Source organism: Ferrimonas pelagia, assembly GCF_039543565.1.
In the GTDB taxonomy this organism is placed as follows: domain Bacteria; phylum Pseudomonadota; class Gammaproteobacteria; order Enterobacterales; family Shewanellaceae; genus Ferrimonas; species Ferrimonas pelagia.
Map to the genome: position 1 here is coordinate 1 of NZ_BAABJZ010000079.1, position 41,474 is coordinate 41,474.

Annotated in this window: 34 protein-coding genes; 14 read left to right on the plus strand and 20 right to left on the minus strand. The window is 58.9% G+C overall.

Going from position 1 to position 41,474, the window contains the following annotated elements:
- Positions 1-102: 102 nt before the first annotated feature.
- A complete protein-coding gene (locus ABEA08_RS11980) occupies positions 103-738 on the minus strand; it encodes an IS4 family transposase (RefSeq protein WP_345335552.1) in 636 nt (211 codons plus the stop codon).
- Positions 739-1,485: 747 nt separating this feature from the next.
- On the opposite strand from ABEA08_RS11980, the gene ABEA08_RS11985 reads away from it, so the two are divergent.
- Entirely contained in the window at positions 1,486-2,343 is an 858-nt protein-coding gene (locus ABEA08_RS11985; RefSeq protein WP_345335553.1) for a type 1 glutamine amidotransferase domain-containing protein, read from the plus strand.
- A gap of 605 nt (positions 2,344-2,948) precedes the next feature.
- Here ABEA08_RS11985 and ABEA08_RS11990 read toward each other — a convergent pair.
- The 5 genes from ABEA08_RS11990 to ABEA08_RS12010 all read right to left on the minus strand — a co-directional run bounded on the left by ABEA08_RS11990 (position 2,949) and on the right by ABEA08_RS12010 (position 7,971).
- Positions 2,949-3,320, minus strand: coding sequence for a hypothetical protein (locus tag ABEA08_RS11990; protein ID WP_345335554.1), 372 nt, complete (start codon positions 3,318-3,320; stop codon positions 2,949-2,951).
- A 90-nt stretch (positions 3,321-3,410) separates the two neighbouring features.
- Positions 3,411-3,809, minus strand: coding sequence for a hypothetical protein (locus ABEA08_RS11995; protein ID WP_345335555.1), 399 nt, complete (start codon positions 3,807-3,809; stop codon positions 3,411-3,413).
- A 124-nt stretch (positions 3,810-3,933) separates the two neighbouring features.
- Entirely contained in the window at positions 3,934-4,422 is a 489-nt protein-coding gene (locus tag ABEA08_RS12000) for a hypothetical protein (RefSeq protein ID WP_345335556.1), read from the minus strand.
- A gap of 640 nt (positions 4,423-5,062) precedes the next feature.
- The gene (locus ABEA08_RS12005) at positions 5,063-7,441 is read right to left on the minus strand and encodes a zinc-dependent metalloprotease (protein WP_345335557.1); all 2,379 of its coding nucleotides are present in this window, start codon (positions 7,439-7,441) and stop codon (positions 5,063-5,065) included.
- An 83-nt stretch (positions 7,442-7,524) separates the two neighbouring features.
- On the minus strand, positions 7,525-7,971 hold the full coding sequence (locus ABEA08_RS12010) for a YbaN family protein (RefSeq protein WP_345335558.1): 447 nt from the start codon (positions 7,969-7,971) through the stop codon (positions 7,525-7,527).
- 85 nt (positions 7,972-8,056) lie between these two features.
- Here ABEA08_RS12010 and hutW point away from each other — a divergent pair, with 85 nt between their 5' ends.
- Positions 8,057-10,174 carry a heme anaerobic degradation radical SAM methyltransferase ChuW/HutW gene (hutW, locus tag ABEA08_RS12015; RefSeq protein ID WP_345335559.1) on the plus strand — a complete coding sequence of 706 codons (2,118 nt, stop codon included), beginning with the start codon at positions 8,057-8,059 and terminating at the stop codon, positions 10,172-10,174.
- Positions 10,175-10,286: 112 nt separating this feature from the next.
- On the opposite strand, the gene ABEA08_RS12020 is transcribed toward hutW, so the two are convergent.
- The 3 genes from ABEA08_RS12020 to ABEA08_RS12030 all read right to left on the minus strand — a co-directional run bounded on the left by ABEA08_RS12020 (position 10,287) and on the right by ABEA08_RS12030 (position 16,075).
- A complete protein-coding gene (locus tag ABEA08_RS12020; RefSeq protein ID WP_345335560.1) occupies positions 10,287-10,739 on the minus strand; it encodes a YbaN family protein in 453 nt (150 codons plus the stop codon).
- 32 nt (positions 10,740-10,771) lie between these two features.
- Positions 10,772-14,443 (minus strand): response regulator, encoded by a 3,672-nt coding sequence (locus ABEA08_RS12025; protein ID WP_345335561.1) that lies wholly within the window; start codon positions 14,441-14,443, stop codon positions 10,772-10,774.
- A gap of 240 nt (positions 14,444-14,683) precedes the next feature.
- Complete coding sequence (locus ABEA08_RS12030) at positions 14,684-16,075, minus strand: PhoH family protein (RefSeq protein WP_345335562.1); 1,392 nt, start codon at positions 16,073-16,075, stop codon at positions 14,684-14,686.
- A 227-nt stretch (positions 16,076-16,302) separates the two neighbouring features.
- On the opposite strand from ABEA08_RS12030, the gene rapA reads away from it, so the two are divergent.
- The 3 genes from rapA to ABEA08_RS12045 all read left to right on the plus strand — a co-directional run bounded on the left by rapA (position 16,303) and on the right by ABEA08_RS12045 (position 21,265).
- Positions 16,303-19,197, plus strand: coding sequence for an RNA polymerase-associated protein RapA (gene rapA / locus ABEA08_RS12035; RefSeq protein ID WP_345335563.1), 2,895 nt, complete (start codon positions 16,303-16,305; stop codon positions 19,195-19,197).
- Between the two features lie 116 nt (positions 19,198-19,313).
- Positions 19,314-20,096, plus strand: a complete 783-nt coding sequence (locus tag ABEA08_RS12040; protein WP_345335564.1) for a carboxypeptidase-like regulatory domain-containing protein — start codon at positions 19,314-19,316, stop codon at positions 20,094-20,096.
- A 173-nt stretch (positions 20,097-20,269) separates the two neighbouring features.
- Complete coding sequence (locus ABEA08_RS12045) at positions 20,270-21,265, plus strand: cytochrome-c peroxidase (protein WP_345335565.1); 996 nt, start codon at positions 20,270-20,272, stop codon at positions 21,263-21,265.
- Between the two features lie 55 nt (positions 21,266-21,320).
- Here ABEA08_RS12045 and ABEA08_RS12050 read toward each other — a convergent pair whose 3' ends face one another.
- A complete protein-coding gene (locus tag ABEA08_RS12050) occupies positions 21,321-21,932 on the minus strand; it encodes a hypothetical protein (protein WP_345335566.1) in 612 nt (203 codons plus the stop codon).
- Positions 21,933-22,242: 310 nt separating this feature from the next.
- Here ABEA08_RS12050 and mgtE point away from each other — a divergent pair, with 310 nt between their 5' ends.
- The gene (gene mgtE, locus ABEA08_RS12055; RefSeq protein ID WP_345335567.1) at positions 22,243-23,592 is read left to right on the plus strand and encodes a magnesium transporter; all 1,350 of its coding nucleotides are present in this window, start codon (positions 22,243-22,245) and stop codon (positions 23,590-23,592) included.
- A 70-nt stretch (positions 23,593-23,662) separates the two neighbouring features.
- Here mgtE and ABEA08_RS12060 read toward each other — a convergent pair whose 3' ends face one another.
- The 5 genes from ABEA08_RS12060 to ABEA08_RS12080 all read right to left on the minus strand — a co-directional run bounded on the left by ABEA08_RS12060 (position 23,663) and on the right by ABEA08_RS12080 (position 28,199).
- Positions 23,663-24,058 carry a glycine zipper family protein gene (locus tag ABEA08_RS12060; RefSeq protein WP_345335568.1) on the minus strand — a complete coding sequence of 132 codons (396 nt, stop codon included), beginning with the start codon at positions 24,056-24,058 and terminating at the stop codon, positions 23,663-23,665.
- A gap of 153 nt (positions 24,059-24,211) precedes the next feature.
- Positions 24,212-26,167 carry an exoribonuclease II gene (locus ABEA08_RS12065; RefSeq protein ID WP_345335569.1) on the minus strand — a complete coding sequence of 652 codons (1,956 nt, stop codon included), beginning with the start codon at positions 26,165-26,167 and terminating at the stop codon, positions 24,212-24,214.
- Positions 26,168-26,288: 121 nt separating this feature from the next.
- The gene (locus tag ABEA08_RS12070) at positions 26,289-26,483 is read right to left on the minus strand and encodes a hypothetical protein (RefSeq protein WP_345335570.1); all 195 of its coding nucleotides are present in this window, start codon (positions 26,481-26,483) and stop codon (positions 26,289-26,291) included.
- A 286-nt stretch (positions 26,484-26,769) separates the two neighbouring features.
- Complete coding sequence (locus ABEA08_RS12075) at positions 26,770-27,729, minus strand: D-2-hydroxyacid dehydrogenase (RefSeq protein WP_345335586.1); 960 nt, start codon at positions 27,727-27,729, stop codon at positions 26,770-26,772.
- Between the two features lie 80 nt (positions 27,730-27,809).
- A complete protein-coding gene (locus ABEA08_RS12080) occupies positions 27,810-28,199 on the minus strand; it encodes a hypothetical protein (RefSeq protein ID WP_345335572.1) in 390 nt (129 codons plus the stop codon).
- Between the two features lie 303 nt (positions 28,200-28,502).
- Between ABEA08_RS12080 and ABEA08_RS12085 the strand changes: the two genes are divergently transcribed.
- Positions 28,503-29,063, plus strand: coding sequence for a class I SAM-dependent methyltransferase (locus ABEA08_RS12085; protein ID WP_345335573.1), 561 nt, complete (start codon positions 28,503-28,505; stop codon positions 29,061-29,063).
- A gap of 50 nt (positions 29,064-29,113) precedes the next feature.
- On the opposite strand, the gene ABEA08_RS12090 is transcribed toward ABEA08_RS12085, so the two are convergent.
- Genes ABEA08_RS12090 through ABEA08_RS12105 form a run of 4 tightly spaced genes read right to left on the minus strand, consistent with a single transcriptional unit; the run spans position 29,114 to position 32,146 of the window.
- Positions 29,114-29,749 carry an outer membrane beta-barrel protein gene (locus ABEA08_RS12090; protein ID WP_345335574.1) on the minus strand — a complete coding sequence of 212 codons (636 nt, stop codon included), beginning with the start codon at positions 29,747-29,749 and terminating at the stop codon, positions 29,114-29,116.
- 9 nt (positions 29,750-29,758) lie between these two features.
- Entirely contained in the window at positions 29,759-30,487 is a 729-nt protein-coding gene (gene djlA, locus ABEA08_RS12095) for a co-chaperone DjlA (RefSeq protein ID WP_345335575.1), read from the minus strand.
- Entirely contained in the window at positions 30,471-31,145 is a 675-nt protein-coding gene (gene murU / locus ABEA08_RS12100; RefSeq protein ID WP_345335576.1) for an N-acetylmuramate alpha-1-phosphate uridylyltransferase MurU, read from the minus strand. Before murU ends, djlA begins: the two co-directional genes overlap by 17 nt.
- A complete protein-coding gene (locus tag ABEA08_RS12105) occupies positions 31,142-32,146 on the minus strand; it encodes an aminoglycoside phosphotransferase family protein (protein ID WP_345335577.1) in 1,005 nt (334 codons plus the stop codon). The genes murU and ABEA08_RS12105 overlap by 4 nt, the downstream gene beginning before the upstream one ends.
- A gap of 158 nt (positions 32,147-32,304) precedes the next feature.
- On the opposite strand from ABEA08_RS12105, the gene lptD reads away from it, so the two are divergent.
- From lptD to ABEA08_RS12140, 7 genes are all read left to right on the plus strand, one after another.
- Positions 32,305-34,602 (plus strand): LPS assembly protein LptD, encoded by a 2,298-nt coding sequence (gene lptD, locus ABEA08_RS12110; RefSeq protein ID WP_345335578.1) that lies wholly within the window; start codon positions 32,305-32,307, stop codon positions 34,600-34,602.
- Between the two features lie 77 nt (positions 34,603-34,679).
- Positions 34,680-35,966 (plus strand): peptidylprolyl isomerase SurA, encoded by a 1,287-nt coding sequence (gene surA, locus ABEA08_RS12115; RefSeq protein WP_345335579.1) that lies wholly within the window; start codon positions 34,680-34,682, stop codon positions 35,964-35,966.
- Positions 35,963-36,949 (plus strand): 4-hydroxythreonine-4-phosphate dehydrogenase PdxA, encoded by a 987-nt coding sequence (pdxA, locus tag ABEA08_RS12120; protein WP_345335580.1) that lies wholly within the window; start codon positions 35,963-35,965, stop codon positions 36,947-36,949. Before surA ends, pdxA begins: the two co-directional genes overlap by 4 nt.
- Positions 36,946-37,755, plus strand: a complete 810-nt coding sequence (rsmA, locus tag ABEA08_RS12125; RefSeq protein ID WP_345335581.1) for a 16S rRNA (adenine(1518)-N(6)/adenine(1519)-N(6))-dimethyltransferase RsmA — start codon at positions 36,946-36,948, stop codon at positions 37,753-37,755. The genes pdxA and rsmA overlap by 4 nt, the downstream gene beginning before the upstream one ends.
- 41 nt (positions 37,756-37,796) lie before the next feature.
- The gene (gene apaG / locus ABEA08_RS12130; RefSeq protein ID WP_345335582.1) at positions 37,797-38,171 is read left to right on the plus strand and encodes a Co2+/Mg2+ efflux protein ApaG; all 375 of its coding nucleotides are present in this window, start codon (positions 37,797-37,799) and stop codon (positions 38,169-38,171) included.
- Positions 38,172-38,177: 6 nt separating this feature from the next.
- A complete protein-coding gene (locus ABEA08_RS12135; protein ID WP_345335583.1) occupies positions 38,178-39,005 on the plus strand; it encodes a symmetrical bis(5'-nucleosyl)-tetraphosphatase in 828 nt (275 codons plus the stop codon).
- Positions 39,006-39,092: 87 nt separating this feature from the next.
- A complete protein-coding gene (locus ABEA08_RS12140) occupies positions 39,093-41,120 on the plus strand; it encodes a methyl-accepting chemotaxis protein (RefSeq protein WP_345335584.1) in 2,028 nt (675 codons plus the stop codon).
- Positions 41,121-41,181: 61 nt separating this feature from the next.
- Here ABEA08_RS12140 and ABEA08_RS12145 read toward each other — a convergent pair whose 3' ends face one another.
- Positions 41,182-41,361, minus strand: a complete 180-nt coding sequence (locus ABEA08_RS12145; RefSeq protein WP_345335585.1) for a hypothetical protein — start codon at positions 41,359-41,361, stop codon at positions 41,182-41,184.
- Between the last annotated feature and the right edge of the window lie 113 nt (positions 41,362-41,474).

A 41,474-nucleotide genomic window follows, 5' to 3' on the forward strand; every position in this document is an offset into this window, starting at 1 on the left:
AGCATCATGGGGCTCGGCTTCCTTGTCGAACTTTTCTTTTTGGCGATTGATCAGATCGCACAATGGAAGCCGAGTTCCCTCCAAATCTGAGAACTCAGTGATCTACATTTCGGAACAGTTATTTAGGGGGGCTAACTTCTTCCAATGGAACCAGTTTTCACCGTCTTCAGACAAGGTACTTTGACCGCGAACGCGGCCAACATAGTGCCACTTCAGCGCGGAGACCTGCTTGAACCAAGATCCCCGAAATCCAGCATCGCTGACGATAATGGGTTTGCAATCCGGAGGTAATAGATCGGCTAACTGGTTGAGGAATGCCGCGTGAGTAACTGGACGCTCTCGGGTTTCTTTACCGTGCACCTCCTCGTAAAGCGTGATGGCCCGTCCATCGAAAGACAGCGCAGCCTTGAGCAAGAACAAGTGCTTGTTGCCATCCAGGTCGGACCAATCCACTTGGATCACTGGGCGGCTTTTTGGGGTCACAAACAGACTGACAATACGACAATAAATCGCAATGCGCTCAGCTTGAAGATTTGCATTGGAGCAAAGCCGGTCAGCACGTTTGATGCTGTGCTTTTCCAACGCATTACTGCTCAACCCTCGTCCCATGGAGGTGACGGTCAAGCTGGCACCATCGGCGAGACTGCTTACGCAGGCATTTAACGCACGCTGACGTGTGCGGTGCATATCGACGGTGACGCTGGATACGAATCGAGATAGGATCTGTCGGACATTCATGGCTTTCAGTGTTTGGTTTTGTTTGGCGACTGATCAGATCGCGAAACGCCATGAATGTTCCCTCCTTTTTCTTACTATCTATCTGTTTTGTTACATAACTTTGTGGGGATACCTCAGTCTCTGACCCTTTAAATTCGCCATTTTCCCACAGCGAAAACCGCCAGCCGCTTTCGAAAATCACTCCGCCAAGCTCCCGGTCGGCTCTCCCCCAACGACACTCAGCGCCGGTCTTAGCGGCAATCATCGAGCAGAACGGCATTTCAATGTCTCTGACCCTTTAAACTCGCCATTTTCCCACAGCGAAAACCGCCAGCCGCTTTCGAAAGTCACTCCGCCAAGCTCCCGGTCGTCCCTCCCCCAACGACACTCAGCGCTGGACTTGGTGGGAGTCATCAGACAGGACATATTTCAACTTTTCTGACCGTTTAAATTAGCCACTTTCCCAGAGCAAAAGCGGTCAGCCGCTTTCGAAAATAGCTCAGCCAAGCTCCCGGTCGGCTCTCCCCCAACGACACTCAGCGCCGGTCTTAGGGGGGATCAGCGGGCAGAACCACATTTCTATTTATCTGACCCTTTAAATTCGCCATTTTCCCAGAGCGCATGCCGACAGCGCAGCCGTTGTCATACGTCGATTTGAAGAAACAATGACGTTCGTGATGACACGACGCACAGGCCAGTTGAACCACAGCCCTAAGCACCGCAAGCTGACAAAAAACGCCATACCGTTTGCAGAGGGAAGTTATGTCCGTGAAAAGGATCGCCATCGCCATACTCAGCCTCGGCACGATCGCCGCGTTGGCCGTCATGATGCTACCGCTGCTACTGCAGTCTCTCGGTTTGCATCCTAACTATCCGAGCAAATCATTTGATCTTACCGGCCAAACAGCCCTGATCATCACCACCAGTCACGGCGTGCTCAACCCACCGGGCGAAACCGACGGTGAGCCGACCGGCGTCTTTAGCTCCGAGATGACCATCCCCTATTACGAATTTATCGACGCAGGCATGACCGTCGACATTGCCAGTATCCAGGGTGGCCCGGTTCCGATCGATCCCAGCTCGTTTCGGCCGGCCATCAAGACTCCATCAGACAGCCGCTTCTTAGCCGATCCCGTATTTCAGGACAAAGTCGCTCAGTCGCTGCCGATCGAAGCGATCAACATCGCCGACTATGACCTTTTCTTCATCGCCGGAGGCTGGGGCGCAGCGTACGATCTGGGCGACTCGCCAGCGCTCGGGGAGCTGATAAGCCAAGCCTATCAGGCCGAGCACACCCCGTTATTTGGCGCGGTATGCCATGGCCCGCTCGGATTTATTCAAGCGCGCGCCGCAGACGGCAGCGCACTGCTCAAGGGACGGCGACTGACCGGGGTGACCAACAAGCAGGTCGAGGAGTTAGGCATCGTAATGACCCCGCGCCATCCAGAAACCGAGCTTAAGCGCGTCGGCGCCCGTTATGAGAGTCGCACCGCCTTTCGCGATATCTTCGCCAATCACGTAGTGATCGACGACGAGCAGCGCTTTGTCACCGGTCAGAATCAAAACGCCGGACATGAAACCGCGCAAAAGCTAATGGCGATCCTCGAAGCCCGAACGGGTGAATAAGACAACCGAGCTCACCAAGACATTTGTGGGGAGTGTGTAGGCACACGGCTTGGGTGGTGACAGTTACGCCTGCGGCGTGGGCCTTCGGTGATTAGTGTGTTGGCACACGGCTTGGGTGGTTACGCCTGCGGCGTGAGGCTTCGGTGGGTAGTGTGTTGGCACACGGCTTGGGTGGTAACGCCTTCGGCGTGCTGGCTTCGGTGGGGCACCATCCCCCTTTGCCGGGAGCGGCCCGGCGGCCGCCAAGGGCTTCGCCCTCTGGACTCCCTTTATCTCCCTTCGTCGCTGCGCTCCTCGAAGTCGACAAAGATCAAAAACAGCGTTGCTGGCAGGTTCCGTGTGCCTGCGCCCGGCTTCATCTTCGCTTACGTCGTGCTCGGGCCGACACGCTTGGAGTCGCCATTTTCCCAAAGCAAAAGCGGCCAGCCGCTTTCGAAAATGGCTCCGCCAAGCTCCCGGTCGTCCCTCACCCAACGACACTCAGAGCCGTTCTTGGGGGAATCATCGGGCAGAACCGCATTTCAATTTTTCTGCTCCTTTGAACTCAAGCTAGATTGTGCAAGCAACAGCCAATCAAACGATTGCGATCTGCCTGTAACGCCCTGTTAAGTCTCTTTACTATCTACCTGACACCAATCATACACACGGACTAGGACTGTAGCGGTTGCGAGTGCCCTCCCGAGCGTACCAAGTGTGAGAATAGCGAGTATGCACAGTGCAAAAGTCACAACTGAGACTCGTATCCCGCGGAAGGTTCTAAAACCAAGAAGGAACGCGGCATAGGAAATAATCATCTCTATCGAGAAGAAACCGAAGGTGGCGAGTATCCAAAACGGGTCGTCACCATCAGCAGCATTCTCCGTAAGTATCCCGTACAAATTCGGCAATCCAATGACTCCGATAACGAGACTGTACATCGCAGCAGCCATCAAAGCCGCGCCTAAAATCCTTTTTACAACAACCGGATTCATATTCATCTTGTAGACTTACGCCCCCAACAAGGGACGAACGTAGCGAGTTCCCGCGCACGGAGTGCGCATTTCTGATTGGGCTTGTCAGTTGTTAATTTAGTGCACATCTGTATATCGAAAGGCCTTATAATCCAATGATGTCTTACCGTGTAAGTCTTTCCGCATAGCTAAGACAATATTGCCTATAGCTTTCCTTCCAGCCTCAGGTTCAGGCTCCTTACCATGGTTGTCGATAACTAAGCGCACCATATGATTCATGGCTTCAACAACTTCGTCAGAACAGTACAACCAACTTTTATACTGCTCTTCAAAGAACTCCCGTTTGGTCTTTGCATTTGCTGTGGCCCCTACAAACCCTTGAAGCTTAATCAGCAATTTTGCATATTGTTCTTCTTTATATTTATGCGCCGCTTCATTTTTCTTGGCACGAACACCGAAGTAATATGTCAGCATTGAACCAAGCAGCAAGGTCAGTACTGGTAAGAGATTGCTCATATCTATCCTTTGACAAGGGGAATCATATCAACGCCCCGCTCAGCGGAAGCAGTTTGGTTGACTAAAATCAGCGAGGCACGAGCAATAGCCAACCAAACGATCGCGATCCGCCTGCAGCGTCTTCTTAGAAATCGTACCCCTTGGACTCTATAATTTCTAGAACACCACCAACACCTTTCATAATGGTGTTGATTTTAATGGTGGCACCGCTTTGAAATTTTAACTTATAGTAACTTCCGGACGTATTGTACTCTGCCGATATTAAGTCGTTCCACTTTTCATGTCTTACACCGCCCCAGAGTGTTTTTAGATAAATACTTTCATCATCGCACTTCCCTTTAGTAAAGAAGTATTCAAGGAAGAACAATAATGCTCCGGCAGCAAAAGATACGATAAGGAAAAGCACCGCAACTATATCTATCAGGTCATCACTCTCAAAGAGCGCCGGACCGAAAAACTTAGAGATGAACACGGCAACTGCAGCTATTAGCACTCCGAACAACAACAAGGCAATCCCATAAAAAAGTTCTCCCTTAGTGTCATGCTTTCTCACTTTATACTCGTAAAGGAAAAACAAACCACCTAAGACCAGTGAAACTATAAAAGATGACATGATACCACTCACTCCTCCATGTCAGTATTTCTAACAGCGGTGTTATCACGCCTGCTGGCACCTTTCTGGTCGCATTAACACCGATGACGGTGAGGCCACGCTAGCAAGCGACCCCTATTCAATCAATCCCTTAAGGGTCAATTGAGACGGTTCTCTGAGTGAAACAGAGAATGCGTCTGATGAAAGTAAGCCTAAGCCAACGAACGGCCGGATCTGGTGCCCAAGTAACCCCTTTTCATCCAGCCTATCCTGTATGCCCAGCCCCGTGCTGAGTGCAGTGAGGTAGCGGCAGACCGGGAGCTTGGCGGAGTCATCGTGAAGACGACGGGTCGGCTTCGCTTTTGAACGATGACGATCTCCAAGCGTGTCGGCTGCGGACGAACGGTAACGAAGCTAAGGCACGCCAATATCCAGTGCCCCGCGGCTTTGCTCTGCCGACTTCGAGGAGCGCAGCGACGAAGGGAGGCAAACGGGGTTGTTAGGGGGCGAAGCCCCCTGGCCTGCCGTCGCCAGCGCGACAGGAGGACTGGAGATACACTCCGAAGCCAGCACGGCGCAGCCGACATCACCCAAACCACCCACAAACCACCCAAACAACCCAAAACCAAAAACCACCGTCTCAGCCCTGCGGCAGGCAGAGTTAAATCGGCGATCCTGGTGGCACCGGCAGCGGCTCGGCGATCATCCGTACTGACGGATCATCCAGCCCATCGCGGATCACCTGTGCCAGCATTTTGTAGTGGGCGCCGATCCGGGACTCGGCCCGGCGTGCACGCCGATCCAACTGCTCCGCATCGCTGCGCAGCTGAGCCAAGATCAGGCTGCGCACCTCCGGCGCCACACCGGCGTCGTGATACAGCGCCAATTGCGCATCGATCAACACCGAGCGCACCCGAGATTGGATCGCGCCATCGAGTCCGTCCTCGACCGAAGCCAGCAGCAATCGCTGTGACAACTCGGCCAACAACTCACTCGGGCCGGGCAGTTCCGGCTCCAGCCACTGCTGCTCCAGCATGCGATTGAGCCGCGCGCCATTGAGCAACGGCGTCAGCACCACCCGGCTGCCGATCTCCGCCAGCCCGAGCAGATCCGGCACCACGCCCTGGCGCCCCTGAAACTGCTCCCGCGTCGGCCGACTGCCATAACTTAATGGCACCCATTGCTGACGCACCCGCTCAGGCAGGGCCAGCGCTTCCGGCTCGAGCAATGTCAGCAGCGCACTCATTGCGGCCCGCTGCCACTCTGGTGCAAGCCAGCTGCGCCCCGTCCCGCTGTAGTCGTACTCCACCCCGCCGAGCAACTTACTGGTGGCTTCTGCCTGATAGCGATGCAGCAGGTAGACCGGCACCAAGAGCTCGGCAAAGGCGCTGTTGGCCTCGCCGGGCAACAACGCTTCGGTGGACAGCGTGGCCAAGGCGTGTCGGCGCAGCGCCATCAGGCTCTGCAGCTGGGCGACGGGATCGGTGCCGTTATCCCACAGATGGGCGTCGGGGTGGGCACTGGCCACGCCGCGCGCGTCGGGATCGGAAATAAAGCTCAGCCCCTGCTGCTTGGCCTGTGCGATCAGCGCCTGCTGGCTGCTGGCCTCCGGCCCGGGGTAGTCGCCATAACCAAACGCCACGGCAAAGCGATCCCAGGGGCTCAATCCGGTCTGATAGGCCTGACGCAGATCCACCTGATCTTGAGTCAGGCGCAGATCCGGGTGGGGGTAATCCATCACCGACTTGTCACCGCTGGCCGAGGCGGCAAAGTTGTGAGCCAAGCCTAGGGTGTGTCCCACCTCATGGGCCGACAGCTGGCGCAGACGCGCCAATGCCGCCTGCTCGGCTGCGGCCAGGGCGGCATCGCGATCCTGCCAGCCGGCGGTCAGCGCCCGGAAGATCTTATGATCCTGCCGCACCCGCAGCGATCCCAAGGTCACATGACCCTTTAAGATCTCACCACTGCGGGGATCGATCACCGAATCGCCATAAGACCAGCCGCGAGTGGCACGATGCACCCATTGGATCAGGTTGTAACGCATATCCTGTGGATCGGCATCCTCGGGCAACAGCTCCACCCGAAAGGCATCGATAAATCCGGCCGCCTCAAACGCCTCCGTCCACCAGCGAGCGCCGTCGAGCAGCGCACTGCGCACCGGCTCCGGCGTGCCGGGATCCAGGTAGTACACGATCGGCTCAACCACGGCAGAGCGGGCCGCGCCCGGCGTCACCTTCTCCAACCGATGGCGCGGCAGATACTGCACCTGCATGGGCTGGCTCAAAGGTTTCGAGTAGTCGACAAACTGATAGGGGAAAAAGCCGGATTGGGGATGGAAGCGCCGAGGTGCCATCGGCTGCTCAGGCAGTGCGATAAAGGAGTAACGTACCCGCACGCTGAGATTGTGGGGATCGGCCGCGACGCGGTGCAGCTGTGCGCCGGGCTCGGCGCCGACGAAGGTCAACTGCACATCGACATCGGCATTGTTGGGGAAGGCGCGGACCGCATCGGTCAACAGCAATGACTGCGGGCCGGACAGGGTATACGTCCCTTGCCCCCGTTGCTTCAATCTCGCCCCGATCCCGTGCCAATCGGCCAGAACCAGCGACGTCAGATCAACCCGCTCGTCTTGGATCGGGCCGATCCACAGCACCGACTGGGCAAAGGCCCGCGTCACCGCATCGACTTCCGCCGCATGATCGCTTTGGCCACGATACTGGGTATTGAGCTGACGCAGCAGCAGTTGCTCACCATGGCGCTCAAACTGCACCAGTCGGCGACTGCCCAGTTGGCCCCGATCCAGCCCGATCTCATTGGAGCCTACCCCATAGGGCAGGCTAGTCACCAACAGCATGGGCGACGCCAACGGCGGTATGGCCAACTGCAAGCGGCCATCACTCTGCTGTTGCCAATCGAACAAGGGAGGAGCTTCAGTTGCGGGTAACGTGTCCGAGTCCGTGGCGCTTAACGAGCCTGAGAGCAACAGTAAGCCCAAGCCGATCACGCTGAGCCAGTGCCGTCCACGTAGGTTCCAATCCATTGGAAAACCTTGGTTCTTGATGAGATTTCGTCCAGCTTACTGCGCCAGCCAGACGAGCTCAAGCGGCAGCCGCCAGACCGGCCTCAATCCGCCAGGCGTTTCAGCCGCAGCAGGTAAATGCTGACACTGGTGGCGATCAAAAACAGGCCCACCTTCACCGCCATGATCGGCGCCAGATAGATGGCCAGGCTGATCCCAGCCCATTTCCCCAATAGGCAGCGGTGCAACTGGGTGCGGGTCAGCCCTTTGCGCTGCAGAAAATTGCACAGGTAGGGCCCCAGCCGCGGATGTTCAAACAACCAGGCACGCAGCTTGGGGGAGGAGCGACTGAAGCTCCAGGCCGCCAACAGCAGAAACGGCACGGTCGGCAGCATAGGTATGAAGATCCCGATGCTGCCCAGCACGATAGAAACGCCCCCCAGTAGGATCAAAAGTGGCCGCAACGGGGCTGACACCAAGCCGGAACCTTGCTCCAACTTATCTGCAACATCAGGGCATTTACCCGCGCAATCATTGCAATTTGTACTCACTATCTCGATCTCCGTCACGGACATAGGGGGGATTAATTGAGAGTCTAATTAATATCCATTCTCACTACCATTGGTGTTACCAAAAATGCAGCCTGTATCACTGACCGAACAGATGACCGGTCGTCCATGCGCCAACCCACTGACCGGTGCCTTTGTCCGCAAAGAGACCGCCCACATCCAGGTGATGGGGGCGCCGGTGTTGGCCGACGATCAGGCTGCACTGTGGCAACAGCTGTGTCAGCAACCGGCTAAACCCGGCCCACGTCTGGCCTACATCCACATCCCGTTTTGCCGTACCCGCTGCAGCTACTGCGCGTTTTTCCAGAATCGCTCCAGCGACGACAAGATCGAGGGTTACCTCAACGCCCTGTTGACCGAACTGGAGATGGCCAAAGATCAGCCCGGCATTGTCGGCGCGCCATTTGATGGGATCTACCTGGGCGGCGGCACCCCGAGCGATCTAAGCCCCGCTCAGATCCTCAAGCTGGGCCGCGCCATTCAGGACGTACTGCCACTGAAAACCGATGCGGAGATCACCTTCGAAGCGCGCTTCCACGGCTTTGATGATGATCGCTTCAGCGCCTGTCTGGATGCCGGTTTTAACCGCTTCTCTCTGGGCCTGCAAAGCTTCCACACCGAACTGCGCCAACGCCTAGGCCGCATCGACGATGGCGCCACCGTGCGTCGCCGATTGGAGCATTTCACCAATCAAGATCGTGCGGTGATCGTCGCCGATCTGATCTACGGCCTGCCGGGCCAGACCGTCGAGCATTGGCAACAGGATCTGGATACCTTGGTGCAAACCGGCGTCGGCGGCGCCGATCTCTATCAATTGATCCTGCTGCCAGAGAGCAAGTTGGGTCGTGACGTCAATAAGGGCCTTGTGGCGCCACCACCCGGCGTCGAAGCCAAGACCGAGATGTTCCAGGCCGGGATCGACACCCTAACCCGTCACCACTTTAACCGTCTGTCTGTGAGCCATTGGGGCCGGGACCGACGCGAGCGCAACCGTTACAACCATCTGTCCAAGGCGGGCGCAGATCTGATCCCGTTCGGCTCCGGCGCCGGTGGCCGGATCGCCGGTCACGGCGTGATGACCGAGCGCAAGCTGTGCCACTATCTGGACAAGATCAAGGCCGGCGAAAAGCCTTTGGTAATGATGACTCAGCCCCACGCCGAGCATACCCAACGCTTTGCGCTGGGCGGCGGGTTTGATCTGGGCTATCTGGATCTGGAGCGGCTGGATCGCCTCAGCCCGGAGCCATTGAGCGAGCGCGCCGCACCGCTGTTTCAAGCCTGGCAAGACAACGGCCTCGCCCAGCGCGATGGTCGTTACCTTAACCTGACCGACGCCGGTCAGTTCTGGAACATCAATCTGCAGCAGGCGATCACCGCCTACCTTGACCAACAACTCGAAACCTCTGAGAGCGAGCAAGCCAAAGCCATGAACGATCTGTTTGAGCAAATCAACGTCCTGTCCAAGAAGCAGCCCCTGTCCTCGCTGGCCCAAGTCGGCCGCCAACTGGGCCTGTCCGAGCTGGCCACCGTCCAATCCCTGCCCGTGGCGGAAGCGCGCGTCGTGGATGGTCGTCACTTTGATCGCCTGATGGCCGCGCTCACAGACTTCGGCCCCACCACGACGGTCATCGAAGTGGCCGGTCAGATCCTGGAATACAAGGGCGGCTTCCCGGAAGGCAGCTATGGCCACGGCTTCTACAACCTCAAAGGGGAGCATCTGCGCGGCCACCTCAACCCGAAGGCAGTGGCGAAGATCGCCTTCTGCCAGCGCCCGTTTATGCGCATGGAAACCCGCTCCATCTGGCTGTTCGACGACAAGGGCCAGTGCAGCTTTAAGATCTACCTGGGCCGCGATGAGGATCGCAAACTGCTGGTGGATCAAGTGAACCAGTTCCACGCGCTGGAGGCGGAGTTTTTAACCGCCGATCAAGCCGATGCCATCGACAACAAAGCCTTGCTGCCCGGCGATTCCAGTACCGCATTTGCGCCAAAGCAAACCGCCGACACCCAATGCCCGGACGAGGTCGTTGTTGCCGCTGAGCAGGCCGAGCAAGACGTACCTAAGGTATGTCCGATCAGCGGGTTTAAAGCCGAGGTTCTGGGTCAAGATAGCGCCGCCAATGATGGAGGCCGAGTTCGCCGTTGCCCGATGAAGAGCCTGCTGCGCCTAGGTAGCGGTAAGTAGATCGGGCAAGCCCCCTCTAAATAAACAACGGGCGTGCCAGTGGCACGCCCGTTTTCTTTCCGATTCGCGGAGGTATGCCGCTCTGGCCAACCCCGTCGATCGCGATCCAAGGTTACTGCAGGCCCTCATCGATCCGTTTCATCCTGAGTAGATGTACGGTGACGCAGGCGCAGATCACCCCTAGGCCGATCTTGATCGCCAGCACCGGTGCCAGATAGATGGCCAGGGCGATCCCCGCCCACATGCTCAGTAGCGAAGTCAGCAGCTGTCGTCGGGTCAGGCCCTTGCGCTGCAGGTAGTTGCGCAGATAGGGCCCCAGCAGACGGTTGTTAAATAGCCAGATCTGCATCCGGGCCGACGAGCGGCTGAAACAGAAGGTGGCCAACAACAAAAACGGCACGGTTGGGATCAGCGGCAGAAACACGCCGATGGTACCCGCCACGACCGCCAAGCTGCCCACAGCGATCAACAGATAACGCAGCGGGCCGCGGACGATGCCACGGGCGGCCATCTTCGGCGGCTCAATGTCAGGTGTTGCCAATCTCTTCTCTTCCTCGTCGCTCATACCGTTCAGTGCCAACCGGCCAGTTGCAGCCTTTAGGATGCCCTATCTTGACCCGCCGCCAGCCAACTCTTCACCGTAGCAAACAGCTGGGGCAACACGATAGGCTTGGTGATGTGATCATTCATGCCCGCCGCCAGGCTCTTCTCCCGATCCCCCGTCATGGCGTGCGCGGTCATCGCCACGATCGGCAGGGTATGTCCGGCGGCGCGCAGCGCCTGAGTCGCCTGCAAACCGTCCATCACCGGCATCTGAATGTCCATCAACACCAGATCAAACGACTCGGCATTGACCCGATCAACCGCCTGCTGGCCGTCGCCCACCACGGTAACCTGATAACCCGCACTTTTGAGCAGCTCGGTCGCCACCTGTTGGTTAATGAGGTTGTCCTCCACCAGCAGGATCTTCGCCCCCACCACGGGCTCTTCAGGGGCCACCGGCAGCGCCTCGACCGGACTCTGGCTCTCACTGGCAAAAGCATTCACCACCAAGTCAAACAGCGCAGAAGCCTGGAACGGCTTTTGTAACAAACCGCTGGCCTTGCCTTGTTGCACCTTCTCTTGTATTGGCTGGCCGGAGTAGGCAGTCATCATAATGATCTGCGGCCGACGTGCCAGCGCCCCCTGCGCCACCAGTTCATCGATGGCCGACAGCACATCAATGCCATCCATCCCCGGCATCATCCAATCCAGCAACACCAGATCCGGCTGCAGTTTCTTCAACGCGGTCAACGCCGCTTTGCCACTGTCGGCGGTCTCCACCTGGAAGCGGAAATCCCGTAGGTAGGTGGCGTAGATCTGCAGCGCGCTGTGGTTGTCGTCCACCACCAACGCACTCAAACCATTGAGGGAGGAGGGCAGTACCCGGAGCGCGCTTTCCGGTACCGCCACCTTCTTCGCGGTAATGGTAAAGCTGAAGGTGGTGCCTTTGCCCGGCGTACTCTCCACCTCAATATTGCCCCCCATCATCGCCACCAGATGCTTGGAGATCGACAGCCCCAGCCCGGTGCCACCAAATTGGCGGGTGGTCGAACCGTCCGCCTGGCTGAAGGCGTCAAACAGACGCTTCTGCTGCGCCGGTGAGATCCCGATCCCGGTATCTCGCACCCAGAACTTCAGCGTGGTCCGATCCACTTCGTCGCGCAGATCCTCACAGCCCAGCTCAACCTCGCCCTGCTCGGTAAACTTCACCGCGTTGGACAGCAGGTTAACCAACACCTGCCCCAGCCGCAGCGGATCGCCGCTCAGATGCAGACCGGCACTGACCGGCGCATACAGCAGCAGCTCGATGTCCTTCTCCTGCGCCTTGATGCTGTTGATCGACAACGCATGCTCCAGCACCTTATCCAGGGCAAACTCGGTCTGCTCCAACTCCAGCTTACCCGCTTCGATCTTGGAGAAATCGAGGATATCATTGATGATCCGCAGCAGCGACTCCGCGCTGTAGCGGGCCTTATCGAGGTAATCGGTCTGGCGGTTATCCAACGAGGTGCGCAGGGTCAGCTGCAGCATGCCCAGCACCGCATTCATCGGCGTGCGGATCTCATGGCTCATGTTGGCCAGGAATTCACTCTTGGTGCGGTTGGCCAGCTCGGCGTCCTGCTTGGCCTCAAGCAGTGCCACCTCGTTCTCTTTCTGCTGGGTGATGTCTTTATGGGTGCCCAGCAGACGCAGCGGCTCACCCAGATCATCAAACTCCACCGCGCGGCCGCGCGACAGGATCCAGTGATACTCCCCCCCTTTGCCGCGCAATCGAAACTCGATGCTAAAGGCTTGATCCGGGTGGTCCAGATAGTTATCGATGTAGCTCTCCACCCGCAGGCGGTCATCCGGGTGCATCAGCTCATAATAGGTTTCGATCAGCAGGGGAAACTCATCCGCGACATAACCCAGCATGGTGTAATACGCCGGGTTACAGATCAGCTGATTGGAATCCAGATACCAATCCCACAGACCGTCTTCCACCGCATCCATCGCCAAGTGGTAACGCTGCTCGGAGCGCTTGATCTGCTCCTGCTGCTCCGACTCGCGGGTGATATCGCGCCAGACCGAGATCAAGCCCAGCAGCTCACCGCGGCGGTTGTAAAACGGCAGCCGCAAGGAGTCGAGCAACAGCAACTTGCCGTCGATCTCAACCCGCTCCTGATAGCGCTCAGGCGTGCGGTCCTCCAACAACTGCGCGTCCTCGGCCGCGATCCGCACCGCCCGGGGCGAGGGATCCAGCTCGGTACTCGAGCAGCCAATGATCTCCGATTCGCTGTGGCCCAACATCCGCTCCGCCGCCTTGTTACACCCCAGATAGCGACCGGAGGTGTCCTTGAAGACGATCGCCTCCGGGATGGCATCGATCAAGGAGCGCATCAAGGAGAAATCGCGCTCGCGTCGCTCGTTGGCCAGACGCAATCGTTTGGTGCGCTTGGCCACCAGCTTATCCAAACGGCGGTTCTGCTCGGCCAGATGGCGAGTGTACTGCTGGTTTTCCTCAAAAATACGCGAGATCAGCTCAAACCAGGGCTCCCACCCCGGCTGCAGCCCCTTGGGCGGTGACTGAGGGTGTTGGGCGCTCATCTCCAGATGGTGCAGTAGACGCGCCGCTGGGCTAACAAAGGCACGGCGGGTCAGGTAGTGCACCACAGTGACCAGCACCGACAGTGCCAGGATCACCATCAGGAAGGTGATCTCCAGCTTATCCCAAGCGTCATTAACCAACTCAGATTCTGGCTGCAGGAACAGCACGCGCCAAGGCGCGTTCTCCAGCACCACAGAGCGAACATAATATTCGTTGATCAGGTGGCCGTCGGTGGTCGCCATCAGTGTCTCCAGCGGCACGTTATGCAGTGCCGCGGGGATCTTCTGGCTCAGCTGATAGGTACGAGGCAGGGCCTCCAGATGCATGTCTGGATAGGTCAGGATGTTGTTGTTGTCGTCGAGCAACAACACCGTTCCCTTCACATCGAAGTAGCGCTCGATCTCCTGCGACAACATCGCCAGCTCCAGATCGAGGAACACCGAAGCGATAAACTCATCATTGAGGTAGACCGGGAGCCCCAAGGTGGTGATCAGCTCGCCTTGGGCGTTGCGCCGCACCTCGGTCCAGAACAGCGCCCGCTCCGGGTTACTTTCCGGCTGAGCGTGCTTAAACAGCGGTGAATTGAGGATCCGACGGTTGAAGTTATCGTCGGTTTCGGGCCAGGGAAACACCGACATCATCCGTCGTTTGGAGATGTAGTAGATCTGCGACGCTTTCGGTGCCATCCGCTTGGCCACCGGAAACGACATCGACATCTGGTACAGCATGTCCAGCTCACGATAAAACAGGTCCGAGCGCCCCTCGAGCCGCCCGTAACCGCTGATCCGCCCGATCCCTTCGAAGCTAAGCCCGGTGTCTTTATAGGTGGGCTCCAGCGCGAAATAGTTGCCGGTGCCGTCGAACTGACTGATATCCGGGAAGCGTTCAACGTGGGACATCTCGCCCATGGTCATATGGGTACTGGCAAAATCCCGCAGCGATTCCAATGCATGAATGCTCACATTCAACAGCATTTCGATCTGCTGACTGTGACGGGTAATGTCTTCCCGTTTCTCGACGATCAGCTTCTGCTTCTGGCCGTCGTACACCACCCAGGCCACCACCAGAGACAGGAACACCACCCCCAGATAGGTATAGAACACCGCTTTGTTGTATCGACGCAGAATAGGTAGCTTCACGGAACCGGATAACCTTTGAAAACTTCGCAGGTTCGCAGTGTATCAGAAGGGCCCGGCCCGGACGAAAAGTCCGCTATCAATACGAGAGACAAAGCGCATAGAGGCAGAGGCGAACAGGCACAACACCGAAAGCAAGCGCCTCGGCTCGGGCCATTTAGCCAGCCCTCGCGTTGGCTCCCTCGGTGTTGAGCACAGCATCGTGCTTTCACAGCCCGGCTTGGCACGAGGCTGCACGCTGGCCTACAGATTCTCCTCGGCAAACGACGCCAGCTTGGAGCGCACCACGCCATTGAGATACACATTGGCACTGCCATCGAACATCTTGAAGCGCTCGACCAGATAGGTCAGGCCCGACGTCACCGCCGTCAAGTAATTCGAGTCGATCTGCGCCAGGTTGCCGGAGCACACCAGCTTGGTGCCCTCCCCCATGCGCGTGATGATGGTTTTGACCTGACTCGGGGTCAGATTCTGACACTCATCGAGCAGCACAAAGCTGTTCTGAATGGAGCGGCCGCGCATAAAGTTGACCGACTTAAACTGGATGTTGGCCTTGTCCATGATGTACTGCAGGCTGGAGCTGGGACTCTCATCATGCTTATGCAGCACCTCTAGCGTATCCGTGATGGCCGCCAGCCAGGGCATCATCTTCTCCTCCTCCGTGCCGGGCAGGAAACCGATGGATTCGGCGATCTCCGGGGTATTGCGAGTGACGATAACCCGCTCATAGCGGCGCTGCTCCACCACCTGCTCCAACGCTGCGGCCAGTGCCAGCAAGGTCTTACCCGAGCCCGCTGGACCGGTGAGGATCACCAGATCGATGGTGGGATCCAGCAACGCCTGCATCGCCATGCCCTGATAGATGTTCTTCGGTGAAATGCCCCAGGCGTGATAGCCCATCAAGCGGTCGCGGCCCAGATCGCGCAGGGTCACCTTGTCCGGCGTTAACGCCTTCACCTGACCGCAGAAGTCCTTGCCCTGATCGATCAGGTATTGATTGAGGTAGAGCTGCTCTTCGTCGATCTGATCCCGCGCGATGGTGTGCTCGGTAAACCGGCCGCGCTGCTGACTGTCGACCTCCCCGACCCGCAGCCACAACTCCCCCTCAAGCTCGGCAAAGCCTTTCGCCAGATAGCGGATATCATCCACCAGCTGATCGCTGCGATAATCTTCAACATGGCGCAAACCGGCCCCTTTGGCCTTGATCCGCATGTTGATGTCTTTGGTGACCAGCACCACCGCCTTGTCACGATGGATCTGCTGCAGGTAGAGCGCGGAATTGATGATGGCGTTGTCGTTGTTGTTGCCGGGCAAGGCCACCTGATCTTCAAACTCAACTTGGTGATCAGGGAAGATGGCCAAGGTACCGGCCAGAGAGTTGGGCTCGACGCCGGTCAAGGGAACCCCTTGCACCAGCGCTTCGGGTGACGCACCGCTGACGCAATCTTCCAACGCGCGAATGGCAACTCGGGCGTCGCGAGACACATCCTTTTTGCGGTCTTTGATCTGATCCAACTCCTCCAGCACCGTCATGGGAACCACAACATCGTGTTCATCGAACGAGTAGATCGCGAGGGGTTCGTGCAATAACACATTGGTATCGAGCACAAACAATTTTTTCTCCGCCTGGACCATGGCACCTCCGCTATGCTTTGACCGTTATGTCACATCGGGCGGGGGCGTCTATGTCGCCATCGGATAGGGCGACATTCCGCCCCTCACGAACTTAAACATGACAGATTGGGTAGGCTTTGACCAGACCTAAAACAGACCGAAACCTATGGGTGTCCGCGGCCATAAGTTAGTGTAATATACGCGCCTTTTTCCGCCCCACCCGCTTCACTTCAGGAGTCGTGCATTCTATGTCCTTTGCTTTGGGTCAACGCTGGATCAGCGATACCGAGTCCGATCTCGGCCTAGGTACCGTGGTCGCACTGGAAGGCCGTATGGTCACCGTGCTGTTCCCCGCCACCGGCGACAACCGTTTATTCTCTATCCAGGAAGCCCCGCTGACCCGGGTGATCTTCAACAAGGGCGATGAGATCACCGCCGCCGAAGGCTGGAAACTGACGGTCACCGACATCGAAGAAAACAACGGCTTGGTGACCTACTTTGGCACCCACAGCGAAGACGGCCAAGAGGCCTTCATTCGCGAAACCATGCTGGATCATCAGATCCGCTTCAATAAGCCGCAGGACCGCCTGTTCGCCGGTCAGATCGACCGGATGGAATACTTCGTCACCCGTTACCTGTGCCAGCAACAGCGCCACGCCATGCAGCAAAACCCGCTGCGCGCCCTGCAGGGGCCGCGCGCCGGCCTGATCCCGCATCAGCTCTATATCGCCAATGAAGTGGGCAGCCGTCATGCCCCGCGCGTACTGCTGGCCGACGAAGTGGGTCTGGGGAAAACCATTGAGGCCGGCCACATCATTCACCAGCAACTGCTGTCCGGCCGCGCCGAGCGGGTGCTGATCCTGGTGCCAGAAACCCTGCAGCACCAGTGGCTGGTCGAGATGCTGCGCCGCTTTAACCTGCGCTTCTCCCTGTTTGATGAAGAGCGCTGCATCGAAGCACTGGCCGACTGCGATAACCCGTTTGAAACCGAACAGCTGGTGATCTGCTCGCTCGACTTGCTGCGCAAGAAGCGCCGCTTCGATCAGGCCGTGGATGCGCCGTGGGATCTGCTGATCGTCGACGAAGCCCACCACCTGGAGTGGAGCGAAGACAAGCCCTCCCGCGCCTATCAGGTGGTCGAATCCCTGGCCGAAGAGGTGCCGGGTGTGCTGCTGCTGACCGCCACGCCGGATCAGCTCGGTCACCAGAGTCACTTTGCCCGCTTGCGCCTGCTGGATCCGGATCGCTTCTACGACTACGACGCCTTCCTCAAAGAGGAGCAGGACTACCAGGCCGTGGCCAATGCCGCCGAATCCCTGCTGGAGCAGCATGCCCTGTCCGATAGCGAGATCGCCGCACTGACCGCGCTGCTGTCCGAGCAAGATATCCGCGAGCAGCTCAAGGCGATCCAAGCCGGCGATGACGCCGCCCGCGACAAGCTGCTGCGCGAACTGCTCGACCGCCACGGCACCGGCCGTATGCTGTTCCGTAACACCCGCGCGGGCGTAACCGGCTTTACCGAGCGCAAACTCAACCGCCACCCGGTTGAGCTACCCAAGCAGTACGCCACCGCCATCAAGGTCAACAACATGTTCAGCACCGGCGTGGTGCCGGCCGCGACCCGGGTGATCAACAACCTCTACCCGGAAAAGCTGTATCAACAGTTTGAAGGCGAAGCCGGCAGCGGCAGCTGGTGGCAGTTTGATCCGCGCATCGATTGGCTTATGGCCTTCCTCAAAGACAACCGCAGCAAGAAGGTGCTGGTGATCGCCTCTCAGGCCGCCACCGCCCTGCAGTTAGAGGAAGCGCTGCGCACCCGCGAAGGGATCGCCGCCAGCGTCTTCCACGAAGGCATGTCCATTCTGGAGCGCGATAAAGCCGCCGCCTATTTTGCCCAAACCGAGGGCGGCGCTCAGGTACTGATCTGCTCCGAGATCGGCTCCGAGGGCCGTAACTTCCAGTTCGCCCACGATCTGGTGATGTTCGATCTGCCGCAAAACCCGGATCTGCTCGAGCAGCGGATCGGCCGACTGGATCGGATCGGTCAGACCGAAACCGTACAAATTCACGTGCCCTACATCGACAACAGCGCGCAGCAGCATCTGTTGGACTGGTTCGACAAGGGCATGGACGCGTTTGAGCACAACTGCCATGGCGGCCACCTGCTGCACAATGAGTTCGGCGAAGCGGTGATCGACGTCCTGGCTGGCGAGGTCGATGAACTGCCCGCGCTGATCGAAAACACCGCCGCTCGCGCCGCCGAGCACAAGGCAGCAATGGAAGCGGGCCGGGACCGTCTATTGGAGATCAACTCCAACGGTGGCAAGGCCGCACAAGCGCTGGTGGAGAAGATCGAAGCCGCCGACGACAACACCGATTTCATCAGCTTTATGCTCAAGCTGTGGGATGTGATCGGCGTGCATCAGGACGATCGCGGCGAAAACGCCGTGGTGCTGCGCCCGACCGAACACATGCTGTACCCCAGCTACCCGGGCTTGCCGGACGATGGCGTTTCGGTCACCTTTGATCGTGACACCGCCCTGTCCCGGGATGACTTCCAGTTCGTCACCCCGGCTCACCCCTTGGTGGCCGCCGGGATCGATCTGATCACCAGCTCGGAAACCGGCTGCACCGGCGTCTCCCTGCTCAAGAACAAGGCACTGCCTGCCGGCACCCTGTTCCTGGAGATGATCTACGTCGCCGAGGCCATCGCCCCGGCCGAAGTTCAGTTGGGCCGCTTCCTGCCGCCGACCCCGATCCGTCTGTTGATGGACAAGTCGGGCAAGGATCTGGGACAAAACATCGACTTTGATTCCTTCAACCGTCAATTGGTGCCCATCAACCGCCACACCGGCTCCAAGCTGGTGTCCGCCTCACAAACGGTACTGCATCCGCTGATCGCCGCCGCCGAAGCACAGGTCAAGCCGCTGCTGGCCGCGTTGGTAACCGAGGCAGAGCAGAAGATGGAGTCGGAGCTGGGCAGCGAGCTGGAGCGTCTCAAGCTGCTGAAAACGGTTAACCCCAATATTCGGGATGCGGAGCTGGATGCACTCAGCGATCAGATCAACATGGCCCGCGCCCACCTGGCCCGCGCCCAGATCCAGCTAGATGCCATCCGCCTGATCGTAGTGACGCCGGAGTAACCCCGAAAAAGCATAACGACAAACCCCGCTTTTGCGGGGTTTTTTGTACGATATCAATGCATAACCCGCCTTAGTCCAATCATAATGAGCCCCTCATTCCATGACAGGACGTCACCATGGCTCACCCAGCCCCCCTTTGCACGCTAGCGCTGCTCTGCGCCATCGCCGCCCCACTGTTCGCCCATGACACCATCACGGTTTCCGGCCGTGTAACCGATCGCGCCGGTCAGCCGGTGCCGCGCTGCGATGTGATCTTCAACCCCAGCGCCTTCATCGGTGACGATTCGCTTTACTTCAAATGCGATCAGCAGGGCCGCTATCGGGCCGAGATCCCCGTCGGCCACTACAATTCGCTCTACGCCATCGATCTGCCGGAATACGGCAAAACCCAGTTGGAGTTTTGGGGCTGGAACCTGCAGCTCGATAAGGACGAGGTGATCGATCTCGCGTTTGATACCATCGAGGTCTACTCCCTGGCCGTGTGGGCCTCAAATGGCGGTGCACGCTCAGTCTTTGCCGCCTTTCGGCCCATGCACCTGGCCAGTGCCCTCGCCCCAAACGTCTACCGAAAGCAGATCGAGGGACAGGATCTGGCGATCTTCGATATCACCCCGCAACTGAGCGCCGAGGGGATCCAGGCCAGCATCGATGGCCAGCCGGTTCGGCTGCAAAGCTTTTTCTGGAGCTATGAAGAGACTGGGGCATGTGGTGAGCACGCCACAGCCGGGATCGATCCTGACGAGCCATGCCATATGCCGATGATCATCGCCCAGTTTGAACGGCCCAAGCTGGACGCCGGCAAACACCAGCTGCGGATCCGGCTGACCGACAGCACCACCGGCGAGATCGGCGAAGGGCTGACCCATTTTGTCAGCAATGCGGTGGGATTGGGGTTTTAGCGCTCGACACTGAGCAATGACCGTCATTCGCACTGCTCCAAACCCGCCCCATGCCAAGGGGTTAGATCACAATAAATGCATCTGGCTGACCGATGGACTCCATCTTAACAATCGGTTTTATAACGAACTTCTATCTCACTACCCTGCTGCCAACCTTGTAGAGAGATGAACCGATGAAAACCACCTTAATTGCCATCACCGTTGCTGCCGCGTTTGGCGCCTCCGCGCTCTGCGCCCTAGCGGCTGAGCCGATCCAGATCATTGAGCCCGCCGTGATCACCGAGCCCGCCAAAGTGGAGCTGGGTAAAAAACTGTTCTTCGAGCCGCGTCTGTCCAAGTCCGGTTTCCTGTCCTGCAACAGCTGCCACAACCTGAGCCTGGGCGGGGTCGATGCCATCCCAACCTCCATTGGCCATGACTGGCAGGAGGGGCCGATCAACGCCCCGACCGTGTTGAACGCCAAGTACATGCTGGCACAGTTCTGGGACGGCCGCGCCGCCGATCTTCAAGAGCAAGCCGCCGGCCCGATCGAAAATCCCAAAGAGATGGCGATGGAGCATCACATTGCGCTAAAAGTGCTGGAGTCCATTCCTCAGTATCAGGCGGAGTTTAAAGCGATCTATGGCGAGCAGGGGATCAGCCTGTCGACGGTGACCGACGCCATCGCCGTATTCGAGGAAACCCTGGTGACGCCCAACAGCCGGTTTGATCAGTATCTGGCTGGCGACCATGACGCCCTCTCAGCCGAAGAAAAAGCAGGCTATGCCCTATTTAAAGCCAACGCCTGCAGCGCCTGCCACAACGGTCCGGCGGTGGGGGGCACCAGCTACCAGAAGATGGGATTGGTGCAGCCGTTTGTCACTGACAACCCGGCGCAGGGCCGCATCGATGTCACCGGCAAGGAGAGCGATCGTAACGTCTTTAAGGTCCCAACCCTGCGCAACATCGAGCTGACCTACCCCTACTTCCATGACGGCAGCGTGTGGGATCTGACCGAGGCGGTCAAGGTGATGCAGCAGGTGCAACTCGGTCTGCCGCTGAGTGACGAGGAGGCCGGCAAGATCGCCGCGTTCTTGAAAACCCTGACTGGAGAACAGCCGCAGATCACCCTGCCGATCCTGCCGCCGTCCACCGCCGAAACACCGCGCCCACAGCCATTTGGCCAATAAGCGATGGTGTGACAACCACCCAAGCCTTGCCATTGAACATGGCGGGGCCTTGGCGTTACTTCGCCGCCACCAAATAGCGCTGTAGCTGCTGCCAGATGGCGCCATCCCGCTGCTGTGGCGAGGCGGCGCCATACATCAAGGCCCGCTCGCCCCGTTCAACCGGGCTCAGCTCCAGATACAAACGCTGCGGCTTGCCGGTAATAAAGGGTTCGATCCAATCCAGTTGGGCTTGGTAGCCCCCAAGCATGGGGGTCAGCTCCAAGATCACCTGCTCGGGCAGACACTGAGAGTCGTTATCTTGTGCGACGGTACGACACAGGCCCCGGTAATATTGCAGCAATAACTGCTCCACTTTCTCAGCGGTCAGCCGGTCGCTGCTTTCCAGCTCAAACACAAACAAATAACTGAAGAAGTCCTCTGCTTCGGCGTCATACATGCCCGGCGCAAAGCGCAGCTCTTCGACACCGGAGAAGCTCATCTGAGGCGCAAACTCGGGGGGCAGCAAGATCCGCTCGCCGCGCCAATGCGCCGGTTGGGTTAATAGCTCCAAGGTGACGGCCTGTGCCTTGGGCGGATCCACCGCCTCACCCCCTTCCCCAACGGCGGCGAAGACACCAGTCCCAAGCAGAGAGAAAAAGATCCCCGACAGCCATTTGTTCATCTTCATAGCGTCTATCCTTTGACTATCCCGCTTATTGATATGCTTGAAATTACGCCAAAAAGCAAAAAAAAACCGCACTCACCAAGTACCTAGCAACGGATCAGCGGAAAACTCAAACAGGACTTGCTTAGCCAGACGCAAGCGCCTAAGATCGCGGCGGAAAATCTTCTAGGAAACCCTTTATGGACCCCGTTCCCAGTCCCAGGTGGGATTTAAAAAACATAACTAATCAAACAAATAGCTTGGTTAGCAGAGTCCATAACGCCTAGGGATCGCCCCCCTGTGCTGCTCTGCTATCCGTTAACGGAGGTGGAGTATGCAAAAAGCGCAACTTTTTGCCACCCTGAGCGAGTCTCTCGCTGCCAATGATAAGCGCGCTATCCGCGCCGAATTAGATCAAATGCACGCTGCTGACTTTGCGTTAGCGGTGGGCGAATTCAATGCCCCTTTAGCGGCCAAGCTGCTGGATCTGCTGTCCCTGCCGGATCACGCCGAGGTGTTTGCGTATCTGGATCACCAACTCCAGGCCGACATCGCCGCCACCATGCCACGCAATCAGCTGGCTGCGCTGTTCTCACAGATGGAATCCGATGAACGGGCCGATCTGTATAACCAGCTCAGTAAAGAGCAGCAGCAAGCCCTGCTGCCCGGCCTGGCCCAAGCTGAGCGGGAAGACGTGCGCAAGCTGGCGAGCTACCCGGAGAAAACCGCCGGGGCGATGATGAGCTCGGACTACGCCACGCTGCGTAGCCACTGGACCGTGCGCAAGGCCATCCAACGCCTGCGACTGGAAGCGCCCGATAAAGAAACCATCTATCAGACCTACGTCATCGATGGCGATCGTCACCTGGTCGGCACCATCTCACTGCGTGAGTTGATCCTGTCCAATCCGGAAGCCCTGATCGCCGACATCATGCTGACCGAGGTGGTGTTTGTCGAAGTGGCAGAGGATCAGGAAGATGTGTCGGAAAAGATCCGCCACTATGATCTGCTGGCCCTGCCGGTACTGGATACCGCCGAGCGCCTGGTCGGGATCGTCACCTACGATGACGCCATGGATGCGGTGGTGGAAGAAGCCACCGAAGATGCACAAAAAGCCGGTTCGGTAGCCGCGCTGGAAACCACCATGGACCGCGTCAGCTCCTGGGAGCTGTACCGCAAACGGGTTGGCTGGCTGGTCCTGCTGGTGTTTGGCGCCCTGCTCTCCGGCGCCGGCATTGCCCACTTCGAAGAGATCATCGAATCCAACGTCGCTCTGGTGTTCTTTATGCCGTTGCTGGTCGGCAGTGGCGGTAACGCCGGCTCCCAGTCCGCCGCCCTAATGGTGCGGGCACTGGCCACCGGTGAAGTCGAGATGAAGGACTGGGTCAAGGTATTGGGCCGCGAGGTGTTTGTCGCCGGTGCGCTGGGACTGACCATGGCCTTCGCCGTCTTCGGCCTCGGCTTGTTCCGTGGCGGCCCGGAGATCGCGCTGACCGTCGCGCTGGCGATGATCTGCGTGGTCTTGGCCGGCTCTCTGATCGGCCTGTGTCTGCCGTTTATTTTATCGCGCATCAACCTGGATCCGGCCACCGCCTCCGGTCCGCTGGTGACCACCATTGTCGATGCCACCGGTGTGGTGATCTACCTTGGCTTTGCCGCGATGATCCTGGATATCGCGGTCTAGCTCCCAAGCCCGCCCAGCATAAACAAAAAAGCGAAGCCCACAGGCTTCGCTTTTTTGATCATCTCAGCGCCTAATCCTTCAGATCGTAAACTCGGTAGCCGCGCTCAGCCAGACAACGGCGCAGCACCAGTGCTTGCTGTGACGTGGCCTCCCCCGCGCCCCCAGCGGCGCCAAACAGGGAGCCGAACAGACCACCGGCGACCGCACCGACCACCGCGCCCTCCACGCCCTCTTCTAAACCGCCCACCACCGCGCCACCGGCGGCGCCAGCCGCCCCGGCATTGATGGCGCCAACCTTGGCCGCTTCGCCCTTATCGACGGACTCGGCAAAATGCTGGCAGCGGGCATAATCGTGCTGGTACTGCGCCATATCGACGCCATCGAGATCCACCACCGGCTTCTGGTTGTAGGCACAACCGGACAGGGCTGCGGCGGTGATCAGCAGCAGGACAGAAGGTTTCAACATCAGACGCTCCAACGTATTTTCAGACCAAGCGCCACAAATGAGCGCAATTCAATGGCGCGCACTGTACGTAAACCCCACCGTATTTGCACAAAAAAAGGCCGCGAAATGCGGCCTTATTCATCATTTATTCAGCGCAATCGGCCATGACTGGGCTTAGGCGCCCAGCAAGCTCACCGGCTTGGCCAGCACACTGCGCTGATCCACATCCACCTCAGCGATGGTGACCGACAATGCATCCGCCACCTTCAACACCAGCTCACCGTCGTACTGCGCAGTACCGCTGTCCCCAGACAATGCCAGCTTCTTCTTATCGACGCTGACGGTACTGGCCGGAATAAAGGCCACGGCCCCATTCTCCAGCAGACGCACCCGCACACCGCCACGGTTGATGTCGATCACCTCGGCGGCGAATTCGCGCTCGCTGTTGGACTCACTTTTGAGGAAACGGGCGTAAAGCCAGTCGCCGACATGGCGTTCACACATGCGGTGCAATTTGCGCAGTTGCGCCAGTTGCGCCAACAAGGCCTCATCCAAAGGCTGCGTAGGCTCGGTGCCGCTGATCATCGCTTTGAGCAATCGGTGATTGACCATATCCGAGTATTTCCGGATCGGCGAAGTCCAGGTGGCATAGCCCTGCAGGCCCATGCCGTAGTGGGCTTTAGGCTCACCAGCCATTTCGGCAAAACACTGCATCCGGCGCACGCGGGCGTCCAGATAACCGGTCTCCTGCTTGTCCAGATCCCGGCGCAGCTCGCAATAGCCTTCCAGGGTCGCCAAACGCTCGGCGTCGTAATTGAGGCCGTGCTCGGCCAACATCTCCACCACCAGGGCGATCCGCTCCGGATCCAGCCCCGCATGGCTGTTGAATACGCCCTGTTGCAGAGTCGCGCCTAAGCGCTCACCACAGGCCGCGTTAGCCAGGATCATGCACTCTTCCACAATGCGGTTACCGGTGCGGCGCTGATCCACATGGATCGCCAACACATTGCCCATGTCATCCACTTCGAAGCGATAATCTGGGCGATCAGGGAACACCAGGGCATGATCGTGACGCCACTGGGTCCGGGCGTTGGCCAGCGCATGCAGCGCATCCACCTGCTCGGCGATCGCATCCGACTCCGGCACCCAGGCACCCTCAACCCCTTCGAGACGATCGGACACCTTGTCGTAGGCCAGTTTGCCTTGGGAGCGAATGGTGCCGAGGAAGAATTGGGCTGCGCCACGTTGCGCACCGTCGGCATCGATCTCGATGCGAGCACAGAGTGCCGGACGGTCTTCCCCTTCCACCAAAGAGCACAACTCATCCGCCAGCTGACGTGGCAGCATCGGCACGTTATAACCCGGCAGGTACTGGGTATAGCAACGCTTCAGCGCCTCGTTGTCCACTTCGTCACCCGGCTGCACATAGGCGGTCGGATCGGCGATCGCCACCGTCAGCGCCCAACCCAGATCGGTGCTCTCAACGTACAGCGCATCGTCCATGTCCTTAGTGGACTCAGCATCGATGGTGACAAACGGCAAGGCGGTCAGATCCCGTCGCTCAACCGCTTCATCCAGCTGCCAGTTGGCCGGATCCGCCGGCTCAACCTTGGCCAGATCGTGCTTGGCCAGGATCACCCACCATGGCACGTGAGGATCATCGCTCTTCGCCACCAGCTCAGAGATCTCAGCCAGGAAGCTGTTATCGTCCGGGCGCAGCGGATGTCGCTTCAGGTGGGCCACCACATAATCGCCATCCTCAAGCGCCGCCTCGTCCACCGACTTCTTGCAGCGGGCTCGCATGGCGTCTTTCATCATCGGATGATCGGGCACCAGGTTAAGCCGCCCCTTGAACCGCTTAACCCGAGCAATAAAGCGCTCCAGTGCAGGCTCCAGCAAGGTTTCCGGCTCGGCCGAGGTCTTGTCATTTTCGGTGCGCAATACCGCGCTGATCCGATCCCCGTGGACCACCTTCTTCATCATCGGCGGTGGCACAAAGTGGCTGTCGCCCTTATCGGTTTCGACAAAGCCGAAGCCTCGACCGGTGGCTTTAATGGTGCCTTCTACCGTAGGCAGGGTTTCGCGGATCTGCGCTTTCAATTGCTGCAGCAGCGGGTTGTCTTGAAACATCCGGAATGTACCGTCTCTTGCTGGCGTAAACAGACACTGGCCGCCACGAGGGCGGCCAGAAAAACGGCAATTGTACGGGATCTGCGATCAGAGGCCAATAACCATCACGCGGCCCTGCCGCTCAAACGGCGGGATAGCCCTCGAGATCGGGGGTATTGTAAAGGAAAAACAGATAGAGCCAGCCGAGCGGTGGCAACAAGGACAACAGGGCGGCAAACAACGTCCCGAGCAATGGGTACGCCAATTTTCGAAAGCAGTAATAACTGCACAGCACCAAGGTTAACAGCACCAAACTCATGTAGATCGTTACAATCATACGCGACTACTCCTTGTTTTTATTGAATTGATCCGCGCACAGCCACCATACAAAAAAAAGCAGACCAGCTCGGTTCGACCTTGGTCTAATGGCTAGGATAACCCCGTGCCGTCAGGGCGCCCCCTCCCGGCCTCGAGCTACAAGGCGTAACTGCCAGCCCGGGTAAGCCCCAGTCGCTGCGCGGCCCGAACGGCGTGGCTCAAGGCTGCCCTCCACAGCCAGAAACGCCAACCGGCGCAACGTGCGTCAGCCAATAGAAAAAGAGCAGCCTCTTGGCTGCCCTTGTTTATCCGTTGACTTGATTGCGGCATTCGCCTCGACAGAACCCCTGCAGGTTCGCCACCGCGATGTTCAGCAGATTCTGCCGTGCCTCTATGGTGGCCCATGAATTGTGCGGTGAAATGGAGCAATTAGGCGCCGTCAGCAACGGATTATCCCGCTTGGGCGGCTCGCTCGACAACACATCCAAGCCCGCCCCGGCGATCACGCCGTCACGCAGCGCCGCGGCCAGATCGGCCTCCTGCACCAAGCCACCGCGCGCCGTGTTGAGCAAGATCGCGGTGGGTTTCATGGTCGCCAGCAGCGCCGCGTTGACAAATTCGGTGTTGGCCGGGCTCTGCGGGCAATGCAGACTGACCACATCCGCTTCGGCAAACAACTGCGCCAGGCTAACCCAGCGATCGCCCGCGGGCAGATCGGTGCGTTCGGTGCGGGTGTGCACCAGCACCGACATGCCAAAGCCCCGCGCCATGCGGGCCGATGCCTGGGCAATGGCGCCATAGCCCACCACACCAAAACGCTTGCCTGCCAAGGCCGACAGTGGTGCATTCCAGAAACAAAAGTTGGGGCTGTCACACCATTGTCCGGCCTTCACCGCCGCATCATGTTGGGCCAACTTGCTGGTGTGGTGCAACAGGTGGGCAAACGCCATCTGGGCCACCGACTCCGGGCCATAACCGGGCACATTGGTCACCACGATCCCCCGCTCCGCCGCCGCGTCGATGTCCACCACATTGACCCCGGTCGCCAACACGCCGACGTAACGCAACTGCGGCAGCTGTTGCAGCAAAGTCCGATCGAGCACCACTTTATTGGTCAAGAGGATCTCCGCCTGCGCGGCACGCTCGAGCACCTGCTCCGGGGTCGTTCGCGGATACACCGTCAAGGATCCGAGCGCCGCCAGCGGCGCCCAATCCAGATCCCCTGGGTTTAAGGTTTCACCGTCCAAGACCACAATGGAACGCATGGGATTGGGTTGCACTTCGAGCACTGCCACAGCCTGTTTATCCTCTTTATGTCACAACGTCTCGCCGCTCAACGGCGCGTTTAGAACCAGATCCGCAGACCCAGCGCGTAATTCATATCGAAATCGCCCGCATCGCCAAACATCACCGTCGGCGTCGCCTCGCCGAACAACTCGACGATCCCGGCACGTGCCGACAAGCCAACCTTACCACGCACCCCGATCGGTGCATTGCTGTTGTCGGACACCTGACCGCCCAGGCCGAAGTACATATTCGGAAACTCACGGGTGGTAAAGCGACGATCCAGCGACACCTCAAATTGATCCACCGCCACGCCAATATCCCAGCGATTGACGCCGATGCTGACCCCTTCCTGGCTTCCAAGTTGGTAACCAATGCCAAGATCGGCCTTGGCCACCGCCGGGATCAGCAACATCATCAACAGGGTAATCGCGGCAACTGCTTGTTTCATTCTTTTCTCCACAACAAAAAGCCCGTCACACAGAGTGATGGGCGAACACTACCTAAAGACAAAACGGTTGAAGCAGGCAGAAACTGAACCCTTTGGTCGGATCGACCGTCGTTGGCCTGCACAAACATCGATGCGCGAAGCCGGAGTCAGCGGCGCAAAACGCCTGCGACGATCGAACCCTTTTGCCATCCCCTGCGTAGACAGCAGGGATGAATCAAACTCAGCCAGTGTAAACAAGCGACCGGGCCAACAACAGCGGCGATAGGAGAGAGTGTGAAATTAAACCGGATAGAGTGGTGGGCAATGAATAATCCAGTACGGGGCTGGTGGCAGCAACGTGTTGAGGTACCAAGATTGCTGGCACTGGGCGGGCGCTGCGACGGCGCAACGGCACTGGAGATCGGCGGCGGCCAAGGCCTGGGCGCGCAGTTGATCCAACAAAAGTTCGGTGCCGATCAGGTACTGAGTATCGATCTGGATATGACCATGTGCCGGCGCGCCCTGCGACGCACTGCATCGCAGGGCCAGCGCCACATCGCCCAAGCTGACTGCACCCAGTTGCCACTCGCCGATGCCCAGTTCGATGCTTTATTCGACTTTGGCGTGTTGCACCATGTCCCTAATTGGCAGAGCGCAGCGGCCGAGATCACCCGAGTAGCTCGTACTGGCGCCCAGCTCTACACCATGGAGATGTATCGCGATTTTATTCAACACCCCATCTGGAAGCGCGTCCTAACACACCCGCAAACCAACCGCTTCGATCATCAAGAGTTCATTGCCTGCTGGCAACAGTTGGGCTGGCGCCTGACCGGTCAACATAGGTTGACCCAAGGCATGGGATGGTCAACCTTTGTCAAAACCTAACGCCGTAGCCAGCCCACTTCGGTTCATAAAAGCCAAGCAACTCACGCGGCTTAGAAACGGATCATCAGCCCGGCGTTGGCTTGGCTTTGCAGCATCGCTTTCCCCTCAACCCGTAAGTGACAGCCATCGGTCTCACTGCCATTGCACACCAATGCGCTGGAGTTATCCATCATGGTGGCGTAGCCGCGAATATCGGCGTAAACCGCCAGGTTGCGCCACAGCAGGTAGCGTGCACCGATCCCACCTCCCAACGAAAAGCGGGTTTCGGCGGAGAAGTCGGCGTCCGGCACCAGACGGGTCACCCCGACACTGGCGGTGACATAGGGCTCAAACTTGCCCCGTGGGAAGAACAGCGATCCGCCCAGATGATAGTAATCGACGTCCAGGTTGACGCCGGTGCTAGCGCCAAAGTCCCCCTCTTTAAACTGAGTGCTCTGCCGATTCATCATCAGGTACACATTGCCGGGATCATGGGTTTCGATCCCCAGCATCAAGCCATAGCTGGCATCATCAAGCGGCTTTAGCGTGCCCAGATCCTGACGGTCTTCCTCGGGCTGTCGCTCGGTGACATCCAGCTCCCCGCCCGCGTTATAGCCGGCCATGGGGGCAATGAAGTAGGTGCGCTCCGCTAGGGCGGGCGCGCTGACACTCAGTGCCAACAAGGTCGTGCATAGAAAGCGTTTCATCATCGATCCTTATGATCTTTCCGCCCGGAGTCGTTCCCAGGCGGATTGTATGTCCTGACTCTTTTGTTGTGCCACGCTGGCCATCTCCGGCGGCAATCCCTGACTGGCCAGCTTGTCCGGGTGGTGCTGCGCCATCAGCTTACGATACGCCCGCTTGATGGTGGCCAGATCGTCCGTCTCATTCACCCCGAGGATCTGACAGGCATCGCCCCGGGTCATGCCCTGACTGCGTCCATGTCGTTCACCCTTGAGCATGGCGATCAGCCGATCCAGCTCAGCCTCTGAAAAGCCCAACTCGGCACAAATGGTGCTCAGCAGGGCGCGCTCACGCGGATCCAGCACGCCGTCCGCCAGCGCCGCCTGCAATTGGATCTCCACAAACATGCGCGCCAGATCACGGCGAAAGCGCAAACCGGCGTTCAGTTGCCTTAGCCGCTGACTCAACGGGTAATCCGTCGATTTACCGTCCCGGTACGCTTGCTGGGCCGCTTTACGCGCCGCCCCGCGCAGTCCGATCTGATCCATCAGCCGCGACGCCAAGGCGATGTCCTGCTCCGTCACCCGCCCGGTACTTTTGGCCATGTGGCCCATGACCGCAAAGGTGGTATGGAAAAACGGATTAGGACCCCGGCGCCGATCAAACAAGCGGTGCCCCAGGTAGGCCCCCAACAGGGCACCGAACCATTTCCCCAATAAAAAGCCGATCCCGGCACCGATCAGCTTACCCCAGATCTTCATTCAGTCGACGCTCCAGTGCCGTTAATCGTTCGGGTGTGCCCACGTCACACCAGTAGGTTTTGATCTGCTCACCGCTGATCCGTCCTTGTGCCATCGCGGCGCGCAGCAATGGCGCCAGCCCAAACCGGCCGGGTGCGCAATCGGCGAACAGCTCGGGGCGCAACAGGGCGCATCCGGCGTAAGTCAGCCGCGGCTCCCCCTCATCGACAACCCGTCCGGCCTCGAGGTGAAAGTCGCCGGCCAGGTTATGGGAGGGATTCGCCACCAACAACAGGTGGGCCAGATCCCCCGGCGCCAACGCGGGCAACGCCGCCCAATCGTGCGGGCAGTACACATCGCCGTTGATCAGCAGAAATGGCGCCTCGCCCAACAGGGGCAGGGCCTTGAGGATCCCACCGCCGGTCTCCAGCGCACTGTCGCCCTCATCGCTGTAGTGCAGCGTCATCCCCCAACGGGCGCCGTCCCCTAGGACGGCGGGGAGCTGCGCGCCGAGCCAAGCATGGTTGATCACCACGTCACGTACGCCCAATCGCGCCAACGCCTCGAGGTGGTACTCGATCAGCGGCTTGCCCCGAACCGGCAACAATGGTTTTGGGGTGTGATCGGTCAGCGGTCGCATCCGCTCCCCCCGCCCTGCGGCCAAGATCATCGCCTTCATCGTACCGCCTCCAAACGTGGCAGTACCGCACTCGCCAGGAACGTCGCCAAGGCCGATGTTTCCGGATAGCGCGCCCCAATGGTAATGATGTAGTTCAACACCCGCGGCAGATCGGCCAAGTAAGCGGAGCGGCCATCTCGGTGGTGCAGTCGGGCGAAGATCCCCGCCGCCTTGAGGTGGCGCTGGATCCCCATCAGATCGAACCACCGCTGAAATTGCGCCAAAGTCACACTGTCCGCCAGCACGCCGGCCTGCTTGAGCGCCGCGACATGTTGTGCCAGTAAGCGCTCGATCTCGGCCTCAGGCAACACCAGATAACAGTCGCGCAGCAGGGAGACCGCGTCATAGCTGATCGGGCCGCGCAGGGCGCCCTGATAGTCGATCAGGGCCACCGCTCCCTCAACCACCATAAGGTTGCGGCTGTGATAGTCACGGTGGATCCCGCACTGCGGTTGACTCAGCGCATTGTCGATCAGCGCTTCGGCGGCCGCAGGCCACAGGGCCTGCCACTGTGCGTTATCCAGAGCATCCAGGTGCTGCCCCAACAACCACTCAGGAAACAACGCCAACTCCCGCTCCAGTAAGGCCCGATCGTACCGGGGCAGCGGCCCTTGCGCCGTGCTTTGCACCTGGGCGATCTGCGGCAGCAGGGCCAGCGCCTTGCCATACCACGCAGCCGGTTGCGCCGAGGTAAACTCATGATAGATATGCCGATCGCCCAGATCCTGCAGCGCCATAAAGCCCAGCTCGAGATCCTGCGCCAAGATAGCCGGCACCGGTAGGCCCGCCGCGGCATACGCCTCGGTCACCGCAATAAATGGACGGCAATCCTCCTGCTCAGGGGGCGCATCCATGGCGATCTCACTGTGTCGCCCTCGCTGATAGCGAAAATAACGACGAAAACTGGCATCGGCAAAGATCGCCTCCGGCTCGCTGCATTGCGCCCCGCGCTGAGCCAGCAGCCAGTCGGTCAATTGCTGTTGGCGGACATCCTTTGACATGGCCTCTCCGAATGGTCGAATGAACAATTTTGCTTTATCATACCAAGGTTTTGCTGCCCAAATTGAACCGTCTCCGGTCATTGTGGGTCTGAGCGTTTAATCGCGGATCGAGCCGGTCTGCGCAGATCCACCACTTGTGTTAACGATTTAGGGACATAATGCGCTTTCCCCTTGCCATTGCGATATGCTGTGCGCCGATCACCGGCTGGTCCCAAACTCAGGACGAACAGCCCGTCACCACCGAGCAGCACTGTGTGGTTCGCCTGCCCAGCGAGTCCCGCAGCGACGCCGATCTGTCTTCTCGGGATGACACCGATCCGACCATCCACGTTTCTGCCGACAGCAGCGAAGCCACAGCCGGTCAGGCCGCCCGTTTTCAAGGCAATGTCAATCTTATCCAGGGATTGCGCGAGATCCAGACCGAGCGGGCCGAAGTCAGCCAGGAAACCGGCACCTTTTCCGCCGACGGCGGCCTGATCTACCAAGATCCGGCCGTGATGATCAAAGCGCAATCGCTCACCGCCGACATCGACGACAATCAGGCCGAATTGACCCAAGCCCAATACTGGCTCAATGGCCAGCAGGTACACGGCAAGGCAGAAAAGCTGCAGATCCTCGGTGAAGACAGCATGCTGCTGGAGGGCGCGACCTTCACCACCTGCCCTCAGGACGATCCGGACTGGCTGCTGCAAGCCAAAACCATCACCATCGATGCCGAAGAGGAGTGGGGCGAGATCTGGCATGCCAAGGTCAAGATCTTCGATGTGCCGGTGTTTTATGTGCCCTACATGACGGTTCCGGTCTCGGATAAACGCAAGACCGGTTTCCTGATCCCGGATTTCAGTACCAGCTCGAAAAACGGCGTCGATGTCTCCGTCCCGTTTTACTGGAACATTGCCCCCAACTTCGATGCCACACTGACCACCCAGATGATGAGCTCACGCGGCTTATTCCTCAAAGGGGAATCCCGTTACCTGCAACCTTGGGGCGAGGGCAAGATCAATCTGGAGTACATGGGCAATGACCGTCTACTGGAGGACAACAGCGATCGTTACATGCTCCACTTTGAGCATGGCGGCAAGCTGACCGATCACTGGCGCCTGTACGGTAATTTCACCACCGTCAGTGATGACAACTACTTCAGCGACTTCAAGTCCTCGGTTCAAGCGTCCACCGACAACCAGATCAGCCGGGAGGGCGAGGCGTCCTACTTCACCGACTTCTGGAATGCCTCGATCAAGGTGCAGGACATCGAGGTACTGGGCGACACCAAGAAGCCGTTTCAGGTGATGCCGGCACTGAGCCTCAACTACTATCAGCCTGGCCTCTACGGACCGGTGGATTTCCACTTCAATACCGAGCTGACCCGTTTTTCCCATCAGGAAAGCAGTCAGATCAACGCCACCCGCTGGCATGTTGAGCCGACGCTGACCCTGCCCTACCAGATCCCAGCAGGCAGCCTCACCACTGAGTTAAAGCTGATGCAAACCTGGTACGAGCAGGACGATCCCACCGGCCAGTACGACGACTTTGTCAGCCGAACCCTGCCGCAACTGCAGATCAACGGTAAGGTCAATTTCGAGCGAGATCTCACCTTCGCCGGCCAGCCGTTCCTGCAAACGCTCGAGCCTCAGATCCAATACCTGTATGTGCCTCATACCGATCAATCCGATATCGGTCTGTACGACACCGCCTTGTTGCAGGAAGACTACTACGGCCTGTTTCGTGATCGTCGCTACTCGGGCTTGGATCGGATCTCCGATGCCAATCAGCTGACCGTGGGCCTCTCCACCCGCTACCTCGACAGCATCAACCGCGAGCGCGCGCAGCTGGCGATCGGCCAGATCTTCTATTTCGACGACCCCAAGATCAGCCTTGATGGCAATGAGGAGATCCCGGAGCGTCAATCCAACTCGGCCCTCGCAGCCGAGCTGCAATTGCGCGCCTCCGAGCGTTGGTTCCTGCGGGGCGGTGTTCAGTACGACACCAATGCTGGCTCCACCAATCGCAGCGAGGTGTTGCTTGACTACCGCGCCAATGACGACAACCTGGTGCAGCTGTCTCATCGCTATGTTCCAGCGTTGGGAACGGACATCGATGGCCAAAGTATCGACATCAGCCAAGCGGGGATCCGAACCTCCTGGGCCCTGACCGACAAGACCTACTTTGTCGGCAACTGGTATTACGATATGAACCTTAACCGTTCGGTTGAGTCCTATGCAGGGATCCAGTACGAATCCTGCTGCTGGGCAATACGACTGGCGTATCATCGCCACCTGAACACCAACTACGACGATCAGGACTTCACGACCATCAGTCCAAATAACGAGTTTGACAGCGGTCTGTCACTCAAATTTGTACTGAAAGGGCTGGGCTCGACGGGCCCACTGGGCGTCCGTGACATGCTCAATGAAGGCCTGTTTAACTACCGCAAACCTTATTACCTGCGGAATTGATCACAACGACTGTGGTAGAGTGCAAGCACTCGGCCAGGGCGCATATGCCGCCGATTTTGCCAGGATGGATTGGATAAATGAAACTTCGTAACACACTGATTGGAATGCTATTTGCCCCAATGATGGCCAGCGCTGCACCTCAAGTGCTGGACCAGGTTGCGGTACTGGTCAACGACGGCATCGTACTGGAAAGCGAGGTCAACGAACGCGTCGGCTCGGTACAGCGCAGCGCCCTGCAATCGGGACAACAGCTTCCCTCAGATACCGCACTGCGCACTCAGGTCATGGAGCGCCTGATCATCGAAAGCCTGCAGCTGCAGATGGCCGAACGCATGGGCCTGGTGATCAGCGACATCCAGTTGGACCAAACCCTGGAGAACATGGCCGGCGAGCAAGGCATGTCCGTCGCCGAGATGCGCGCCGCCATTGAAAGCGAAGGCGGCAACTTCGCGGCCTATCGTGAAGAGATCCGCAATGAGATCACCATCGGCCAAGTGCAACGCATTCAGGTGCAGCGCCGCGTGCAGATCAGCCCGCAGGAGATCGATACCCTGGTCGCCCTTATTCGCGAACAAGGCCTGGAAGGCGCGGAATTCCACGTCGGTCACATCCTGATCGACGGCAGCGAAGATGAAGACGCCGCCCGCGTTCGCGCCGACCGCGTCATGGTCATGCTCAATGACGGTGCCGACTTCCGTGAAACCGCGCTGGCCGCCTCGTCCGGCCCCAAAGCGCTGGAGGGCGGCGACTGGGGCTTTATGAACATCAACGAGATGCCCACCCTGTTCGCCGAAGTGATGGGCGACGCCAATAACGGTGACGTCATCGGCCCGATCAAAAGCGGCGCCGGCTACCATATCCTGACCGTGTTCGATACCCGCGGCGTTGAAGTGCAGGAAGTGGCTGAGATCAACTCCCGCCATATTTTGCTGACGCCGTCGCCGATCCTCAGCGAAGAGATGGCCAAACAGATGCTGGAAGAGTTCCTGCAGGACGTCAAAGCAGAGCAGGCCGACTTTGCCGAGCTGGCCAAACAGCACTCCGACGATCCGGGCTCTGCGGTTAAAGGCGGCGAGCTGGGCTGGGCCGATCCCAATATGTATGTGCCCGAGTTCCGTGACACCCTGCAAAGCCTTGAGATCAACGAATACTCCGCCCCCTTCCGCTCCAGCCACGGCTGGCACGTGGTGCAGCTGCTGGATCGACGCACCAGTGACGCCACCGAGAGCTTCAACACCGATCGCGCCTATCAACTGCTCTATCGCCGCAAATTTGGCGAGCAGGTCACGGCCTGGCAAGACGAGATGCGCGCCGGCGCCTACGTTGAAGTGATCGAGCGCAATCAGCGGGGCGGCCGTCGATGATCCCACGCATCGCCATTACACCGGGAGAGCCGGCCGGGGTCGGGCCGGATCTGACCATCGAGCTGGCCCAGCATGACTGGCCGGTGGAGTTGGTGATCTGCGCCGATCCCGATCTGCTGCAACAACGGGCCAAACAACTTGGACTGCCACTGAGCCTGCGCCCCTATCAGCCAGGCCAACCCGCCCAGGCCCAGGTGAAAGGCAGTTTAACCATCGCCCCCACGCCACTGGCTCAGCCCGTCATCGCCGGCGAGCTCAACGAAGCCAATAGCGCCTACGTAGTGGAAACCCTGCGCTTTGCCAGCGAGCACAATCTGGCAGGGGAATTCGATGCAGTAGTGACAGGGCCGGTCCATAAAGGGATAATTAACCAAGCCGGTGTGCCGTTTTCCGGTCATACCGAGTTCTTTGCCCAACAGGCGGGCTGTCAGGATGTGGTGATGATGCTGGCCACCGAGGGACTGCAAGTCGCCTTAGTGACCACCCACATCCCGCTGGCCTATGTCGCCAAGGCGATCACCGCCGAACGCCTCGACAAGGTGATCCGCATCCTGCATGCGGATCTGACCACCAAGTTTGGGTTGAAACACCCCAGGATCTTAGTTTGCGGCCTCAACCCCCATGCCGGGGAGGGAGGCCATCTGGGTCGGGAAGAGATCGAGATCATCGAGCCGACCTTAGATCAACTGCGTAACGAAGGAATGTTGCTGACCGGACCGCTGCCCGCGGACACCCTGTTTCAGGATAAATACCTGGCCAATGCCGATGCGGTATTGGCCATGTACCACGATCAGGGCCTTCCGGTGCTAAAATACAAAGGGTTTGGCAAGTCGTTAAATATCACGCTTGGTCTACCCTTTATCCGTACCTCAGTCGATCATGGCACCGCTTTGGATCTCGCTGGCACAGGCCAGGCCGATCCCGGCAGCTTCCATGTCGCCTTGAACAAAGCCATCGAGCTGGCGAGCAACCAACATTCATGAGTAATAATGTCCACTTGGGCCACCGCGCCCGGAAACGCTTTGGTCAGAACTTTCTGCACGATCACAACGTCATCGACGGTATCGTTGCGGCCATTGCCCCAGATAACGACCACGTGATGGTTGAGATCGGCCCAGGTCTTGGCGCACTGACCGAGCCCGTTGCCGATCAAATCGAACAACTCAACGTGGTTGAGCTGGATCGCGATCTGGCCGAGCGCCTGCGCCATCAGCCCGGCTGGGGGCGTAAGCTCACCATCCATGAAGGCGATGCCCTGAAGTTTGATTTCAATCAGCTGGCTGAGCCGGGCAAACAGATGAAAGTGTTCGGCAACCTGCCGTACAACATCTCCACGCCGCTGATGTTTCACCTGTTTGAAACCGTCGATAACATCCATTCCATGCACTTTATGCTGCAAAAGGAAGTGGTCAATCGTCTGTGTGCCGGACCCGGTCACAAGAACTACGGTCGCCTGACCGTCATGGCGCAGTACTATTGCCGCGTGATGCCGGTACTGGAAGTCGGCCCGGGTTGCTTTACGCCGCCGCCGAAAGTCGACTCTGCGGTCGTACGCCTGATGCCTTACGCGGAAAAACCGCACCCAGCGGATGAGCTGAAGGTACTAGAGCGCGTCGTCGCCACCGCCTTTACTATGCGCCGCAAAACCCTGCGTAATAACCTCAAGGGTGACTTGAACGACGAAGAGTTTGCGTCATTGGGGATCGATCCCGCCCTGCGTCCAGAGCGGATCAGCGTGGCCCAGTATGTCGCCATGGCCAACCTGATCAGCCGTCGTAAAGCGGGTTAATCGGCCCGGCTTGGTGCGGCACACAAGGAGTACTCGTTACGATGCTACCTGAACAACCGCTGCGCATTCACGTCGACTGCCATTATGTGCCGGAGCACTCCGATCCGGCACAGCATCAATACCTATTCCACTACACCATCACCCTGCGCAACATCACCGACAGTCCGCTCAAACTGGAGCGACGCCAGTGGCTGATCACCGACGGTGATGGTCAGCAAAGCCAGGTCGAAGGTCCCGGCGTGGTCGGCGAGACCCCGACGATCGCCCCGGGTGCCCAATACCGCTACACCAGCTCCGTGCTTTTGCCCACCCCGATCGGTACCATGCAAGGCTTCTACACACTCCGCTGTGGCAGCAAAGAGGTACGGGCCGTGATCGATCCCTTCACCTTACGTCAGCCCGGCGCCTTACATTAGAGAGCTATGGCTAAATATTTTGTTGGCGACATTCAGGGCTGCTATGCCGAGCTGGCCCGCCTGTTGGATGCCGTGCGGTTTGATCCAGCGAAAGACACCCTGTGGGGCTGTGGCGATCTGATCGCCCGTGGCCCCGGCTCCCTTAAGGTGTTGCGCCTGTTCCGAGAGCTTGGTCCAGCTGGCCGTACTGTGCTGGGCAACCACGATCTGCACCTGATGGCGGTCGCCGCCGGCCTCAAGCGCTCCAAACCCAAAGACCAGCTGCAAGCCCTGCTGGACGCCCCGGATCTGGCGGATCATATCCACTGGTTGCGCCAGCAACCCCTGCTCAAGCACTTCCGCAAACGCGCTGTCCTGCTCAGCCACGCCGGACTTCCGCCCCATTGGAGCCTGACGACCGCACTGCAACGCGCGCAGGCGGTTTCCGACACCCTCAAGCAGGATAACTACCTGCATTTCATCCGGCAGATGTACGGTGAAAAGCCGGACTGCGACACGCCCACGCTGAGCCCGCTTGAGCAGCAGATCTACACGGTCAACGCCCTCACCCGCATGCGCTTTTTGCATCCGGACGCGCGACTGGATTTCGCCTGTAAAACCGGCCCAGAGCACTCAATGGGCCTGGTTCCTTGGTTTCGCTATCCCGGCCACATCCTACTGCAGAGTCACCGCGTGGTGTTTGGCCACTGGGCCGCACTGGAAGGCCGATGCGACCACCCAAATGGTCGGGCATTGGATACCGGCTGCTGCTGGGGCGGCAGCCTGACCCTCTGGCGCATGAAAGACGAACAGTATTGGCACCAACCCCCCCTGACGGATATCGAGCCGAACTAGCCGTCAGCCCCGGAATCCCCTGTGTTTATTGTTATTTCTTGATAACATGACGGAAACAACAAGGACGCGCGGATTCAGGGAGTGGATATGAGGGCAACCATTGCACAGAGGATCATCGGTGGCTTTACGTTGGTAACGCTGCTTTTGATCGTGCTCGGCGGGACATCGCTACTGAGCATGGATACTGTCGGGGATCATACCCGCAGCTTCCAAAATTTTTCATTGCCGGCCAAGGATGGCGCCAATGCTCTTGAGCGCTTGCTGGATGCTGAGCAGTTAGCGCTGGTCAGCACCTACCACAGCGCAACCCAGAGCCAACATCAGCAACACACCGAGGCACTGCAAGAGCATCATCAACAAGCGCAGATCGTCGCAACACAGCTCAGCGAATTACTGGCGCAGCAACCGATCCCCAGCCAGCAATTGCAGCAGATCCAGACGCTGTATCAAACCTACTGGCAGCAGTCGCTTCTGCTGCAACAGGCCAAAGCCCGCGCATTGCAGCAACGCGATACACTGGTGATCGCGCTGGAGCAACTCGAGCAGCAGGTCGACGACACCAGCGCACTACTGATGGATGTGATGGATCTGGAGTACTCCGAACAGGTCAAAGAGCAGGCGTTAGCCAGCCACGCCAATCTGCTCGACACCAATATCAACGGCCTGTTTACCAGCACCCTTGAACTCCCCTCCCTAACCGAGCTCAGTGCCATCGAGACCCTGCAAGGCGAACTGGCCTATCTGCTCAGCAGCACCTCGTTACTGCAGCAGGAGATGGCGATCGTGGGGCAAGAGCAATCGGCTATCGACACCGAGACACTGAACCAACTGAGTACCCGTCTCGATAGCATCAGACAAAACTACGATGACGCCAGCGGCCTCCTGAACCAGCAGCGACAGGGGATCCAAGCCCAGCAGCAAGCCACCCAGTCCCTCACCACAGCCGAGCAAGAGTTAGCCCGCCTACGTCAAGCGCTCGACCAACTCAATGAGCAAGTGATCCAGATCAGCGAACAAGCCGAAGCACAGGCACTGGACGCCATAAACAGCGCCGCCACCCGCACCTGGCTACTGATCATTTTATCCCTGCTGATCGCCGTCACCGTCGCCTACCTGACCATCCGCGCCATCACCCGACCGCTCAAGCAGGTCAACAATGCTCTGGCAGTGCTGGCCAAAGGCGATCTCACCGAACAACTGCATTATCCGCACCGCGATGAGTTTGGTCGCCTGGTCAACAACATCAACAAGCTGGTGGCGAATCTGCGTAACCTGCTCCAGTCGATCGCCGATCGCTCCAACCAACTGGCCACCGCCGCGGAGGAAACCTCGGCGGTTACCGCCCAAACCACCTCTGGGATCCAGGAGCAACGCAATCAGGTTGAACAGGTGGCCAGCGCCACCAACGAGCTATCCGCCTCGGCTTCGCAAGTGGCCACCAACGCCAGCGACACCCTAGGGGAGATCAAGCTCGCCGACGAAGAAGCCCAGCGGATCCGTCAGCTTTCGGTCGAGAACGGCGAGGCGATCCAGTTGTTGGCACAAGAGGTCAAAAAAGCCGGTGAAGTGATCAACCAACTGCATGCGGACAGTGCCGCGATCGGTGGGATCCTGGATGTGATCCGAGGGATCGCCGAACAAACCAACCTACTGGCGCTCAATGCCGCCATCGAGGCCGCGCGGGCCGGCGAGCAGGGCCGCGGCTTTGCCGTCGTGGCCGACGAGGTGCGCTCACTGGCGTCCCGCACCCAGGCCTCCACCGCCGAGATCCAGCAGATGATCGAGGTGCTGCAACAAGGTGCACAACAGGCGGTTGGCGTGATGCAACAGGGACAACAGCAGGCCAGCGACAGCGTCGACAAAACCGATCAAGCCTCCGAGATGCTGGCCGCCATCGCCCAAGCAGTCGAGCGGGTGTATGGTGCCGGCGAGCAGATCTCTCGGGCGGCGCGTGAGCAGGATCAGGTGGCGCAGCAGATCTCTGACCGACTGGAGCAGATCGCCGGGATCTCCGCCGAGACCAGTGCCGGTGCGGTGCAGACCGCGACCTCAAGCCAGCAGGTGGCGCAGTTGGCCGAGGAACTGCAAAGCGAGGTACGTCGCTTTACCCTCTGAGTCCAACCCAAAGCAGCAAGGCGGCCCATGGGCCGCCTTGCTGCTTTGGGGATCGGGCCCCCTACTCGTCGTGGGCCCGATAGGATATTTCACTGGCGATGACCGACTCGGCGTGGCCATTGCCCTGTGCCCACTCCAGCACGGTTTTGCCATCGGGCTCCGGCGCGATCAATACCCGCTTCGGCACCTGCTTGGCGATAAAAAACCCCACATCCTCGGCACCATTTACGTAACTGTTCACCCGAGTGGACTTGACCTTAGATCATGAGGCCTTCTGGTATCGGATACGGACGTTGCTCGATACAGGCTCGAGTGATCTGTTGAAGCCACTCCAGTGGATTGAGTTTCAGCCGC

Coding starts and splice junctions, on each gene's coding strand:
- ABEA08_RS12075 (WP_345335586.1), bottom strand. CDS start 27,729: ATGCGTTCCATTGTGGTCTTGGACGGTGAAACCTTAAACCCAGGGGAT.
- mgtE (WP_345335567.1), top strand. CDS start 22,243: ATGCAAAAAGCGCAACTTTTTGCCACCCTGAGCGAGTCTCTCGCTGCC.
- hutW (WP_345335559.1), top strand. CDS start 8,057: ATGCAGCCTGTATCACTGACCGAACAGATGACCGGTCGTCCATGCGCC.
- djlA (WP_345335575.1), bottom strand. CDS start 30,487: ATGAAGATCTGGGGTAAGCTGATCGGTGCCGGGATCGGCTTTTTATTG.
- ABEA08_RS11990 (WP_345335554.1), bottom strand. CDS start 3,320: ATGAATATGAATCCGGTTGTTGTAAAAAGGATTTTAGGCGCGGCTTTG.
- ABEA08_RS11995 (WP_345335555.1), bottom strand. CDS start 3,809: ATGAGCAATCTCTTACCAGTACTGACCTTGCTGCTTGGTTCAATGCTG.
- ABEA08_RS12070 (WP_345335570.1), bottom strand. CDS start 26,483: ATGATTGTAACGATCTACATGAGTTTGGTGCTGTTAACCTTGGTGCTG.
- ABEA08_RS11980 (WP_345335552.1), bottom strand. CDS start 738: ATGAATGTCCGACAGATCCTATCTCGATTCGTATCCAGCGTCACCGTC.
- ABEA08_RS12135 (WP_345335583.1), top strand. CDS start 38,178: ATGGCTAAATATTTTGTTGGCGACATTCAGGGCTGCTATGCCGAGCTG.
- rapA (WP_345335563.1), top strand. CDS start 16,303: ATGTCCTTTGCTTTGGGTCAACGCTGGATCAGCGATACCGAGTCCGAT.
- ABEA08_RS12080 (WP_345335572.1), bottom strand. CDS start 28,199: ATGAAACAAGCAGTTGCCGCGATTACCCTGTTGATGATGTTGCTGATC.
- pdxA (WP_345335580.1), top strand. CDS start 35,963: ATGATCCCACGCATCGCCATTACACCGGGAGAGCCGGCCGGGGTCGGG.
- ABEA08_RS12040 (WP_345335564.1), top strand. CDS start 19,314: ATGGCTCACCCAGCCCCCCTTTGCACGCTAGCGCTGCTCTGCGCCATC.
- ABEA08_RS12030 (WP_345335562.1), bottom strand. CDS start 16,075: ATGGTCCAGGCGGAGAAAAAATTGTTTGTGCTCGATACCAATGTGTTA.
- surA (WP_345335579.1), top strand. CDS start 34,680: ATGAAACTTCGTAACACACTGATTGGAATGCTATTTGCCCCAATGATG.
- ABEA08_RS12085 (WP_345335573.1), top strand. CDS start 28,503: ATGAATAATCCAGTACGGGGCTGGTGGCAGCAACGTGTTGAGGTACCA.
- ABEA08_RS12020 (WP_345335560.1), bottom strand. CDS start 10,739: ATGAGCGACGAGGAAGAGAAGAGATTGGCAACACCTGACATTGAGCCG.
- ABEA08_RS12060 (WP_345335568.1), bottom strand. CDS start 24,058: ATGTTGAAACCTTCTGTCCTGCTGCTGATCACCGCCGCAGCCCTGTCC.
- ABEA08_RS12065 (WP_345335569.1), bottom strand. CDS start 26,167: ATGTTTCAAGACAACCCGCTGCTGCAGCAATTGAAAGCGCAGATCCGC.
- lptD (WP_345335578.1), top strand. CDS start 32,305: ATGCGCTTTCCCCTTGCCATTGCGATATGCTGTGCGCCGATCACCGGC.
- murU (WP_345335576.1), bottom strand. CDS start 31,145: ATGAAGGCGATGATCTTGGCCGCAGGGCGGGGGGAGCGGATGCGACCG.
- rsmA (WP_345335581.1), top strand. CDS start 36,946: ATGAGTAATAATGTCCACTTGGGCCACCGCGCCCGGAAACGCTTTGGT.
- ABEA08_RS12005 (WP_345335557.1), bottom strand. CDS start 7,441: ATGGATTGGAACCTACGTGGACGGCACTGGCTCAGCGTGATCGGCTTG.
- ABEA08_RS12140 (WP_345335584.1), top strand. CDS start 39,093: ATGAGGGCAACCATTGCACAGAGGATCATCGGTGGCTTTACGTTGGTA.
- ABEA08_RS12000 (WP_345335556.1), bottom strand. CDS start 4,422: ATGTCATCTTTTATAGTTTCACTGGTCTTAGGTGGTTTGTTTTTCCTT.
- ABEA08_RS12090 (WP_345335574.1), bottom strand. CDS start 29,749: ATGAAACGCTTTCTATGCACGACCTTGTTGGCACTGAGTGTCAGCGCG.
- ABEA08_RS12045 (WP_345335565.1), top strand. CDS start 20,270: ATGAAAACCACCTTAATTGCCATCACCGTTGCTGCCGCGTTTGGCGCC.
- ABEA08_RS12050 (WP_345335566.1), bottom strand. CDS start 21,932: ATGAAGATGAACAAATGGCTGTCGGGGATCTTTTTCTCTCTGCTTGGG.
- ABEA08_RS12105 (WP_345335577.1), bottom strand. CDS start 32,146: ATGTCAAAGGATGTCCGCCAACAGCAATTGACCGACTGGCTGCTGGCT.
- apaG (WP_345335582.1), top strand. CDS start 37,797: ATGCTACCTGAACAACCGCTGCGCATTCACGTCGACTGCCATTATGTG.